This window comes from Microcoleus sp. N9_B4 (assembly GCF_036701635.1).
Lineage (GTDB): Bacteria > Cyanobacteriota > Cyanobacteriia > Cyanobacteriales > Microcoleaceae > Microcoleus.
In genome coordinates, this window is sequence record NZ_JAUBRC010000007.1 from 1 (window position 1) to 57,671 (window position 57,671).

Genomic DNA, 57,671 nt, shown 5'->3' on the forward strand with positions numbered 1-57,671 from the left:
TCCTGCTCATCACCCTTATTGTCGCCTGGTTTAATTGACTTTATACTACCCCGTTGTAAAAAACCTACACCTGTCAGCCGACTCATCCCCCATCACCGCCTTATACCAATGTTGGGCAAAAGCCCGCGCCTGCGTTTCATTAAAATCCGCCACCTCCACATAATCAAACCGCTCAAACCGCGATTCCTGACTCTGCGTTCGACAGGTCACAATTACCTGCACCTGCGGATAAGTGCGAGCAAACCGCTTGATTTCCTTGGCGATGTTCTTCCCATCTTCTCCCGTCACCTCATCCAACCCATCCAGCAGCACCAGCGCCCGACCTCGATCTAACGCCAATTGAGTTTCGGCATCCGATAACCGCCAGCACCGTTCTAGATAACCCTCTAGCGAGTAGGCAACCTCGCGCCCATCCTCGACAAAATCTCGCAGTTTAATCAAAACCGGAATCCGGTGCGCTTGTAAATTACCTGCGTTGCACTCCATCACCACTCGCTGCAAATACGTGGTCTTTCCCGAACCCGGTTTGCCCACTACCATCAGGTTCGCATTCTTTGCCAGCACCTCTAAACCTGATACCCGTTTTAGCTGTTTGCCCAAACCAATGCGATCCAAACTGCGGTAGCTGGGATTTTGGCTGAAGTGCTGCCACAAGTCATCCAATTCCGATTTACGACTACTACTGAGTTCCTCCAGAAGATTGACATCCACAAACAAGTCACCCAACGGCACGCAACGATCGACCCCCCAAAGCGGCATAGTGCCGTGCAACCGTTGGATGTCATCGTGGAGGCGCGATCGTACTTGCTGAACTAACGCATCAATATCATCTTTCAGGCTCTCCAGAGGCGGATCTGACAGCGAATTTGGTGGTTTACCTTTCTCCTGAACCTGTTCATCATCGGGTTCCCATTTCAGGTTGAGCTTTTTGCAGATGCAAAGAAACTGCTTGCGCTGAACAGGTTCACCTTTGAAAAAATTGTTGATGGTGTTACGCGACATCTCCAATTGAGCCGCCAAATCGGATTTGCTACCAAATTTTGCTAATGCGCTGTCCGCGTTTTTCAGTTGAGTTGGCGATAACCTCAGAGATCGCCCGGTACGTTCTGTCATGTAGTGGTTCCAGCTTTCCCCCATTCTAGCGACGCGATCGTAACTTGGACAAACTTGTACATAACCTGAGCGATAGGCGATCGTATCTAAAACCAGCCTCCTATCTTTCATTTGGCAGATTGTTGAGAGTTTCAACAAAGATGACCAACATGAAGAGTTCAAATAAGAAAAAATCGCTCAAAGTAATCGAGTTTACTGTAGTGGGTGTTGCCACCTGGCTCAATCCCCAAGCAGGATTTCTGCTCTTTCTGCTTCGGCTGTGCTTTCAAATCTTGGCTGCGTTGCAGAAAGATGAGGAGAGTGAAATAGATAAAAGCTAAATGCTAAACGAGTAGATTGAGAAAACATTGTCGTTGCCGATCGCCGAAATCGACAAGCGAAAATCTGAAAAAATGAGTGGATGCGATCGCTACTAAAACTATCGAGCGATCGCATTTACCAATCTTGGCATGGTATAGTACCCATCTTCGATTCGCATCGACAACTCATGAAAACAGACACCATTTTCTACAGCCTGTTTCAGGAATTTCCCAGCTTCTTCTTTGAACTGATCGATCGTTCCCCAGACGAAGCCACCGCCTATGAATTCACCTCCCGCGAAATCAAACAACTCGCATTCCGCATCGACGGCTTATTTCTCCCCAAAACCGAAGAACCTGAAAAACCATTTTACTTAGCTGAAGTTCAGTTTCAACCCGATGCCGACTTGTACTACCGCATCTTTGGCGAACTCTTTCTCTATCTGCGACAATACAAACCCCTCAATCCTTGGCGCGTCGTTGTCATCTATCCCAATCGCCGCATCGAACACGAACAGATGCTGCAATTTCAGGAGCTCTTAACCAGTCAGCGTGTCCAACGGATTTACCTCGATGAATTGCCAGAAGCCGCAGATCGATCGCTGGGAGTGAAAGTTGTTAAACTGGTAATCGAGCCAGCAGAGACAGCAGCAGAACAAGCACGGCAGTCGATCGCAATGGCCCGACAACAGTTGTCCGATCCAACCGTTCTACGCGATTTAATTAACCTCATCGAAACAATTATCGTCTACAAACTCCCCCAGAAAAGCCGCGAGGAAATTGCCGCCATGTTGAATTTAAGCGAACTCAGACAAACTCGATTTTACCAGGAAGTCAAGCAAGAAGGCTTAGAAGAAGGACTCGAACAAGGTAAGCAGGAAGGTGAGCGGCAGGCGAAGTTAGAAGCCATTCGTCGCACGATAGGGCTGGGGATAAATTTAGAGACGATCGCGCAATTATTAGATTTGTCTCTCGAATTTGTTCGGCAAACAATTAACAAACTCCAACGGGAATCGATGTCACTCTCCGAACAAAAGATCGACTCGTTTATCGAACTATTAACTCAGCAGCGATCGCTGTTCTCGGCCGAACAATTAACCGAACTAGCGCAGCTAATCGAACCCTTATCCGATGAGAGCGATGTCCTTTCAGAAGCGATTTCAACCTGGGCTGAAAATTACCCTTCAATTCAGGAAGCTCAAGCCAAACTGCTCGAACCACTACCGCCGGCTAAGGCATCAGAAAAAGCAGCAGTCAGCGGAGAAATTAGCGAATCTCAACTCCGCGATCGCCTCAACAAACAAGCTCTCAAAAATGCCATTTTATTGTAGCGCACAACAGCTTACCTCCTTTATAATTCGGCGGTTGAAACCGCTACTACACAAACAAAGCCCGCCTTCGCGGGCTAAGAAATAAAGGGGGTATTTCAGCCAAATTGCCACTAAAACACAGAATAGTCAGAACCCCGACTTATTCAAGAAGTCGGGGTTCTGACAGTGAAAAAGTTTAGATTACTTTCTAGTTTAGTCTGCGGGAGCGAGGGAAACTAACAGAGTGATGTTGTCAACGCCGATGACATAAACGGTATCTCCGGGTGTGAGGGTGATTTGGCGATCGCACCGTGCGGGCCACCAGCTACCTTGGAAGCGGACGCGACCTGTTTGATTCGGGTAAATCGATTCATCAACGACTGCTTCTTCGTTGAAGTAGTGGAAATTGGTGTTGATGTAGTTATCCATTAAGAGATTGTTTTCTGTGCTGTAGGTGTGAAGAGAAAAAATAGAACCGAAAGCTTTTACTACGTTAAACATTTTGTTGACTCCTTTTGTGTTAAAATATATGGAAGTTTAATCGCCTATTGATGCTATTTGAAAGGTTGCATTTCCTGGTTGTTCAATCTCTGATTTAGTCTGCGGGAGCGAGGGAAACTAACAGAGTGATGTTGTCAACGCCGATGACATAAACGGTGTCTCCCGGTGTGAGGGTGATTTGGCGATCGCAACGTGCGGGCCACCAGCTACCTTGAAAGCGGACGCGACCTGTTTGATTCGGGTAAATCGATTCATCGACGACAGCTTCTTCGTTGAAGTAGTTAAAATTGGTGTTGATGTAATTTTTGATGAGCATATTGTTAGCGGCGCTGTATCCTTGGGTAGAGAAAATCGAGCCGAAAGCTTTTACTACGTTGAACATGATATTTACTCCTGTTGTGTTAAAATATATGGATGTGTAATTGTCTGTTTATGCTATTTGAGAGGCTGCATTTCCTCGGTTAAGATTGACTGATTGCCTTGATATTTCATTGTTCTTGCCTTCCGTGCTTTTATCAGGATAAAAGCTAAGAATTTTTGAAATGTTGAGGGGATTTGAGAAGCGGTTGCGGGGAGTATAAATCCAGTAATTCCGAGGTATTGAATTAAGGATTTCATGGTTGAGCAGTTGGTGGGATTTGCCTCAAGGGTAGATGTGGTTAGCTACATTAGAGATTGTCTGATTCCGCATTACTGCTGCTGTGAAGATGTTTTCTTTTTGGGTTTAACTTTTGGGTTGAATTTTTTGATTGGGTTGTGACTCACTTGCTTTACACTTACTAATTTGCCAGGAGTCGAATATCTTTGGTGCGATCGCCAGTCCACTTTCCCACTCTGGTACTGGCACATGACACTCCTAAACCCTCAAACAACCATTTTCTAAAGGTTTTTGCCTAAACATCAGGCGGCGGGCTGTGCCAATTTAGCTAACTGGACTACCGCAAACGGTGAATTATGAACTTACGCAGTCTCGATCGCCCAATCCGGAATATCCCTAAATATCTAGTCCGTGACTTACGCACCAAACCTCTAAAAACCAGGTTTCTGACACCCAGTGCGCCATTAGGGGCCCGTAAGCGGATCTATGATCTAAGCCACTTTACTAGGGCACTCAGCCACCCTCCCAATGCGATATTGATTTGTACCTACCTATTTAGGCATAGACCATAGGCGATCGAGACTTAGGCAGATATTCACGACGCGGTAGGAGTTTTTGATCGATGGAGCTCGATCGCACCCTGTTATCTAATTATTGAACAGGTCGAACTTAAAATCCATTCATAAATTCAGAATCTTAAATTCATAAAAGTCATAATTATAGACAACCTGCTTGATACTGCATAATTGTTACAGGAATTTTGAATAAAGTTTTAGCTAATTGAGACAAACCGAACTTGAATTTAAGCGACTGCGGCAATTCTTGTACGGAAACTTCTACAAAGCCAAAGCGAGTATAAAATGATGCGAGTCGCTTTCCCAAACATTCTAAATATAGCGGTTCTGTAGCTTGTTGAATTAAATATTTTGTGAGGTAGCTTCCCAAACCTCGATCGCGCCAATCCTTCGCCACCACCAAACTGCCCAATTCTTGCGCGCCCGCAAAGTTCCGCAACTGTCCGCAAGCTGCCAATTTTCCCTCGCATTCGATCACCCAGAATTGCTCCCAGCGCAACTGAGTTGGATCGAGTTTGGCGCTCCACACTAACCTTCTAATTGATTTGATGTCTTGAGCTGAGGCTGGGCGGAGGACGCATTGTGGCGGCAACGAAAAAGAACTTTCATTCATGATGATTCCTGTTGGCTGTCTCGTTTGGCTTGGGCTTTCAACATCCTTTCTTTTAACCGTGCATTTCTCTCGGCAATTTCGGGATTTCCCTCATACCAAGGCGGAACATCGTCATAATCGGGAATTCCATCATCTATCAGATAGCGCGCGTTGGGTTGCTTGGGATAACCTGTGGCCAATCCTCCAGTACAGATCGCAAATAAAGCTGTATTGTCAGCAGCTTTTAATGCTCTCTTTGCTGCGGGAGAAACTCTCACAATATCGCCGCCCTCAAGTGTCAATAGTTCCCCATCTACAACCATCAGGCCCTTGCCTTCAACTACAATATAAACTTCTTCTTGTTCTGCGTGGCTGTGAGTAAAGGTATAGCCCTCGCCAGCCGGCAAGCGAATCAAACCTAAAGCTACTCCTTGCAGATTTAGCTGTCGCCAAGGGTTGGTGAGTTGGGGCAAATTGTTAAAGTCAAAGTGAGCTTTACTGAATTTATTGTTATTTTCAGAATCTAGTTCCATATTGTGTATTTAAGTAGAAGAGATGTTACTGGAAATTATACCAGCTAGCCGCTTCAAAATGCGAAAGACTTCGTAAAGTTCATTTCCGGGATTCGCAATATCGAAAAGTTTAGAGACGGCATACTGCGGTGTGTCTTGTTTTGTCACTTTGATAAATCGAAAGCTGCTACCATTTGTCAGAAGCCCAAATGTTACTGGTTCTGGGCTGGGGTCATTCAGCATATAAAATAGTAACTGAGGAAGCCCAGCTTCAACGGAATATTGAGAGCGTTTGGCTTCAATCGCAACTACCCAAAAAGATTTCAGCAATAGCAGGACATCAATGCTACCCCTGACAATTGTATCTTCATCTTCAATAGTCAGTTCTACTGATTTTTCTGCCTCTATGTGAAAGGGAGTCAAGTAGAAATCTGCTAAAAATAGCAAGGGAGCCAGTACCACCATTTTTACGGTATCTTCCAGCATCGCGTACTTGACACTGTTGATATAACCTGCTTTTACGTTGTCGAGCGATCGCTTTTTGTCATCGCTAATTTCCGGTAAATCGTCAATCCACTCCCGGAAGAATTGCTCGTCTTCACAAAGTTGAAAATTAAATTTTGTTTGGACATCTAGCAGGGTCAGTGTTTTTGCTTGAATGCTTTGTGTCATAGTTTTATCTAGTTATTTATTAGTTGGTACGTATTGTAGCATATCAACTGTAGATCGCCTCCAACAAAACCTCCGCGCCAAACCTTACGGGATCGGTACAAGGCAATCCCGTTTCTGCTTGAATTTCAGCTATTGCTAACAGCGCTTCGGCCTCATTTAAGTGATGAGTGTTGAGGGCGATCGCGCTCACTTTTCCCCCTGCAAAAGCACCCGCAGCAGCAGCTACCATTTCGTACAATTCAATTACTTTTGATAGCCTGGGAATCGATACGTGCGGGTGATTGCGAATGCTAGTTTGTCCGGCTCGGTGGGCTAAAATTAAGTGAGTTGGCTGCGAACCCCGCAGCAGCGGCAGAGTCGCCGTCGAACCCGGATGCAATAGCGAACCTTGCCCTTCTACGTGCAGAATATCGCATTCAGAGCCCAATTTGAGCGCCATTTGTTCGACAGCTCCAGCCGCGAAATCAACTCGCACTGCATCCAAAGGAAGGCCTTCATTTCCGATCATTAAACCCGTTTGACCGGTTGCCAAAAATTTGGAACGCAAACCCCGCCGCAAGCAAGTGCGATTGAGTTCCAGACTGGTTGACATTTTGCCAACGCTCATATCTGTGCCGACAGTTAATACGCGGCGACAACTTAATTTAGCAGCAGCAGCAGAGGCGATCGCACCGACAGATTTCGGTTCCTGACGCACGTCCCAAATCCATTGATTTTTGGTTAAAGGAACTGTTATCAAAGGTGCAAGTTTCGCGTGCAAACCGTTGACAACGGACAAACCTGCTGCTACCGCTTGATTAATTTCTGGCAGCCATTCCGCAGGCAAAACACCGCCGGAAGTAGCGATACCAATTAGCAGAATATCCGGCGCAAATAGGAGTGCTTCTGCAACGGAAGCAACTATCGGTACTTGTTGAGGAATGCCCGTTAATTCAGGTAAAGATTGTCCGGCACATTGGCGGTCTATTACTGCTACAATTTGTGCTTCGCTGTAGCGCAAAAATGCTAAACCTGTTTTGCCGGAAGAACCGAGAATACCCTCGTGCAGCAGGATGGCAATTTTGCCATTTTTGATCGGATAGTTTTTAGTCATTGATTTACTTGTGAGATGGGCGATTTTAGATTTTAGATTTTAGCTTCAATCTAAAATCTAAAATCGATTGGGTGTTAGCTGCGATTTGGGTTCAGGGTAAGATCATTCGGATCTTCTCCCAATTCTCGCAATCTGGCCTCTAGTCGCGAGGCTCGCTGGCGTTCCTGTTCCGCTTGCTGTTGAGCAGCTTCCGCTTGCTGTTGAGCGGCTTCCTCCGGCAACAAAACTAAATTGCCAGATTCATCGAAAAAACGCACCCAAGTCGCTGTTTCTCGATCGACAATTCCTTCCCAAGTGCCCAACCAAAAACCTAACGTTTCGCACCACAGCCAACCCCGCTCGTTGGGCACTAACGGCTGATAACGCAGGGTGGCATCTAAACACCATCCTCGCAAAGAATTCGGATCGAAAGGATCGAAAACAAAGTAATCACGAGTTCTAAAAACCTGCTCGTAAATATCCTTTTTTTTGCCTGTATCCTGATTTGCCGTTGATGGTGACAGCAGTTCCACAATGACATCCGGGTAACGTCCGTTTTCTTCCCAAACTACCCAGCCTTGTCGGGAAGTATTGCTGTCAACACCCAAGACAGCGAAAAAATCCGGGCCTCGGAAATCCTGATTACGAATCTGTTTAGCGCTGTAATAAATAAACATATTGCCACCGACAAAAAAATCGTTCCGGTTAGCTAAACCTTGTTCTACGGAACGGATTAAAACGGTCATTGCTATACGGTGGCGGTTGCTTTCCATTTCTGCACCATCATCAAAAATTAAATCAGTCGGCGGCTTGTGTTCTTCAAAAAAAAGTTTGGCTTCTCTATCAATTCCCTGTCCTATTGATTCTACTGGTATCATACTATCTCCAGATTTATTTTTATCTGTCAACTGTCAACTGTCAACTGTCAACTGTTTAACGATACTTCTATTCTACAATCTCAATTCGCTGCACTCCCAATCCCGATCGCCCGTTTGGCAGCAAACACCCATTTTCGACGATCGCACCCGTGAAAGGATCGTCTAATAAATTTAAGTGACTGTCCAAATCCAAATAATCAGCTAGCGGTGAAAGTTGTGCTGCTGCTGTATTTGCGATCGCGCTATCTGAATAGCAGCCGAACATTACTTGCAAATTGCAGGCTTTTGCTGTGTGAATCATCCGCATTGCTTCAGTCAATCCCCCTGACTTCATCATTTTGATATTGATGCCGTGGACGCAGTGCGCTAACTTGGGTATATCGGAACTATTAAAGCAACTTTCATCAGCAAAAATTGGCAGGGGCGATTGACGGTACAGTTCTGAGAATTCATCCATATCTGCGACGGGTGAAAGCGGCTGTTCGACATAATTTATCTGGTATTTTTCCAGCCAGCGACACATTTCGATCGCGCTGGTCAAACTCCAGCCGCCGTTAGCATCTACACTGATTTTCAGATTAGCTGGTGCTTCCTCTAGCACTGCTGTTAACATAGCTTGGTCGGCTTCGATTCCTTCGGGATTGCCTAATTTAACCTTAATGGCGCGGTATTTGATGCTTGCTGGATCTGTCGCATCTTTACCAAACCAATCGCGCACTCTTTCTCTTGCACCAGACGGCGAATTAATGCCGATTGTGACGGAGGTGGGGACGATGCGCGATCGATCTAACCCCCACATTTTCCACAGTGGCAAGCCTGCTTTTTTGCCCAGCCAGTCGTGCATTGCCATGTCGATGCCGGCGCGGGCTGCTGAGGGTAAGTTGACCTCTGTTAATACTTGTTCGATTTTTTGGCGATCGAACGGAGTAAACTTTTCTAGCAGCGGTGCAACTTCCTGCAATGCAGCTAGCAGCATTTCGGTAGTTTGGGGCCGAGAACCTGTGGAAAAGGGCGATGCTTCTCCCCAGCCTTCGATTCCTTCGTGTGCTAATTTTACCCATAAATTCGTACTTTGGGCTGTTGTACCGCGGCTGATGGTAAGGGCAAACCGCTTGCGGACAGTGAAGGTTTCAATTTGAACGTGCATTGTCAGTGATTGGTGATTTTTTGTAGATAAAAATCCGAGGTGGCGGATTGCGCCGCTCTTGCGATTTTTTACTTTTTACTTTATAGTTTGATTTTGCTTGTTCTAGTTTATCAAAAACTTGATGAAGTTCATTATTTCTGTTTCGCCGAAGAGAGTTGCTTTCTCTCTCAGCATTTGGGTGCTCTTCTTTGCTGTTGCTGGTTGCATCGTACAAGTTCTGCGGTACGGTTTCAACTATCAAGAACGCTGGATTAATTTATTTAATTTAGACAGAGAAATAAATTATCCTGCGTGGTACTCGTCATTTACTTTGCTGTTTTGCGCGATTTTGCTAGGTATTATTGCTACTGCTAAGAAGAAGCAGGGCGATCGGTATTTTGGGCACTGGAAAGCGCTGGGGTTCATCTTTGTATTTTTTTGTTTAGATGAAATATTGAGTCTGCACGAAATATTAATTATTAACGACTTGCGAAAGGCACTGCATTTAGGGGGAATTTTTTACTTCGTTTGGGTAATTCCGGGGGCGATTTTTGTTGCGGTTACTGCGCTGGCTTATCTCAAGTTTCTCCGGCACCTACCCCGGAAAACAAGGGACTTTTTCTTACTAGCAGGCAGTATATATGTCGGTGGAGCACTTGGCATGGAAATGGTTGGTGGCTATTATGCAGATGCGGTAGGTCAACGAAACTTGATATACGGTTTGATGGTTTGTGTTGAGGAAATTTTGGAAATGGTAGGGGTGATCGTATTTATCTACGCCCTGCTGTCTTACATTGGTTCCCATCTTGAAACTATTGATTTGCGGTTGAAGATAGTGGAGAATCAACAGAGGTAAAACTGACGATTAACCAAGATTATTAACGAAATTGAAATCGCAGACTTTATGGCTATCTACTTCTACACCACTGGCAGCGAATACGGCTGTTTTTCTAATTTTTCCAGTCATGGATTCGAGTTAGACGGAGAATATTGGGCAACTACTGAACATTATTTTCAAGCACAAAAGTTTCCCAAAACGGCTCATTGTGACCAAATTCGCCAAGCAAAAACGCCGAAAGATGCCGCAAAAATGGGGCGCGATCGCTCTCGTCCCCTCCGCAAAGATTGGGAACAAGTAAAAGATGATATCATGAGAAAAGCCGTACTCCGCAAATTTGAAACTCATGCCGAAATTAGAGAAATTTTACTCGCTACTGGCGATGAGGAAATAGTCGAAAATTCCCCTATTGATTACTATTGGGGTTGCGGTAAAGATGGCAGCGGCAAAAATATGTTGGGCCAGATTTTAATGGAAGTAAGGGAAATATTGCGAAAACGCACGTCAGAGTAAAACATAACTTAAATTTCCCAAACTAAAGCAGGACTTATTTAATCCTAAGTCCTGCAATGCTCCTAAGCGAGCATTTCCTCAATTTTCTTAAACACTGAACTTAAAAATCGGTCTGAGGAACTGTCAAAACCTGTGCCAATCTCGTCGGGCTGTTCTAGTAGAGGGTTTAGCCTCTCCTCAGAGACTGCGAAGCAGGGGAAACGGTAAAAACCCTGCACCACTTTTTTTGTTTTAACAACTACTCTCAACCGGAATTAACTTTTATGGTCGCAAGTACAGCATTGTTAGCCCGTCGCCTCCCGGACACCGTTCCCCTAAGGTTGGCGATTCACAGGTAAAACAGCAAAACACCTGTTCTGGTTAAAGTTTGTTTTTTATTGATGCTGTATCTTTACTATTGTGTACGATTTGTGGAAAGTGTCAGCACTCGTACAGAATTCTTTACATTTGTGATTTATTTGGATATAATTGCGCCACTCTGTCGCCGTTGCTGTTGAATTCGGTTAAATTCTTTCTGTTCTGCGCTTAGCAAACTATTGTCGATCGGCGATCGCATATCCCACTGCAATTCTGACAATAACAACAAACAGCCGGCCATAATTATGCCTGTGGTTAGATATTGCCAAGGTGCAACAAATGTTAATAGAGGTATGCTAAATAAATGAGTTAGTCCAATCAGGAGAAAAGTGCGCGATCGCAAACCTAATCCCGTTAACAAATAGCCGATCGCGCTCAACCCCAACCACAAATCGCAAAGGTGCAGCAACAAACCTCCCCAACCGGCAAAAATACTGCAATCCGTCAGAACCAAACCAGTTATCATCAAAATCGCCCAAGAGTAAAGAATCCAGCTAACTCGCTCGACTCTTACCCAAAACAAAGTCAAAACAGCCATTACCGCAGTACCAATTAGAGTCAAAGTTGACCACAAAATCGCCTGAAAGCTCCAACTGATGGGGACAAACTGAGCCGTAAAAAAAATCCCCCCTGTCACCAAACCCCAAAGCAGAAAAGTTTGGTCGATGCGGGTATAAAGTCCTGAGAAAAGAGTAATATTTCCAATTTGCCAGCGGAGTTGCAACAGGCCTTCGCGGTCTTGTACGTCGAGATGTTCCTGTTTGCAGCGGATTAGGGGTTCGGAGGCGTTGAAAAAGGTCATCCAGAGTTGGGGAAAGTATGAAGTTTTGTGTATTGTAACAAGTCTTAAAGCATATTTTTCAGATTTTTTCTTGTTCCCAGGCTCTGCCTGGGGACGCAGATTGGGAGGCTCTGCCTCCCGCGAGTCTAAGACTTGGGAGGCAGAGTCTCTGGATATCGATTCCCAGGCAGAGCCGGGGAACCAGGGAACCAGTGATTATTTGTGTTTTTTGTTCACGGTTTTCGTCAACTGAGTAATCGAGTTGAGCAAAGTTTGGGAAAAGTAAGCCATCGCAAAAATCACGGCTACTGCAACTCCCCCGTACATCAGTAAAGGCATGAAACCTCCAGTTTCAGGCGGTGTTGCCGAATCAGTTGGAGCCGTAGAAACCAGAATGACTTGGTTGGTGCTAAAATCAGACATATAAACTCCTTGGTCTGTACAAAGACCGTAAAAATGGGAAATTGACGAGCGTTTCTGGTGGCACCCAGTCGCTCTGAAAAAAACAAGCGATCGAAAGCGTCTCTAGTAAAAGCTAGGGGCGCTTGTTTGCTTGTTAAGGGCAGTCTAACACTGCTGTGCAAAATATACAACAAAACTAACGTATATTTTAAAAACTTATGGTAAATTAGACGTATAACTTCTAAAAGCCTTGTCTAACAAGCATTTTCTCCTCGTTCCCGGCTCTGCCTGGGGACGCTGATCCGGAGGCTCTGCCTCCTGTTTTCCTCCGCAACCGACGAGGCAGAGCCTCTAGATATAGGTTCCCCGGCTGTGCCTGGGAACCAGTTAAACCCAATAGATATTATGAAAAATACATTTATCTCTCGATTTACTCCTAGCTTGATGGCCCCAGAAACCCTGGAAGCTATCTTAGTACAGCGTCACGGATTAGCAGAACGTTTAGTAGAGCTAATTAGGGTGAGTGCCCTAACAGATAACAAGCATTTTCAACTACTAATTGGGCCGCGCGGCATTGGCAAAACGCACTTGGTTTCCCTGATTTATCACCGCGTATACAACATGGAAGATTTGCGGGATAAATTGCTAATTGCGTGGCTGCAAGAAGAGGAATGGGGGATTGCGTCTTTTTTGGATTTATTGCGGGGAATATTCCGGGCACTTGCTAAAGAATATAAGCCAGAATATGAAGCTCAGTTACATGATGATGTTGAAAAGCTTTATGATTTGTCGCCGGAGCAAGCTGAAGTTAAGGCCGCAGAATTACTGAGAGACTTTGTTGGCAAGCGGGTGCTGTTGTTGATTGTCGAAAATTTAGAGGACGTGTTTAGCGGGTTGGGGGATTTCGGGCAGAAGCAGTTGAGGGCGTATATTCAAAATCATTCATTTTTGACAATTTTGGCAACATCACAAAGCTTGTTTGATGGAGTCAAGCTCTCTAATAATCCTTTTTATGATTTTTTTGATTTACATGAATTAGATGAGTTTAAGCTCGATGATGCTGTAGCTTTATTAAATCATATTGCCAAGTTAGAAGGGAATAGTGAATTAGCATCTTTTATTCAAAGTCCAACCGGGCGCGATCGCATTAAAGTTGTGCATTACCTTTCTGGTGGCAGTCCTCGCGTCTACATTGTTTTTTCCGCTTTTCTGATGACTCCTGAATCCCTCGATAAATTGGTAGAACCGTTTATGGAAATGCTGGATAGCCTCACGCCCTACTATCAGGATCGGATGAAATATATTTCAAATCAGCAGCGAAAGATAGTTGACTTTTTGTGCGATCAGGGTGGTGCCGCACCAGTAAAAGAAATTGCCAAACGCTGTTTTATCGAGCAGCGAACTGTATCTAGCCAACTTAAAGATTTGCGAGATAAGGGTTATGTCAAAACAGAGGAAATTGGACGGGAATCGTGGTATGAATTGCGGGAACCATTGATGCGTTTTTGCCTGGAGGTAAAGAAGCAGCGAAATGAACCGATTCGATTAATTGTGGATTTTATTCGGGTTTGGTATACGCGGAAAGAATTGCAGCAGCGATTGGGATTGAGGATGGCGGATGTTGATTTGGCGGAGAAAGAAAGTCATTTTATGTATCGGCAAGGTTTGAAACCGATTCCGCCTGATGCTGTGATCGAACGAGAATATTATACGCGGGCGCTTGAGGCTATTGAGAGAAATGAGGAAGACCCGCGTTTGAAGGCTTATTTTGATGAAATTGGAAATTGTATCGAACAGAAAGATCATGTTTCTGCTTTAGCATATGCGGAAAAATTGGTAACAAGTCGCGGCGACTTCGAGGATTGGTTGCTAAATGGATTGTGCTTAGTTAGTTTGGAACGCTACGATGAAGCTTTAGAATGTTTAGGCAAAGCTATTGCAATTGACTCCAATTATGAGGATGCGAGGCTTTGGCAAATCCTAGGCGATGTATACTATGAGATAAAACGCTATGAAGAAGCCTTAGAATTTTACGAGAGGGCACTCAAACTTGACTCGAATGATCAAGCGGCTTGGGCTAAGCGAGGTTATCTACTCAACTACCTCAAACACTATGAAAAAGCCTTAATATCTTGTGATGTGTTGATGGGAATTGATGCCAATTTTCAACCTGTTTGGGTTTTACGAGGCATTGTACTCAACAACCTCAAGCGTTATGAAGAAGCCTTAGAATCCTTTAATCGGGTGATCGAACTTGGCGAGAATGATCCGTGGGCTTGGGCTAGGAGAGGGGATATACTCAACAACCTGGAACACTATGAAGAAGCCTTAGAATCCTTTAATCGGGCGATCAAACTTGACGAGAATGATCCCTGGCATTGGGCTAGCAGAGGCGATATACTCAACAACCTTGAACGTTATGAAGCAGCCTTAGAATCCTTTGATCGGGCGATCGCACTTGACGAGAATGATCCGTGGCATTGGGCTAGGAGAGGCGATATACTCAACAACCTGGAACACTATGAAGAAGCCTTAGAATCCTTTGATCGGGCGATCAAACTTGACGAGAATGATCCGTGGGCTTGGACTAATCGAGGCGATGTACTCGACAACCTCAAACGCTATGAGGAAGCCTTAGAATCCTTTGATCGGGCGATCGCACTTGATGACAATTATCAGTGGGCTTGGACTAATCGAGGCAATGTACTCACCTACATCAAACGCTACAATGAAGCTTTAGAATCCGTTGATAGGGCGATCGAAATTGATGCCAATTATGAGTGGGCTTGGTCTGTCCGAGGCTGGACGCTGGATAATCTCGCCCGCTATGAAGAAGCTTTAATATCTTGTAATAAAGCGATCGAACTTGGTGATCAATCTTCATATGCCTTCTTCAACCGCGCTATTGCCATTCTCGGATTGAATCGCTGGGATGAAGGCATCGCCGCCTTAGATGACGCATTCCAACGCCTAGAACCAGGCGATGAAGCTGAGGCCGATGATGCCAAGTTAATTATCAACAACCTATTCGCGAGCACGCACGATAAAGCGATATCTCAAACTCGCATCACCAGCTTAATTGCCGTTTATGAAAAACACAAATATCTCTCAGTCTTAGGACAGGGAATTGTGCGAAACATCCCCGCGCTAATGTCAGAAATGGTCAGCGACAAAGCCGCACGCACTTGGTTAGAATTGTGGCAAGAACTAACCAGCAACTACAAACAATTCCAAATTCCCATCCGCCTGCTGAATGGGGCTGTCCGCTATAAGGAAACAAAGGGGGACAGACGAGTTTTGCTAGAACTTCCCATTGAAGAACGCAATTTATTAGAACCGTTGGTGTCAACAAAACCCGAATAAGTAAAACTGGACTTACGCACTCCCACAACGAAACCGGTTTTTTTACCTAATCTGCCGATTGCAACGAAGTCTTTTCGTGAAAAACCCGGTTTCTGGGCCCCTGCGTAAGTCCTATAAAATAGATCTAAAATAGAAATTGATGCTACTAGCAATGGAGTCATCCCCATGACAACAACAATTCCCACTCAAACTTTGCCAGAAATCATCTACCCAGACAGCGACGGAAAACCCATGTCTGACAATACCAAACAGTTCCAATTAATAGTAAAACTTCAAGGCGGAATAGATGCCTTATTCAAAGACAACGAAAATGTCTTTGTAGCAGGTGATTTGCTGTGGTATCCCGTCGAAGGAGATAACAAAACTCGCCAAGCACCTGATACAATGGTAGTCTTTGGCAGACCCAAAGGTGACAGAGGTTCCTACCAACAGTGGCTTGAAGATCATATTGCGCCGCAAGTTGTCTTTGAAATTATCTCGCCGGGAAACCGCATGACAGCAATGTTTAAGCTGTTTAAGTTCTACGAGAATTATGGAGTCGAAGAATATTATGTCTACGATCCAGAGGATAATGAGTTAATGGGTTGGCTGCGAAGTGATGGAGAACTCAACTATATTGAATCAATGGAGGGTTGGGTAAGTCCGCGTTTGGAAATCCGTTTTGAAACTGGATCGGGAGATTTAGAAATTTATCGTCCCGACGGACTAAAGTTTTTGTCTTATGTGGAGTTGTCAAGGCAAATGGAACAAGCGCAACAACAAATGGAACAAGAACGACAGGAGAAAGAGTTAGCACGACAAAAAGCCGATCGCCTTTCAGAAAAACTCCGAGAAATGGGCATAAATCCAGAGGACATTTGAGATTATAATAGTCCTCGAATCACGGGCGATCGGAAAATGGGTTTTTCACCGAATCTGCGGGCTGTAACGCGTCTTATCGTAAAAAACCCGGTTTCTAGACCCCCATATCTTAACTATGCAAAATCCCCGCCAAATAGCTTTTCTCGCACTCCGCGAAGTCCACCGCCGAGGTGCATTCGCAGATGCCGCACTCGATCGCGCTTTCAGTAATTCTCAACTCAACGACCTCGATCGGCGTTTGGTGACAGAATTAGTTTACGGTAGCGTCAGGAGAATGCGATCGATCGACTTCATCATCGACAAACTAGCCACAAAGACATCCTCCCAACAACCGCCCGAACTCCGCACCATCTTACATTTAGGCTTATATCAACTCGAATATCTCAACCAGATTCCCCCCTCCGCCGCCGTCAACACCACCGTTCAACTAGCAAAAGAAAACGGATTTTCAGGACTCAGCAGTTTTGTCAACGGTTTGTTGCGACAGTATACCCGTTTAACCCCCCCAACCCCCCCTTACCAAGGGGGGGCTAAGAGTCTTCCTAATTCCCCTGAGCAAACAGAGACTAAAACAACATCTAACTCCCCCCCTTACCAAGGGGGGGCTGGGGGGGGTGCAAATTCCCCTGAGCAAGCAGAGACTAAAACTACCTCTAACTCCCCCCCTTACCAAGGGGGGGCTGGGGGGGGTGCAAATTCCCCTGAGCAAGCAGAGACTAAAACTATCTCTAACTCCCCCCCTTACCAAGGGGGGGCTGGGGGGGGTTTGAATTCCCAACACCAAGCAGAGACTAAAACTACCTCTAACTCCCCCCCTTACCAAGGGGGGGCTGGGGGGGGTTTGAATTCTCTAAAATTACCCGAAAACCCAGTCCAACGCTTAGGAATTATCCACAGTTTCCCCGACTGGCTAATAGAATTGTGGATCGAACAAATAGGCGAAACCGAAACCGAACAACTATGTGAATGGTTCAACCAATCCCCCACAATTGACCTGAGAATCAATCCCTTAAAAAGCTCGATCGCCCAAATCGAAGCTGCCTTCAAAACCCACAACATCTCAACTAGCAGAATCCCACACTTGCCACAAGCATTAAGACTAAATGGTAGCACCGGCGCAATTCAAAACCTCCCTGGATATAGCGAAGGTTGGTGGACAATCCAAGACAGCAGCGCTCAATTAGTCACCCATTTACTAGGGCCCCAGCCAGGGGAAACCATCATCGACGCCTGCGCCGCGCCGGGAGGAAAAACCACCCACAGCGCCGAATTAATGCAGGATGAAGGCACTATTTATGCCTGCGACAAAACCGCCAGCAGACTCAAAAAACTTAAAGAAAATGCAGACAGACTCCAGATGAAATCCATTAAAATTCATACCGGAGACAGCCGCCATTTCCCAGAGTTTGTTAACCTCGCAGACAGAGTTTTACTAGACGCACCTTGTTCCGGCCTCGGAACCCTCCACCGTCGCGCCGACGCCCGCTGGCGCCACACGCCCGAAAATATTCAACAACAATCTCAACTGCAATCCGAATTGATAGCAAATGCAGCGACATTTGTCAAGCCGGGCGGCATATTAGTTTATGCAACTTGCACAATTCATCCCTTGGAAAATGAAACAGTTATTCGATCGTTCTTAGACAGCAATCCTCACTGGCAAATCGAACCGCCAACAATTGATTTACCCGTACAGCCATCACCCGAAGGATGGGTGAAAGTTTGGCCGCACAGACATCACATGGACGGCTTTTTTATGGTGAGGCTAAAGCAATTGAAAAAGGAGTAAAGTCTTTACTCCAAACCGATATTTTAATAAGCCGGTTCTTGATAAGCAGGCTCTTCATAAGCCGGTTCTTGATAAGCAGGCTCTTCATAAGCCGGTTCTTGATAAGCAGGCTCTTGCGGTGGGTAATACTTCGGTTCAGGATTAGGATTGTAAGGTACGATCGCCCCATCCTCAGTCACAATCATCCCCCGAATAATCCTATTAGGCTGCACTGGTTTCGCCTTAATACTGCCTTTGCGGCCCTCCAACTTCGGCAACTTCGGAAACTTCTCTACCGGCATTCCCTTAACAGCTTGACTCATAAAATCGCGCCAATTATAGGCCGCCGTACCGCTAGTTCCCCAGGTGGGATAATTGTCATCATTCCCTAGCCAAACCCCAGTCACAACCTGTGGAATGTAACCAATAAACCACAAATCCCGGACATTTTCCGAAGTACCAGTTTTGCCTGCTACAGCGCGATCGTTTAAAGCAGCAGGCCCCCCCGTACCGTCTTGCACAACACCCTCCAACATCCAAGTAGTAATCGCAGCACTATCCTTATCCAAAACCCGCTTCGGTTTAAAATCAGCCTGATAAATCACATCTCCCCGCTGATTAATCACCCGCTTAATTCCGTGGGCTTCAATAAAATTCCCTTGCGCGGCTAAAGTACCATAAGCATTGGTTAACTCCAGCAAATTCACCTCCGAAGAACCCAAAGCCAGGGAATAAATCGGACTCAATTTAGACTTAATTCCCATATCGTGGGCTACTTTTATCGCCGGTTCAAAACCCACATCCATCAACACCTTCACAGCTACGACATTCACCGAACGCGTCAAAGCATCAGAGATCGATCGCCAACCGCTAAATTTTTTGCCATAATTATTCGGTTGATAGCCGTCGATAATAATTGGTTCGTCTTCGTAACCGTCATAGGGAGAAAAACCAGCCGCCATCGCCGCGGCATAAACCAACCCTTTAAACGTCGATCCGGGCTGCCGCAAAGCCTGCGTAGCGCGATTAAATTCACTTTCCTTAAAATTTCCACCTCCTACCAGGGCCTTAACTTCCCCAGTCTTAGTGTCCATAGAAACTAAAGCGGCCTGTTCAAAACCCTGACGGCTGCCATCAACTTCGATCGCATTTTTAACAACCTGTTCCGCTATTTTCTGCCACTTCAAATCCACCGTCGTCTCGACAGTCAAACCGCCAGCTTCCAAAGCATCCTGAGAAACATAGCGCGGCAATTCCTTCCGAATGTAACTAGCAAAATAAGGCGCGACCACTTTAAATCGCTTCGGCGGACTTGGTTTAACGGCAATAGGTTCCGCCATCGCCTCCTTCGCCTCAGCCTCTGTAATTACCTTCGCTTCCTGCATTTGTTGCAGCACAAGATTGCGGCGTTGCTTCGCAATATCGGGATTCACCAAAGGCGAATATTCGCTCGGTGCCGGCGGCAAACCCGCCAAAGTTGCCATCTCTGCCAAAGTTAATTTATCGACTGTTTTGCTAAAGAAAACCAAAGCTGCATCTGCCACTCCGTAGGCATCCGAACCCAAATAAACCAGATTTAAATATCTTTCTAAAACTTGGTCTTTACTCAACTCCCGCTCTATTTTCTGAGCTAAAAGAGCTTCCCGAACCTTCCGCCTAATACTTCTTTCCTGATTAAGAAAAACAACGCGAGCCAATTGTTGCGTAATTGTACTGCCGCCCTGCACTAAATCTCTCGCTATCAAATTAGAAACAATCGATCGCACAATACCTTGATAATCCACCCCGCGATGTTGATAAAAACGGCGGTCTTCTATGGCAATAAAAGCTTTAACCAACAGTTCGGGAATTTCTTTAAGTTTCAGTTTATCTCTAGTGGCAGGCCCCGACTGCAACAAAATCGTATTATCTGCCGCCTTAATTGTCAGCGTTCCGTCGCGGTTAAACGCTGACAAATCGTTAACATCGGGCAAACCTTTGTCTAAGGTGTACAAAATCCATAAACCGTAGATTAAAGCGCCCCCGCCTATACTAGCCACACCTAAACTTATCCAAAATTTAGGACGGCGGGGGATACGTTTTTTAGTATTTTCCTGCGGTGCGCTATTTTCCTGTAGTGCCGTATTTATCTGCAGTTGGGTGTTCGGCGATGCGCTATTTTCCGGCAATTCGCTACTATCCGATTTTTGGGGGGATTTAGTTCCCAGCAAACTTAATCCCGGCCGCAACAATTCTTTTCCCTTGGTTTGCAAGCTGGTAACTTGAGGTTCAATTTCCAACCACGCAATTAAGCGCTTCAACCCTTGCCAATTGCGATTGACTATTGGATATCGAGCGTATTCTGGCTCTAAATATTCTGACTCTAAATATTCTGACTCTAAATATTCTGACTCTTCTAGAGGCGCAGCATCTTCTGATACCACATACTCGGATCGCTCATCCCTTGTCCGTGGAGAAAATTCCGCCTCCGATTCCGGCGAGTTGAGCTTATTGCCCTTCGCATCCTTCGGCGGTTCTCGATCGGAATTACCGCTTATTGCGTTAGTGACTTTGCTCAATGTATCTTTGATATTTGAGAAAAATTCTGCCACGTTCAGACCTTCAAACCTCATCAAGTCCGATTAAAAATTAAAAATTCAAAAAGCTAGCTTTCTTAAATTCTTAATTTTTAATTCGACATTTTTTCTTGAATAACACGCTGCCTTGAATTAGGTTTTTTGAATTAAAAATTTTTTAATTCACCACTCAAAATTCAAAACTTTTCTTAACGCTGCAGAGCTTGGTATTTTTTTGAGAAGTGAATTAGATTTTTTGAATTCAAAATTTTTTAACTCAAACCTCAAAACTCTGCTTAACTCGCATGACCCAGTGCCAAGGCTGCTACCAGCATACCCAAAACCAGGAAAGGCTGAGCACTTGCCTGATATTTAACATCATTTTCCAGGGGATTACGCAAAAAGTACATATCCTGAAAAGTAATTTGGGGAATTATCAGCAGCAGCAGAATGACGGCGTAAAGGTTTTGGTGGATGCTGATCAGGTAGCCTGCAATCCCAGCTTGAAAGATGTCGATCATCAAAACGCAAATCCAAGCTGCGGTGCTGATGCCAAACATCACTGGTAAAGATTTTAACCCTAATTGCCGATCGCCTTCAACACTTTTGAAATCATTGACGATCGCAATCCCCAGCCCTGCCAAACTATAAAACAGGGTCAAGATCATAATGGTGGGATCTAGTGTACCAAACAAAGCTTGACCCGCCCACCAAGGCAGGGCAATGTAGCTAGCACCCAGGGCATAATTTCCCAACCAGCCATTCTGCTTGAGTTTCAGCGGGGGCGCCGAGTAGATATAAGCTAGAAACGCGCCGCCGAGAGTCAAAACAGTCATTATCGGGAATTCATGACCCGCCCACAAGTCTAGAGCATAAGCCACCCCAATGCCAGCGGCTAATAATACTAAAATTTGTGTTACTACTTGGGGAATCGAGATGATACCGGAGGGAATTGGACGGTAGGGCTCGTTAATGGCGTCGATTTCGCGATCGTAAAAATCGTTCAAAGTTTGAGTGTACCCGGTCAGCAACGGCCCTGACATCAACATACAAGCTGCTGCGATCAAGAAATTCTCTAGGTTCCAAACATAGTTTCCAGAAGACGCCGCCCCGCACACCACGCCCCAAATTAGGGGAATCCAGGTAATCGGTTTCATCAATTGCAAGCGAATCTTCCAGATGGAAGTTTCCCCACTAGCGGCCCCTTTCATGCCCAACAGTTGCCTAGTTTTGGCACTGCGGTTTTCGGTAGCAGCACTTTCCGGTGCAGCTTCTGGGGAGATTTGGGATGGAGGAGAGTCAGACATAATTTGATGTTAGCGGTACTGCTACTATTGTGTCGTTTTGCATTTCAATAATAATTCAGATAGCTTACCACTGATATTTAAGGCAGATTCTTGAAAACTTACCCTGGTTTGGAGTTGATGCTAGGGAAAAGTACGAGTTTCACAATATATTGAGATATCATTATTTTTTGTAAATGTCAAGAGGATAAATATTGTTTTTTATAATTTCGCTGAGCCCGCCTGCAGGGGGAGATTTTTACCAGCAGGTGCATTTAATGTCAATTACCAGCAGGCGATCGAGCTTTGTTGCCATACTACCCTTGAATCATCTCCTCTGGCAGAAAATCTGGCAAAAATTCAGAATCTAGAACCTCGACAGCACTGTAGATACATAATTTCGGAAACGTCTCTACAAGCAATCCAGTTTCAGCACTTGCTTGTTCTGCTGCATCCGCATAGCATTCAGCCAGTACCTCTTCAAGATATGGTTTGAGACTGGGGGAATCTTTCAGAGATTTGCGAATGCGTCTGCGATGTTCGACAATGCTGCCTTTCCAACTACCGCTTCTTTGATCCGGTTGAAATTGCCACTTGAGCAAGTGCAGGAGAATTACCACCAGATTACTCTCTAAACTCCGGCGTTCACTTCGCCCCATGTCTTCTATTTCTGCAATCAGATTTTCCCAGTCGATGTTTGAATAGTCGCGAACCCGCAACTTTTCCACAGTGGTTTCAATCCATTTCAGGTAATCTGTATCATACAATTTTTGTCTGTCAACTTCTAATTTTGTTGTCATAAGCTGTTCGTGCTAACAACTGTAAATTAACAAATATGGCGGTAGGAATCAAAAGGCAGTCCCGTCCGCCGCTTGACTTCGACAACTGATTTGTAAGCGCCTTTTCTCTGCCTTTCTCTAACTATTTTTTCCGCAACATATCGATCTAAACCGCTGGCGATTAACTCTTCCGGCGAAAGAATATTTAACCGTTTCCAAGTAAACTGCAATTCTTTTTGATAATTGTAGCTGAAGCAAATCATCGGGGCGATGCGTCTGACGTGACTTTCGGGAACTCCGGCTATTTCTGACAACTCTTCGGCGTGAGTGAAAATGTAGCCTTCGTTTTGCAAAGATTCAATATCGTTGGCGTAGACGATCGGCAAACCCAAGATTCTGACCATATCGTCTTTGGTACACTCATTAATATCTATTTTGCCGCGCACGTTTGCCAGTTCTTCGGCATTTGTCGCAGTTGCAGGAACCAGTAAGCCTCTAGGTGCGGTTTTGATCAGATAGCGCTTTTTCAAACTAAAAGCAGTGACAATTTGAGCAATCCACACGATCGTACCCAAATTAGTTGAAGAAGATACCGCTAGTGCTGCTAAAGTAATGGCAACACCCCATCCCATCCAACTACGAATATTTGATTTTTGGCCTGCATAGGCGATCGCCAATCCGCCGAAGTAGGGAATAAAAGCATACCACACCCAGTTGGGAGTTTGACGCAGCCAGTATAAATCTTGAGACACTTTAATTTTATCCTTAAATAATAGTTGTGATCTCACACTTACTTATTTCACTCCCACTTTTTTAAGAGTGGGCTTTCTTCTTCCTTCTGCCTTCTTCCTGACATCCGTTACATCCGTTACATCCGTTACATCCGTTACATAATCCGTTGCCGAACTTCCTTCTTCCTGACATCCGTTGCATCCGTTACATAATCCGTTGCCGAACTTCCTTCTTCCTTCTTCCTTCTTCCTTCTTCCTTCTTAATTACAATTCTCGCAACAGTTTTTGGCGTTTTTCTTCATATTCTTCGGCCGTAATTGCGCCCATATCGTAAAGTTTTTTCAATTCGCCGATCGCCCCAGTTACATCTTTTGCCGCTCTGAGGGCATATCCAGACGGCAACATTCCGCCATTGTACTGAACCTGAAAAGCTTGTTCCGACATCAGCAGCAGGCCGATAAAATCGAAAAATGCGATCAGTGACGGAATTAATGTCCAAGAAAATAGCAAGTATAATACCCCTGCTAAGTTATTGCCCAAATAAAATTTGTGAACTCCGAAACCTCCTACAAAGAAAGCTAACACAACTGCTACGGTTTTATCTTTTACCATTTTTACTTTCCCCAGTTTTTTATTTTAACTTCCGCGCTCGACCTTTAACTCTCGACATTTAACGAGCTAGCTAAGTAATCTTACTAATTTTTACTCATTTATTTGGGTTTTTGCGAAACTTAGACATCGCAAAATACAGCAGAACTATACCGGCTTGAGCCTGTAGAATGACCAAGTAGCCTCTCAAGAAATAATTTAGTTCGCTGCCTGAATTGAGAGAAAATATTAAAATGCCCAAGGCTGCGTAGGGTGCGAAACGCATCCAACTCGGCGTTCCCTCTAAGTTGCGGCTGTTCAAATTGCTCATTCGGTTTAAGCCTCATCCTAAATTAAAATTTAGCTATAAATTAGCCGGATTGTCAACTTCCGTTTGGTGCGATCGCCCGCGCCAGTCTCTCAATCATCAGCCGACAAGATATTACTTCCATGTTAAACCCTATTTTTCCGCTAAAGTAAGGAACCGGGGCGGGTATATCTGAATCTGTGGCTAATATTACAGATTAAGGTGAACCCGCCCTATGGGAATTCCGGTTATTTTACCGGGCTAGATATCAGGGGCGCACCGAGAACCCTACTGCTATTTATGGCAAGAGTCGATCGCCCTGACCATCGCTGTCAAAAAAAACCGATTAATTCACAATTATTAACAACCGCCCGAATTAACTCGCGCCGCCGCCCAAAAGAAACAGACTCAGGAGAGTACCGCTGTTCCAAAGACTGTGGAGAAGCATAGGAGCAAGTAGATTGCGCGATCGCGTGTACACAAACCCCAAAACCGCACCCAAAGTCGCCAAAGGCAGAATCTCAGACACACTCAAGTGAGCCACGGCAAACAAGAAAGCAGAAGCAGCGATCGCCCCCCAAACAGGCAAATAGCGAGTCAGAGAAGGCAGTAGAAAGCCCCGAAACACGATTTCCTCAAAAACCGGAGCCGCGATCGCAGCAGTGCCGAAAAACACCGCCAAAGCCACATTGTCCCTACCTTCGAGAACGATCGGCAAAATCGGATTACTGCCACCTTGTCCCTGCCAGAATTGCTGATTGATCAGCGACACCAAAACTACCAAAGGCAAAGCAACAAAATAGCCGCCAAAACCCCACCAAAACCAACTTCCCCGCCAATTAATCCGAAACCAACCTTCCGGCAAAGGCAAAAAAGACTTGACCGAAAAATACAGTACCGAAAGCCCCCCAGCCGACAGCAACAGATAAGTAGCAAAGATATAAAAAGCCTTATCGCGCGGGTCAAAAGTAGCTGGATTGAGTTTTAAAACAGCCAGAGAAACAGGCAGCAACAAATAGGGAATCAAGATTTGCCCGACAAAGAAAAAGCCGACCACAAGCACCTGCCAAACAATCTCACCATCCCAAGGCACATCCCAAGTCAAGCTCGAATTTCGCGCCAACAGCGGCCCCGAATCTGCTTTCTCTAACTGCTTCCGCTGCAACAGCCACTGCACGGTCAAACCAACCAGCAAAACCGTACCAATACAAAGTGATATCGCCGGAACACCAACTATAATTGCCAGCTTTTCTACAGCTTGCTCAGCCGTTGCTTGCTCTGCTGCTTGCAGCGCCACCAGCTCTTTAGAACGTTCTTGCAGCTTGTAAATTTGAGCTAGAGCGCGATAGCGAAACCAGCCATCCAAAGACTTTTGAATGCGCGGCTCGGCATCTGGCAGCAGTTGAGCCGGATTGCTCCAAATTCCCGTTAAAACTTGAGCAGTTACCACCGAAGCATCGTCATCAATTTTAGTTTGGTAGCGCTCAACTAAATTTTTCCAAGTTTGGAGAGCTACGTCAGTTTTGCCACTGCTTGCCTGCAAAATTCCCAATCGCAAGTCAAGTTCGTTTAGCAGCACTGACTGTTGATTGATCGACTCTGATAAAGCCTTGTTTTGAGCCAAATTTAGAGTATTATCATCCGACTTGGAGGCAATAGCCGCCTGAATTCCTTTAAATTGTGATTGAGTTGTTTCGAGAGTTTTGCGAGTCGAGTCTCGCGCTTCTTGATATTGCGTCAAAGCCGTATTTAAAGGATCTGCACCGACAATATTGTTGCGCGCCGAACTTAAATTAACACTCTGATTATTTTCTCCTTGCCACTCCGAGGCGTGCAGCAGCAAATTTGTCTGGTAGAGTTCCAGCCGGCTTTGAATTTGCGGCTGATTCCAACTAGCAAGTAAAGATAAACCGACCAGGGCGATCGCGATCGCCGTTAAAATACCTAAAATAACCCGCTTCAGTGTCATTACTGCTTTTCCGTCCCGCGCGAATCCGTGGCTAAATCTTTTCCGTCTTTAATCATAGGTCGTTGCAGACGAGAGTATCCCGACAACTGGTAAAATTTCACTGGCTCATCTTTTTGACTCGCCTCGCACCCGAAGACTGGGTAAGGCGTGAACCGCGCACCCGAAGCGCGGTAACAGGCTAAATCTAAAATCTAAAATCTAAAATCTAAAATCGAATGACTCGCATTATCTTAGTCCGTCACGGCAAAAGCACCTACAATCAAGAACGCCGCATCCAAGGCCGCCTCGATAAATCAATTTTGACAGAAGCAGGCCGCAGCGCCGCCCTGCAAGTAGGCGACACACTCAGCAGTATCGCCTTTGATGCCGCCTATACCAGTCCCCTGCAACGAGCCAAAGAAACAGCGGAAATCATCCTGTCGCGCTTGACAAATCCGCCACAACTCCAGCCAACTGATAATTTGATGGAAATCGATTTGCCTCTATGGGAAGGAATGCTGCGTCAAGATGCTATAGACAAATTCCCCGAAGCATATCAGCAGTGGCAAAGACAGCCCGACAAATTTTCCATGAAACTGCCATCTGCTGACGGAGAAATCGAACACTTTCCCGTATTGGCAATTTTTGCTAACGCCCGTCATTTTTGGCAAGAACTTTTATCGCGCCACCAAGACGGCACAATTCTAGTAATAGGTCACAACGGAATCAACCGCGCTCTCATCGCCACCGCCTCAGAAATTACCCCGGATTACTATCAATCAATTCAACAGTCAAATTGCGGAATTAGCGTCATTAATTTTGGAACTTCCCCTGTTACCAACAACGCACTTGGAGAGCCAAAAAAGAAAGTTGCAGTTCAATTAGAGTCGGTCAATTTAACTTCCCATACCGGGGAAATTTTTCCCAAACCGAGGGACGGACACCAAGGCCCGCGCTTGTTGCTGGTGCGTCACGGCGAAACAGACTGGAATAAAGCAGGTAAATTTCAAGGGCAAATTGACGTACCTCTCAACGATAACGGCCGCGAACAATCCCGGCGGGCGGCAGAATTTCTCAAGGATGTAAAATTAGATTTTGCCATTAGCAGTTCGATGCTGCGCCCTAAAGAAACTGCGGAAATTATTCTCAAATATCACGGCAGTTTGCAACTGGAACTGCGCGATGAGTTGAGAGAAATCAGCCACGGACTTTGGGAAGGAAAATTTGAATCAGAAATCGAACAATCCTATCCGGGTTTGCTAGAAGAATGGAAAACATCTCCTGAAAATGTGCAAATGCCGGAAGGAGAGAATTTGCAGCAAGTTTGGCAGAGAGCGATCGCAGCTTGGCGCGAAATTGTACAATCTGTTTCTGGTACTGGGATTGTCGTTGCTCACGACGCCATTAACAAAGCAATTCTCTGCCACCTATTCGGTTTGGAACCAGAACATTTCTGGAAATTCAAACAAGGAAACGGCGCAGTTAGCGTCATTGACTATCCCCACGGCCCCGATGGTTTGCCGGTATTACAGGCGATGAATGTCACAACTCATTTGAGTGGCGGCGTTTTTGACCAAACAGCAGCCGGAGCACTGTAATTAGTAAAGTGCTGAGCGCGAACCCGTAGCGGAAGGAACGCCCTCCGCTACGCTTCGCCCGACTGAAAAATGTTGGAATTTTTATAGCAACTGCCCCCCACCTTTAGGAAGTTCTTAATTGCTGAAACTTATGCGGTGGGTTGCTTCTTCCTTCTTCCTTCTTCCTTCTTCCTTCTTCCTTCTGCTATATGAGCCGCGAACTGCTACAAAATGTACGAGTGCTAGATCCAGTTTCAGGGAGCGATCGCATCGCTGATATTCTGATTGCTGAAGGTAATATCAAAGCAGTTGAGGAAAAAATTGCTGAGTTTCCCGCTGACACCCAAGTGCGGGATTGCCGGGGACTGATTTTGGGGCCGGGGTTAACTGATATCTACAGTCACAGCGGAGAACCGGGTTTTGAGGATCGGGAAACGCTGGAATCTTTGATGCAGGCTGCGGCGGCTGGCGGTTTTACGCGAGTGGCGATTTTGCCGGATACCTCGCCGCCTGTTGACAATTTGGCCGGTTTAGCTTTGTTGCAGCAACATATCCGCAATTTGTCTCCCGGGCTGCCCCGCTTGTATTTTTGGGGCGCGCTGACAGCGGGCGTGAAAGGGCAGCAGATGGCTGAGTTGGGCGAGCTGGCCTCCTGTGCAGTGGTGGGTTTTGCGGACGGTTTGCCGCTGTCTAATCCGGCTCTGGTGAGGCGTTTGCTGGAGTATATCAAGCCTTTGGGCAAGTCTGTGGCTTTGTGGCCGTGCGATCGAACTTTGGCAGGAAATGGCGCGGTGAGAGAGGGTGCGCTGTCGGTGCGCTTGGGTTTGCCTGGAATTCCGGCGAGTGCGGAAACTTCGGCTTTGGCGGCAATCCTGGAGTTGGTGGCATCTGCGGGCACAGGAGTGCACATTATGCGCGTTTCTACGGCGCGCAGTGTGGAATTGATTCGAGATGCGAAGGCGCGGGGTTTGCCGGTGACTGCGAGTGTTACTTGGATGCACTTGCTGTTGAATGTCGGGGCAATTTCAGGAAACTCTCAAGATTCTGGCGGAAAAAATGCTCTGACTGCTTCGTTGGCCTACGATCCGAATTTACGCCTTGAACCGCCGTTGGGCAATCTCAGCGACCAATTAGCGCTGATTCAAGCTGTGAAAGATGGTGTAATTGATGCGATCGCGATCGACCACAATCCGCATACTTATGAGGAGAAAACTGTGGCTTTTGCTGATAGTCCGCCGGGGGCGATCGGCTTGGAATTAGCTTTGCCTTTGCTATGGCACGGACTGGTAGAAACTGGCGAATTTTCGGCTTTGGAACTGTGGCGAGTGTTGAGCGCAGGCCCGGCCGTTTGTCTCGGACAAATCCCCCCCACAGTTGCACCGGGAGTCTCTGCTGAGTTGATTTTGTTCGACCCGGAAATGAGTTGGACTGTTGACGGGCATAGTCTGAAGTCGCGATCGGCAAATACGCCTTGGTTGGGACAGCAATTAGCGGGAAAAGTTGTGCAAACTTGGATTTATTAACACTAGCGATTGAAATTCATCTGTTGTAGAACAGGCATCTTGCCTGTTTCTCCAAGTAGAACAGGCATCTTGCCTGTTTCTAAAAATAGAACACAAGTAGAACAGCCATCTTGCCTATTTCTGGGAATGCTGGATGAGGTGACTAAGAAAAGAAGATAAATATATGATTGCTGTTGTTCCTTCGTGGAATTCTCCACCGCAAGACTTGACATTGGATCTGGGCGAAATTCATGTTTGGCGCGTGTCTCTGGCTCAAACAGAATCTTGCTTGCAGAGTTTACAACAGACTCTCTCTACCGACGAGCGGACAAAAGCCGAGGGTTTTCACTTTCCCAAAGGTCGATCGCAATTTATTGTGAGTCGTGGCGCACTCAGAGCGATTCTGAGTCGCTATCTTAACATAAATCCTCACATTTTGCGCTTTGACTACAATCCCTACGGCAAACCCTCTCTCATCGCCGCCCAAGGTGGAAACACCCTGCGTTTCAATTTGTCTCACTCTGGCGGAATAGCTCTAATTGCGATTACCAAAAATCGAGATATTGGTGTCGATATTGAAGGCATAAATCCCAAATTTCCTTGCCTAGAAATTGCTGAAAAGTTTTTTTCACCCTTAGAACACTCTGTGTTGCTTTCGCTCCCAGAACATCTCCAACCCCGCGCTTTTTTCACCTGCTGGACTCGCAAAGAAGCCTATATCAAGGCAGTCGGTAAAGGACTTTCTATTGCCCTGAATCAGTTTGATGTCACCCTAGCACCAGGAGAACCTGCCGCGCTGTTAAATGTTGAAGACAACCCCGAAGAAGCATCGAGATGGTCTTTAATGGAATTAATTCCCAGTTCAGATATGGTGGCCGCTGTTGCGGTTGCAGGAGATTGCTCGAAACTTCATTGTTGGCAGTGGATAGGGGAGTTTTGAGTGATGGTTTGTATCATTTCATTTACCAAAATAACCTTGTTTTCAACTCAACAGAAAGCACTTAAAGATACAACTGTATGCCAGATTCCAATCCCTACAAAATTTAAAATCTAAAATCTAAAATCCTATGAGACTGTTCTCTCCTTTAGGACGCCGGAAACTCGACGCTCATAAACCCGGTGAATGAGTATATTTTTTGTTACTAAAATCAAGATTGTTCCGAGAAAGCACGTTTCTCACATAGAGAGTAGAAAAACAGGATTTTGATTGAATAGTAGAGACTCAATAAAATAATCATTGTTTTTCTCCCAAGTTGTGATTCATCACTTCTTTGTCCCGGAATATATTAAATAAAGTCCGATAGACTTTGGGGCAAAATTACCTGCAATTCCTGACAGCGTTGCAGATAATTGTGCGCCACCTGATCCAGGGGATTCTTTCGCAGGCAATCAGCAAACAGTTCTGCCGCTTCTTGATGTTTAGCAGCAGCGTAGTTATACAGCGCTTCTAAAAATACGGGCAAAGTTGCTAACTTGCCCTCTTTCACTTCGGGTGCATCTGCATCAAAGACTTCGTAAATCGTCAGCAAATCCGATTTACCTTTCACTCGAACACAGCCAATATTTCGGATTGCGTAACTTGCTGTATCGCGCAACTCTAAGAAAGTATTTTTAGTAATCAGCATCGACACCCCGTAACTTTTCGTCAAGCTTTCCACCCGCGAGGCTAAATTCACCGCATCGCCAATCACCGTACTGTCCATCCTGTTAGTTGACCCGACTGTTCCTAACATCAATGAACCCGTATTGATGCCAATCCCAATTTTAATAGGTTCGTAGCTATAACTAATGCGATGTTGATTATATTCGTGGAGACTGTGCAGCATAGCAATTCCTGCCTTGACTGCATCGTCTGCACAGTAGCCAAACAACGCCATAATTGCATCGCCAATATATTTATCAATAAATCCCTGGTTTGTAATAATACTTGGCTCCATTCGACTCAAATAGGAATTAATAAAATTGAAATTTTCCTGCGGTGTCATTTTCTCAGAAAGAGCCGTAAAATCCCGAATATCGGAAAACAATATTGACATTTCCTTTTCTACGCTCTCGCCGAGTCGAACGTCGCTCAAGCTATCGTGGCTTAGCAGCGAGACAAATTCATTCGGCACAAAGCGTTTAGCAGCTTCTGTTAATTTTAATTGCTCTGACAGCGCAAATTCTAATTGCTGATTTATTTGGCGAAGTTCGGCATTTTGTTCGGCTAGTTTTTTATCCTGACTGTAACTGTGGACGGCTTCTGTCACAGTCAATTTCAAGTCTTCAGTTTGCCAAGGTTTGCCGATGTAGCGGTATAGTTTTGCCTGTTTGATGGCATTTCCTACCGCCTCAATAGTAGCCTGACCAGTTAGCATCACTTTGAGAGTTTTGGGAGAAATGTCGTGAACTAGCCGCAACAATTCATCTCCTTTCATGTCAGGCATCACGTAATCCGAGATAATTAAAGGGATTTCATACCCGTCTTCGAGCAATTCAGCAATTAACTCTAGGGCATCTTTACCTCCTTCGGCAATTTCAATCTGATAAGTATTGCCTAAAGTCTCTTTTAATTCAGCTTTAAGACTTTTCAAAATAGTTTTTTCATCGTCAACGCAAATAATGACTTGTTTGGTCATAGTGATAAAGCCGTTTTAATGGTTTCGATCAGCTCTGATTCCGACCAAGGTTTCGGCAAACACCGATGGAGGTTGGCTTCGTCAAAAGCCCTGTTCACTGCCTCTTCATCGGCTTGACCGGTCAGCATAATTTTTACTATGTTCGGAAATTTTTGATGAACTCTAACCAAAAATTCATCTCCTTTCATTCCTGGCATTAACCAATCAGATACAATCAAGATGATCGAAACTTCTTCGTCATTTAATTCATCAATTAACTCTAAAGCCTCGGCGGGATTTTCCGCTAGCTCATACAAGTAAGCATTCCCAAAGGCTGATTTTAGCTGGGTTTTGAGGCTGTGTAAAACTACTTTTTCGTCGTCAACACATAGGATAATTGGTTTAGACATTTTTGCAGTATTAACTAAGTGTTCAAGCGAGATTTACAGGCAAAATAACGGTAAAAGTAGTTTTGCCGGGGACAGATTCAACTTCTATTTGACCGCGATGTTTGTCAACTATTTTTCTGACTATATCAAGACCCAGACCGCTGCCTTCTCCGGGGGGTTTAGTTGTGAAGAAGGGAGCGAATATTTTGGGCATGACTTCTGGAGGAATTCCTTTGCCACTATCTGTAACTCTAACTTTGATAGAGTTGCCTTCTTGAAGGATATCTAGAGTTAATGTGCCTTTATTGTCCATCGCTTGCAGGCCGTTGTGAATCAGATTTGTCCATACCTGATTCAGTTGGTCTACATAGCACAGCACCTGCGGTATTTTTTGGAAGTTGCGGATCACTTCTACGCCGTATTTGAGGTTATTTTGATACAGTGTAAGTACGGTTTCTATTCCTTCAGTTATATTAGATTGAACCATCGCTTCTGATGAGTCGTAACGGGCATAAGTTTTCAGGGCAAAGACGACTTTAGAAGCGCGATCGGCTGCGGTATTAATTGTTTGGGTTCCTCGCTGGATTCCTGAGAGTTTGTAAGCCATTTCTAAGATGCGATCGCGATCGACATGAAGCAGCAGAGATAGAAAGTCGTCGGCCTCGTAAATCCCCATATCTACCAAGGTGTCGGCGATATCATCCGCTTCGTCAATGTCTTCACCTTCGAGTTGACTAATTAAAGCGCGCTTTAACTTCCTTTCTTCTTTAGCTGTTAAAGTCATATCTTTTTGTAGCGAACGATACAGTAATTTGAGAAAATTTTCAGATTCTGCGGGCGAAAGTGACTGAAACAGTGAGGGCAAGTTGGTGAGAGTTTGACCCAAAAATTGAGTCATATTTCCAGCACTCGATCGGATCGCACCCAGCGGAGTATTCAATTCGTGAGCAACTCCGGCGACTAATTGGCCTAAAGCTGCCATTTTTTCCGATTGAATCAGCTCTTCCTGAGTGGTTTGCAGGTTGTCTAATGCTGTTTTAAGTTCTTGGGTTCTTTCGGCGACTTGGAATTCGAGAGTGCGGTTGTATTCCGCTACCAATTTTTCGGCTTGTTTGCGTTGAGTGATGTCGGCAAAAGCTGCGATCGCATAACTCACCTTTCCTTTATCATCATAGATGGGCGTTCCCCAAACCTCGATCGGAATAACCCTATCAGGCTGGCGAATTTCCATATCGTCAACATTAACACTCGCTCCTTTAAAAGCATTGATAATTGGATCTTTTTCGGCGGGATAAATTTCGTTAGTACCTGCTAGATAAGCTTGATAAATCTCTCGAAGTTCGGACGGATTGTTAGCAACTTTATCTGTACCTAATAAATCCAGAGCGCGAGAATTAATATAATAAGGTTTGTCGCTAGAATCGGCGACAAATATCCCGATTGGAACCGCTTCTAAAATTTGGTAAAGTCTGCTTTTACTCTCCGATAATTCGGTATTTAAAGCTTGCAATTCCGCAAAAGATACTTGCATTTGAGCCGCCATACTATTAAATGAATTTGCAAGTTCCCCGACTTCATCATCGCGGTTAATTATTACACTTTTACCCCATTCACCTCGCGCAATTTTTTTAGCAGCATCATTCAAAGATAAAATTGGTTTTGTTACCCACCTAGCCGTCACAATTCCGACAATTGTCGCCACAATTAAAGCAGCAGCGCACAACAAAATTGTCGTAGTATTATTGGCATTAATTTGTGCCATAAAATCTGCTTCGGGAACCACAACTACAATCAACCAATCCAATCCTTTGTCATCTTGCCAAGGCAGAACTTGTAAAAATTGTTTTTTACCCTGAACATCAAATTCTAGTGACTGCGAAGTCTTCAGAGATTGGAACTTGTTAAAATTGGCTGCTAAATATTGAGCCGTGGTTTTGGTAAAAGTATTTTTACTGTCAATTGCTTTCACTCGTTCGGCTCCGTAGTCTTTTTTTACGGTGTGAAACGGTTTTTCTCCGGTCGAAGTTGCGACCAACATTCCCGAACGCTCGATAATAAAAACTTGTCCGCTTTTGCCGATTTCCAAGCTTTGCAAAAACTGGCCAATGGTGGACAAATTAATATTAGTTAGCAGCACCCCTTGTAATTTTCCTTGTCTGTCGTAGAAAGGTATAGATGCGCCGAGATAAGACGTAATGCCGGCCGTATTGGGATAAATCTCGCTCCAGGTGGGTTTGCCAGCAGCTACCGCAGCTTTGTACCACGGGCGAGTGCGCGGGTCGAAATTAGTTTTGTTGTTTAATAATGCGCCGATCTGCCCTGATTTATTGGTAGTATAGGTACGAAAATCATAGTTACTTGCTGCTGTTGATACTCTCAAAGTCAGCGAGCCATTGTCAAGCCTTTCTGCCCCCAAGTTGTCTCTTTGTTCTAAACCTAAACCCGTAAAAGTGAGCGTGTCAAATATCTGAAGCTGCCGCCAAAAATGACGCTGTAAAACAGGTAAATCTTGCAGGTTCAAGGTACCGTTATCGATCGCCGCAGCATTGATCTGGTTGACTTGATGGGGTACAGTCAGATAAGTACCCAGATTTTGTTTGACGCGGCTGCCTACTTCTGCCATCAGTCGATCGGCAATTTCATTGACTGCCTTTTGTCCGTTTTTAAATGAGAGATATCCTACCAGTCCCACCGCCACAAAAATTTGCAAGACGAAAGGAACTATCAGAACTGTTCGCAGGGTTCGAGAGCGAGCAGTTTTGGTAGCGAAGCTACCAGCAGATTTAGTTCTGTTCATAATGAGAATCCTCGATCTTCATATCCTTGTGCGTTTTATTTACGGCGTCATAGTCATAAATTAACCATGATTTAATGACTAAGTGCGACAGATTCATCAAACGGCACGTATCTTAAAGGCACTTATTCTGAAGCCAGAAGGGAGGAGGCACTTATCCTAAAGCCAGGTTTGGGGCCTACTCCTTGATACAATCCTTGCTCTGAACCATAACCTTTTTTAACACAACCGACTGAAGCTAGTCTTCATCTAGGCGATGCCCACCTTACATAGGGCTGGCTTAAAAAGTCTATATAGCGAATAAGCTCGCGCCACACAGCTTGAAAAATAGGGCGTTGCTTATTTCTCAAATTTACCCAGCGACTTCCCACGAAAGTGCAAGGGTTTTGAGGTGTGCTGATGCTATAACTTGCACTTGCTCGGTCAAAAAAAATTAAAACCCTGATCTATAGCCTTTCTCAGAAAGATGAGGTACTCATGGGCATAGGGCATAGGCCTCCGTGGGCATAGGGCATAGGGCATAGGGCATACCTCACTTTTTTGAGAACCGCTATAGCGTGCTTTCTGCCTTTATTCAGCAAGCCCTACATACACAGGACTTACGCACTCAATGGCGTTAAATCAAGGGTTTGAGATTGCTTCACTAAGTTCTCTTCTGACAGAAAATCATAGTACGTGGGTAAGTCCTAATAGACAAATAAGGACACAACAATGTTGTGCCCTTACGTCTGTTCGACGGCAATTTGCCACCCTACAAGTGATTTAAAAATTTAACCAAATCGATAGCCGAACCCGCGTACCGTAATGATATATTCCGGTTGGCCCGGATCGATTTCCAACTTTTCGCGCAACCAGCGGATGTGAACATCAACTGTTTTGCTGTCTCCGATAAAATCTTGACCCCAAATTTTTTCTAGCAACTGATCGCGAGACCAAACTCGCCGGGGATAACTCATAAATAGTTCTAGTAAGCGAAACTGTTTAGGAGAAAATTTCACTTCCAGACCACGAACCAACACGCGGCACTCTTCAGGATATAGAGTTATGCTCTTATATTGCAGCATCATCGGTTGCTGTAACTGACCGAGGCGCTGGCGTCGCATCAGCGCCCGACAGCGAGCGATAAACTCCCGCATTCCAAAAGGCTTGGTCAGATAATCATCAGATCCGGCTTCTAGGTAAAAAGCGCAATTGTTGGCACTTCCTCTAGCACCGATAATCAAAATAGGGACGGGATTTCCTTGATGCCGTAACATTCGACACAGATCTAAACCGTTAATTGAATCCATAATTAACAGGTTAAAGGCAAATTCACCGTGGTATGACGAAGCAGCCTGTACAGAAGGCAGAGCGTTGCGCCCGTCGCTAGTAACTACCACCTCATAGCCCTGTTCTTTAAGGGCTAAAGCTAGCATTTCCCGCAACAGATCTTCACCTTCCAATAACAAGATACGGCCGGCTTGTCCAACAGCCAACCTTGAAGGACATTCGCTTAATTCAGCAGAAGACATAAATATAATTGGGAGTGATGTTTGTATGTGGCTAGCGCGAGGTACCTTCTTCAGTAGCTGAGGTACTCTCGCGCGGAGATCGCTTGTACGAACGATCGCCAGAAAGTTTGATCGCTTAGAATCTTTCGCCCGTCCATCCCACAGACACGCGCTCGACCTTTGCTACTTGCTCGTGTAAGGAATACAGCCGTAGAGCAGTTGCCGGAACCGCGCTGTCTGCCTGCGTCCAGGCCTCAGAAGTCTGGTCATTTTTCGGGGTCGGTGTTAATTTCATAAAACATTGCCCGCTGTTAATTGACCACGTAACACCCAATCTAGAGGGAGATGCTAGTTATACTACTCTTAAAAGGTTATTAAAAGGTAAAGTTTTGATTATCAAGTGGTTAAATTATTAACGTTAAGTAATATAACGGTAAAGGTGCGATCGCACTGTAGAGCTTTTTTTAAGAATACAATAATAAGTTGGCCCAAAGTCCTTTTTTTTCCCGTGCCGGCTACGATCGACGATAGCAAGTAAAAATTCTGTAGACTGCCTATCATGTTGCTGCATTTGAGTACCTGGCCCGAGGTAGAAGCTTATCTCGAAAGCTCGCGAGGCATAATTATCCCGATCGGCTCCACCGAACAGCACGGGCCCACCGGCTTGATCGGAACTGACGCCATTGCTGCGAATGCGATCGCCCGCGGTGTCGGCGAAGCTGCCAATGCCTTAATCGGCCCGACAATTAATGTAGGGATGGCCTTGCACCACACCAGCTTTCCCGGCACAATTAGCCTGCGACCGCAAACTCTGATACTGGTAATCAGGGATTATATCACATCTTTGGCAAAAGCGGGATTTGATAAATATTTCTTCATTAACGGTCATGGTGGCAACATTGCGACAATGAAAGCAGCATTTTCCGAGACATACGCGCATTTGTCTGACTTGAATTTACCAAATGCCGAAAGAATCCAGTGTCAAATCGGCAACTGGTTTATGTGTGGCTCAGTCTACAAACTAGCAAAAGAATTATACGGAAACCAAGAAGGTTCCCACGCCACCCCCAGCGAAATCGCCTTAACCCAGTACCTTTATCCAGAAGCAATCAAGCAAGCTCCGCTTTCGGAAGAAGTTGCTTCCGGGCACAAAATTTACGGTGCTGCTGACTTCCGCCGCCGATTTCCCGACGGGAGAATGGGTTCAAATCCGGGCTTAGCAACCCCCGAACAAGGTCAGCAGTTTTACGAATTAGCAGTCAAAGAATTGACTAATAATTATTTGGAGTTTTTAAGTTACGATTAACGTTTTTTCTTCTCGTTACCAGGAGCTTCCTGGTAACCAGGAAAAATCTCAAACTATTCTATATTTTACGGTTATGAGTGAGTCAGCCACACGATATTTCAGATCAATTCTGGCTGCGCCGGAATGATATCAAATCCGCGCTTCATCGTCGGGCGTAAAGTCGAATCCCGAGGCCAACAAATAATTCGCGCAATTTTCATTTTTTTGACCCCTCCTTCTACAGTCAACAGTCAACAGTCAACAGTCAACAATCACCGACGGTGCAACCGGAATCGATATCATCTATCTGAGAAAAGCCATATCTCCCGATTAACCATCGGGAGAATATCAAAACTATTCCACAATCCAAGGAGTTAAACAAGGTGTCCAAGCACTCAATTCTTCTTCCTTGAACCAAAGGCTAATTTCCGCACGGGCAGTCTCGACAGCATCAGAACCGTGAATGAGATTACGGCCGACATTGACGGCAAAATCTCCGCGAATTGTCGCAGGTTCTGCATTCAGAGGATTTGTGGCGCCAATGATTTTTCTCGCCGATGCCACAACGCCGTCGCCTTCCCACACCATCGCCACTACAGGGCCTGAAGTGATAAAGTTTACCAATCCAGCAAAGAATGCTTTTTCTTTGTGAACATCATAATGTTGTTCCGCTAGTTCGCGACTCGCCGTCATTAGCTTCATACCAACTAACTTAAAGCCCTTGGCTTCAAAACGACCGATAATTTCGCCGACGAGTCCGCGCTGTACGCCGTCGGGCTTAATCGCTAAAAAAGTCCGTTCCAAGATTAACTCCTATAATTGTGTTAACTGATCCAAAAGATAGAGTAACTCAGAACGCACCTAAAGGCAATTCTGGGAATTGGAAATTGTCGTTTGGAGACTTATGACCGAAGGAAGAAGGAAGAAGGAATAAGAAGAGGGAAGAGGAAAGAGGGAAGAAGCAATAAAAGCAAGGGTTAAAGAAACCCGGTTTCTACGAGAAATCTGGGTTTAGCAGCGAGGAATCTGCGAAGAAACCGGGTTTCGAGACTTCTATGCGTCTAGGACTGATTTGCAGGGAGCATCCCGATTTTGTAAAAAGCATTTTTTAGCAGTGCGAGCAGAATGAGCACTTGCGTATATAGCAACCCTTGCAGGAGTCGTAAACTTTTTACCCCACCCCAACCCTCCCCTTATCAAGGGGAGGGAGTAAGAAATTCACAAATGATTTAGGATTGCTATATAAGCTAATCAGCCTTTAAATTCCCTGTAAATAAATAATCAAACTCTTGTGGGGTGGCTTTGAGCAACGCCTGAAATATGAAATCTAAATGTATAAGATTTTATCTCTAGCGAACAAGATGCTCAAACTTCGGGCACAATATGATACAAGTCACAATTTCGTGTGACTGTCAACACTCTTACCTATGATCTCAAATACAAATATGTATGATAATAAACACAATTATTTAGGCTCGAAAATATAGATAATTAACGAAGGTATGAAGATTATCTTGACAGGAACCATTCAGGCGAAAAAAGTATGAAAGCCATTGTAGCATTCATTGAACCCAAAAAGCAAGAGTTTGCAAAATTGCCCTTGTTTGACTTTCTAGCCAATAAACACATTCACGCGAATCAACGACTAATTTTGGCACCTGTACTCGCTCCTTTGGCTGTGGGATTGAGCGATTTAAATAAATATGTATTGCGAGAATCTTCTAGTAATAGCAAAGTTCAGGAACTCATTAATAAATATACTTATAAAAAAAACTATTACTGGCACGACTATCTAGAATACCTAGAGGAAGTAGGCTTAAACCAATTAATGAGTTACGGCGATTTCAGACTGCTTTGGGGTGAAGAAACTAAAAAAACTCGATCGCTATGTTCAGTGATCGAACGCTACGCTTGGAAAGCTTCTCCCATTCAAAAACTGGTGTTAGTGGAAGTCCTCGAAGGAACGGCAAAAGTTTTTTTTGAGGCGGCGCTAGCAGTGGTAATGGAATTACAGCAAATTACTCAAAAAGAATATGTTGATTTTGGAGGATGTTATGGGGGTTTAGAAAATTATCACCTTTTAAACACGCCAGAGATGTTGGAAGTTTTAGCAGAGATTAAACTTACTAATGCGGAATGCCAAGCAGCTTTAGAATTAGCACAAAATGTATTTGAACTGTTTACAGAAGCAATGAACGAGTTATTCCGACACAGCCAAACAAATTCTTGCAAGACTGTGCTGCAAATATCCTCAATTTCTGCCTTCGCTCATTGCCCGATCGACTTTCTCGATATTTAGTAATATCAATTCCAGTTGCACTCCTCATGATTGTTGACTGTTGACTGTTGACTGTTGACTGTTGACTGTTGACTGTTGACTGTTGACTGTTGACTGTTAAAAATCTAAAATCGGTTGACTGTTGACTGTTGACTGTTAAAAATCTAAAATCTAAAATCTAAAATCGGTTGACTGTTAACTCCGAGTCGAAAAACTGAATAGTTGAGTGTTAACTGTTGACTCGATTTTATGATTCCGATGCAACCGGAAACGAGATAGTTTAAACAATCACTAAATTATCTCGGTGTACCGCCGTTTCTACGCCTGCATAGCCTAAAATTTCAGCAATTTTCTCTGACTTGCAGCCCTGGATTTGTCTCAGTTCTAAACTGCTATAATTCACAAGTCCTCTAGCAATTTGCTTGCCTGCTGCGTCACACAACTGTACGGAATCATCAGCTTGAAATTCTCCTTCTACTTGAGCAATACCCGCAGCTAAAAGCGATTTTCCGCCGTGGGAAATTGCCTTGACAGCACCCGCATCTAAATATAGTTTTCCTGCTGGAATTAGCACGTTAGCTATCCAATGTTTGCGAGCGTTTACAGGGCGCGGTTGAGGCTCGAATTGAGTACCGATCGACTCTCCGTTGAGTATTTTCTCGATATTACCAGGAAAGCAGCCGTCAGTGATGACAGTCCGCACTCCCGATGCAGTTGCTATTCTGGCTGCTTCAATTTTTGTCACCATTCCGCCGGTTCCCCAGCCGCTGCGGGAATCTCCTGTTTGCACCTGAAATTCTGTGAGCTGTGCCATACTTTGGACTAGGGCGATCGGCTGCGCGTCTGGATTGCTGCGTGGATCGGCGGAATACAGCCGATCGACATCTGTGAGTACAAACAACCAATCTGCTTCCACCAAACTCGCCACCAGCGCCGAAAGCGTGTCGTTATCGCCAAATTTGAGCTCGTCTACCGCTACTGTATCGTTTTCATTGACGATCGGAATCACACCCAACCTGAGCAGTTGCCCAAAAGTATTGCAAGCGTTAACATAACCATTACGCTGCACTAAATCGCCCCTGGTGAGCAATACTTGAGCGATCGGCTGTTGCAGAGTAGTAAACAAGTCATCGTACACCCGCATCAGCCGCCCTTGGCCCACAGCCGCCACAGCCTGTTTCAGAGCAATGTTTCGCGGGCGTTCCGTCAAACCCAAGCGCGCGCAGCCCACCCCAACTGCACCCGAAGAAACCAAAACTACTCGATGACCTTGCTGCCGCAAATCAGCTAAAATTTCGACCAATGCAGCAATAGTTGAAAGAGCTAAGTTTCCTGTAGTCGATCGAGTCAGAGTCGAAGTTCCAATTTTAACAACAATAGTTTTAGTCTGTTGTCTGTTGACTGTTGACTGTTGACTGTTGACTGTTGACTGTTGACTGTTGTCTGTTGCCATTAGTTACCAATTCCCAATTCCTAATTACCAATGCCCAATGCCCGATGCCCAATTCCCCATGCCCATTTTTAATCTTTAATTTTCAGAGATGCCCCCAAAGCTTGAGAAACCCAAACTTCAAAAGAGCGCACCGGATACTTGCGAAGCGCATAGCCAGCATCAACCATTGGTTCCACTAAAATAGTGAACATACCCAAACGATTGCCAGCTAAAACATCAGTAAAAAGTCGATCGCCCACCATCGCCACCTGTTCCACCGGCAAATTCATTGCAGTCACTGCTGTTCGCAACTTGCGGCGCGACGGTTTAGCAGCACCCGTGATGTAAGGTAGATTCAAAGAATCAGCAATTCGACCGATCCGATTTTGACTTAAATTATTGCTTGCCAACCATAGCGATACCACGGGTTTAATTTCTTGCACCCACAAGCTGAGTTCAGGAGAAGCATTCATTGCCGTAATGGGAACGAGAGTTTCGTCCACATCCAACACTAATCCTTTAATCTGATATTTCTGCAGAATATCAGCCGTTAACTTCATGACTGAATCGCCTAGAACTAAGTCAGGCTGTAGTAGTTTACCCCAAGTCATAATGATTTTAGATTTTAGATTTTAGATTTTAGATTGAGAAATAAGAAATTGGGAGTTAAAGATTGAAGAAGTAAAAAATCAAAAGTGAATAATTATGGCTTTTCCTTGGTTACTTTTGACTTTTTACTTTTGTATTAGTCATTACCCATCTATTGAGTCGATCGCACTTTTTGGTCAACTTGAGCCACAGCAGCATTGTGTTCGGCCAGAGTGCGACTGAAAATGTGAGTGCCGTCGTACCGCGCCATAAAATACAGGTATTCTGTATTTTCAGGAGTCAGAGTCGCTTCCAGACTGGCGATTCCCGGAGATGCGATCGGAGTTGGGGGTAGTCCTGGATTTATATAAGTATTGTAAGGAGAAGGCGTTTCCACCTGCTTGAAAGTCAGAGGCTTTTCCTTAGTTTGCCTGATGCCGAGAGCGTATTCAACCGTCGGGTCAGAACCCAAGGGCATACCCTTATTCAGACGGTTGTTGAATACTCCAGAAATACGGTTCCGCTCGGAAGCAACCACAGCCTCTTTTTCTACAATACTAGCCAGCGTCACCCACTCTTTCAAATCCAGCTTAGTATTCTTCTGATTTTTTTGATAGATCGGCAAAGCCAACTGCTCGAAGCGATCGAGCATTTGCTTAATGACAGCTTCCGGGCTAATTGCATCACCGTCTAGCTGATAAGTATCCGGGTACAAAAACCCTTCCAAGTGAGGCAATCCGCTCGGTAGCCAAGGGTACTGAGCGTAGGGAACTTGACTCGCCACCGCCATAAAATCCTTAGCCGGGAAAAAACCTTGCGCTTCAAAATAAGCGCTCATTTGTTGCAGCGACCACCCTTCTGGAATCGTGAAACTCTGCTGTGCGACTTCGCCCTTCCAAATTTTGTCAGCAACTGCACTCAGAGGCTGAGTAGGGGAAAGTTGGTAAGTTCCTGCTTGAAAACCTCCCTCGCGGTTTTGCAGAGTCAGCCAGCGGGCCCACATATTCCATGCCGAACTCGATCGAATCAACCCCGCAGCCTCTAAATCCCGGCCGATTTTTTGACTGGGAGTACCCTCCGGGATTTGGATCGAAACAGCAGCATCTTCTGCCGGATTCCCCGATGAGGATGTGATTTTAGGTGGCGCCGAAGCCCAGCTCCACCAAGCCCAGCCCTGCCAAGCGCAAACCCCCCAGATTGCCGGCAGCAACGCCAGATAAAACAACCATTTAGAGACTTGCGGAGTTCCTTTTCGGCCCTCGCGCGTGCTGCCTTTTGTCATTTGTTCTTTATTCATAGTCCGTTGTCCTGGATAAGCGGCGGTTAACTAGCGACTAATGACTGATGACCTGCGATTGATGACCGAAAAGTTACAAATACAAGCCCTTTAAAAGACCCAATTCACGCGGCCCAATTCAAAAGCCCGATCGCGAAGGCAGAAGCGGCCATCTCGAAAAAGTTCGATCGGGCGAGCAGTTTACTTTTTTATAAAATAGTAAAAAATTCTGCTTTTTGCCATCAGGCCTTGTGGCTGCAATTAATATCTAATCAAGCTCGTCAAAGAACTGGTCTTCCAGCATAGGTAACATCGGTTCCAGCCTTTGGAACTCTTCTTCCGAAAGCAATTCTGGCTTGCCGTCATCATTCATTCTAGCCAAGATAAAGAACGGGTCTAAAGGCGTATAAATCGCATATTCCTGTTCTTCGTGGTAGAAACTGGTCAGCCACATCAATTCCTCGAACTCCGACTCCTCATCTGGATCGACATCGGATGCCATATCCTCTTCGGGAAATTCCGGCAATTCGCCAACCACAGTCAGCGTCACCGCTGTGCGTCGGAGCGTCAAATTCTGCTCTTGCAGGACAACTTTAGCTGTATCAAAAATTTTGTCAATTTCGGTCTCGTCTTCTACAGGAATTGCTGCTTCGTCGGTATCGTCTCCCTGCCAAGTAAAAATTTCTACGGGTGAGTCAATCGGAAGCAGCAAAGCGTATTCTTGACCTTCTAGGTTCATAGAATATTCTATGTTGCAAGTCAGCGATCGCCCAACTTCATCCGTCAGGGTGACGGACTCTTCGTTGGAATTGCCATTCTCTTTTTTGCGGTATGGGGATGAGGACATCGCGTGTATCTTATTTTCCGTCAATAATTCAGTAACGTTGGCTTGACAATTGGGAATTTTCGTGGCGATATTCTGGCTAAGTGGGCGACTATCGCCAGTCCACAAGCTTAAACCGCGAGACTCGCGGCCTTTTCTACAGGCGAGGAGTGCAGCGTTTAAATCTCAGTCGAGTCAGCAAGCGACACTGAGGACAAATCACGATTTTGTGCTTCTTCAGTACCGAGGGTACAGCAGAATTTTCTCCAGTTTGTCAAGGGTTACAGGTGTGCGTAGCAAACTTGCACAACCAGGATATCACGCCTCTGTTACAAGCTATCAAGGATTGGGAAGGGCGGAGATATTTTGCCTCCGCTCGTCTAGCCACTGCTGCAAAATCAGGGCCGCTGCTTTGCGATCGATCGAACCCTTATTTTGCGACACCGAAATCCCTGCGGTTTTCATCAATTCCTCTGCCTCAACCGAAGTCAGGCGCTCGTCCACGTACTCTAGAGGGAGCTCTAAGGCGGCGGCGAGGCGACCCGCATATTTCTGCACCTGTCGGGCTTGAGCACCCAATTCTCCGCTCATGGAGTAGGGCAAGCCTGCAACCAAAATTTGCACTCTCCGCTCTCGCACGAGTTCTCGGAGATAAGCTACGTCCCGCTCGAAGGACGATCGTACCAGTGTTGTAATGCCCGTAGCTATTAAACCGGTGCCGTCACACCCGGCGATGCCGACTCGTTTGAGGCCGATATCTAATCCCAGTGCTGAAATCCATAATTTATCGTTGGACATTATCAATTAATCAATCAATTTTAGATTTTAGATTTTAGATTTTAGATTTACTCTTTTTTCGCGTAAATAATCTTATTTGACGAACCGCGAAGACGCGAAGTGCGCGAAGGAATAAGAGAAGAAAGTAAGAAGAAAATAGGTAATCTTCAGTTGATATCAATCAAAAGCAGAAGGGATATTTTGGAATTATGACCGAAAAAAGGAATTTTTTGGATAATTAATTCTATTTTTTTCTGCCTTCTACCTTTTACCTTCTGCTTTTCACTATTAAGTATTAACTTTTCTCTTGGGAGCCTTCGTCTAGAGGCAATTCGGGCAATTTTAGAGGCAAAATGCTGCTGCTATCTGTTGCCGAGGATTCGGGATTTTGGAAGTTCAAGGGGTTAACTTGATTCGTTTGGCTGTTTCCTGAGTCAGTCAAGAGGGGTTTTATCTCGGAGGATGCCGGCCCGGCTGCTGCTTCCCCTGCCATCGGGCCGAGCCAGGACATCCTGCCCGGTACGGGTTTGCGAGTTGGCTGGAAGCTTTGCAACATTTCTGATAGCTGGAGTCCTTCGAGAGAGACCAACTTGGACTCGCGCAATTTGTGCCACACCGATCGCGACATCAGCAAACTGTGTTCCACGCGCACTGCTCCAAATTGCTCTAAATAAGCTTCGCGTTCCGGCTGATAGTCAGCGGAAGCCAGTTGCAGGCTTTGAACCGGGAAATCTTGAACGAGGCGCGCCATCTGGGACAGCAGTTCTGGGTAAAGCCAAGTGTAGGCCGGGTGTACAGTCAACTGGGCGACGTGCGGTTGCTGGCCGTTGCGGGATAGCTGCACCTGAAAATAGCCGATCGCGGCTTTGCGCTGCGGTTCAAACACGTAGCCGCTGACTACCTCGGTTTTGCCCAGCCACTGTCTGACACCTTCGACTAAAGCGCCGAAAAAACTGGTTTTGAAATCTTGAATGTGCCGATCGAATACTTGGCGCACCAGCGGCGGCATAGACGCGGTATCCAGTTGATAGAGCAACTGAGCGTCGGCGTTGCTCACAGGCAGCAGGTTGGGCAAATCTGGGGTCGAGTTTGCCATTTCTTGCAGACGTTCTGGGGCGATCGTCCAGTAAGTCATCTGGGCCAAAGGCTGAAACCCGTTTTGCCGGTACAAAGCCAAGGAAGTGTTATCGCCGACATTCACTTCCAACAGCCACGTCCGCGCCTCCCAGACTGCCTCAAAGCAGTACCGCAGCAGCATGGAACCAATTCCTTTGCTGCGGGCTTCCGGGTCTACTCCTATGCGATCGATCCGCCAAGTGCTGCGGGTGCGGTTGAAAGGAGAAATCTGAATTATGCCCTTAACGCTCCCCTCTTCTTCGGCAACATGGGCCCGGAACAGGGACTGACAAGGGTTAGGAAACAAGCTAAAAATCTTTAGTAGTCCGTACCAGCGACGAATCTGCTGCAACTTTCTACCGAGTACCACGTCGCAGCTTCCGCCCTTGCTGTTTTCTGGCTCTTCGGCTGTTTCCGCGCACAGTTGTTCCATCACCTCGATATCGCGATACTGAAACGGGCGAATCACAACCTGGTTTTGGTTTTGGGAGGGAAATGAAGTCATAGCATAAAAGTGGAGAATGGAAATTTAAAAATAAAAATTCAGAAAGGGGAAGAGTTAGAGAAGTTTTGAGTTTTGAATGGGTAAATTTTGAGTTCAAAACTTATAACTTTTGATTCTTCTCCCTTTCTTGCTCGATCGAAAATTAAAAATTGCAAATCATCTTTTTGAATTTTTAATTTTCTGTTTTCAACTCAAGATTTTTGTGGCAGAGGTCGAATTACAACGACCGGTGTTCGCTCGTCAGCATTCCCGGCGGGGTTGCTTCGCAAGGCTTGCTCTAAAAATGTTACCGATAAATCGGAGGTCGCTGCTAATATCTTAACTGCTTTCAAGTCATTAGCGTCTACGATCGCCGCCGCAAGTCCGGTTTCTCGTTGAATTTCTTCTACAACTTTCTGGGGATTGTCCGGGCCTAGGACAATAAATTGGTCGAAGGGAGGCAAAGTCCCGGTAACGTCGTCGATCAGTCTGGCTTGTTCCCCTGCTAGTTGGTAAAAGACTCCCGGTTTACCAAATATTTTAGCCACAGCGCCGATCGCAAATGCTGCGACTACGCGCCAAGGGCCGACTACATCAACCAACGTCTGCATTCCGCAAGCCGTGGCCAAACTCGACGTGGGCAAGAAAAACAAACACACTCGCTTTGCCGCCCATCCGGGTTTGACTTCGCTGGGATGGCGGTAGCGTCCCTGCATCAAAGCTAGGGGAGTTTCTGCCAGGGCGACAATATCGCCTTTCTGGGCGCGCGGCAGCACGTACCGCTTGACAATTTCGACGGGATTGTCGAGTTCTGCCAGTATGTGAGTGCGAATCGGCAAGACTTCTGCAACTCCGACATTTCGGGCGATGGGTACGGTGTCGGAGTTGGGAAATTGCAGCGGGACTACTACGTTACGGACTTTGGGAATGCGCCCGCCTGGGCCGTAGGTGACGAAGTGTACTTGCACCCAAGCTGACTGCAATTTGGTTAAATCTTGCCCTTGAATGTCTACAGAGACTTTAATTTTCGTGGTTTTTTGGGCTTTAACAATATAGCCGAACCAGTAATCGTCTGCTCTGGCTGCTGCCTCTTTGTGGCAAGGAATCACCTTTGTCTGGGAGGTAACGCCATCCAAACTTCCGTCTGACAGCAGTTTCACCTGTGCCCGCACTTCCGGCAACATAATCTCAAACCGCTGTGTCAGGTTGCGGAACTCCATTTCCCCGACTAAAAGATAGCGGTTTGGTTCGTTTACGGCTAAGTGCCATTCTCCGGCTGTTAGTTCTAGTTTATTTGGACTCCCACTCCGGCGATAGTTCAACTCTAGGCCCAATCCGCCCAATGCTAGCAGCGAACCGGCTGCTGCGATTCCTGTTGCTAAAGTCTCAATCACTCAAATCACCGCCAATAATATTTTGTGTTTACTGTAGTCGATATCGGGTACTTTGAGCGCCGATCCGGTAGTAATTGGATTGCGTTCAGTTTGTTAGGGATCGATCGAGCTTATGCAAAATTAGAGGTAAGGGCGATCGCGCGTCTGCAGTGGCGGGGTTGGAGAGTGGGATTGGCGATCGGTTTTTAACAAAATCAACTAAATGTTAGAATTTTGACAAAGTTCTTCAACCGATTTCATGGGTAGATAAAGCTTCATCGGGTTTTGTTTGAACTTTTGAAAACCATATTTTTGATAGAAATTGGCTGCTGGCTCATCCAGAGCTTCTGCAATGACAGCGAGAGATGCAACTTGTGCAGTTGCCAAGAGTGCTTTTGTCAAAGCATCTATCAGAATCAACTCGCCGAGATGTTGACCTTGATAAGTACGATCGACTGCCAAACGACCGAGCAATGTAGCAGGTAGAAGGGGATAGCGGGGCAGCTTTTTTGCAAAATATTCATTCAAATTTGCGAGTTCAATGGTGTATGCAGAAAGCGTATAATAGGCAATCACATCAGTGTTGGGAGACTCCACTAAAACGAATACGATGGCGACTTTCTTTTTGAGATCCTGAGAAGCTTGTTTACGGATGTAGTTGTCCAAACTATCTTGTCCACAACAAAAAAGCTCTCTGTGATGTCTGCTGCTATCTAAGAGTTCAATTGTGAGTACCATCGCCCATCACTTGTTTGTAGCGCAAGGCTGCTGCTTTGAGAGCTTGATTCGGCTGGGTTGGATTCAGGAGGGCATTTACGAAAGCCTCGCTGTCGTCAAGGTCAAGTTTCAGTCTTTGGTGCTGTTCAATAACTTTGGAAGCGACTGCTTGAACGCTGGCGATGACGAAATCTGTTAGGGTACGTCCTTCTAAGTCAGCGGCTTTTTGCCAAAGGGCTTTAATCTCTGGACTGATACGAGCCTCCAATCGGGCTGACGGTTCCGATTTAGTAGTTTTAGTCATACAAAATACGGTTTATCTCATTTATCCATTATATACGGCACTTTGCCGTATGTCACGCTAAAAGTTAGGGATCGATCGAACTTATGCAAAATTACAGGTAAGTGCGATCGATCGAAAGTCTGCGGTAAAATATCCGAATACACGTACAGTGTTTTAGGTTTATGGCACTTGCTAAAAAAGGCACGAGGCTAATCAAGGTTAATGATGTTGAATACCGCTGGGTTGTCCACCCAGACGATGAACCTGGTATGGCAATTGTTGTAGAGTGTGCGGACAATCCAGGACAAAGAATGATTACCTGGGTCGAGTACGGTAACATCATTTCACCTTGGTTGGTAAGGAGAGCTATCTTACACGCCCTCGATCGAGGTTGGTACCCACAACAAAAAGGGGCAGAGATAGTTTTTCGGCTCGAAGGGATCGTCTCAAGGGAGGATAATTGGACTGGAGTGCCATCTGAGCATAAAGCAGCGTGGCAAGATGTGTTTCAGGCATCTCAAGAGTCGCTCCATCTATCAGCACCGTGTCCTGTTTGTGGAGTTACTGCTTTGTGTCGCTGGTATTACATAGGAGGAAAACCCATTAAGACAGAAATTGAAGGGGTAACATTTGTTCTAAATGGTGATTTATGGGAATGGTGTAGTAACTGTCATATCTTTCAACACTATTCTTGTTTAGTTCCACGTTGGTGGTCATGTGACTTAGATGTTAATACAGAGAAACTTACCGCTTTACCTAAAGCGATTGAAAAAGCCATGAAAGCGAGAGATATAAGCTTCTATTCCAACTCTAGTAAAATTGCTAGTTTTTGACCCAGAATGGGAGGTAATTGAGCGATGGATAAATTAGATAGTTCTAACTAAGCCAACCTAAAAAAACATAAAACCACATACCCGACTTTTTTAATAAGTCGGGTATCTAACAGATTCCGTATTTTATATTGCCAACCTTGCTCTCAATTCATCACCCGATAACTGAGGCAATTGTTCTACAAACAATGTCAATTGCTCGACAGGCATTGCTAGTAAATTGGTAAGGGCCGTAGGCAGAATATCTCCCAATTCATTTTGGCGAATTCTCAAAACATTTTCTGCTAATAATCTCACCGCTTGTTGTCTTCCTGCTTCATCGACGGTTAGCATCGATATTGCCAGCAACAGCATCGTAAATTCCGCAGCGGGTAACTTTGATATTGGAGACAAGAAAACAGTCATTTTTGAGTTAATTTCTCCCAATCGTACTTGTAGAAAATTTTCTAAAATTAAGCGCTGTTGTGCTTGTCTTCCTTGTTCAATTCCTTGTTCAATTCCTTGTTCAATTCCTTGTTGCTGTGCGGCTTCTAACTGTGCTCTAAAAAGTGATGGGATCGCCATAATTAACTCCCGCTCTTCTGGCTGTAACTCTTGTTGGGGCTCGGTTACTAAGTTTGACTGTAACTGATACAACAATTCTAGCGCGATCGTCCGTAACGGATCGTCGGTTGCTAAACTGCTCAACTCGCCGATCGCCCTTTGCTGCACTTTCCCTTTCCCTAAAATCCTCAACCACATGGTTTCGGGAGTTTCGGGCAATTGGTGAATCACCACAATTGCCGATTTCAAATGCCTCGGCAAAAAATAAATGCCCTCCATCCAATGCTCAGGCTTGGGTATCGCGCCAAAACCCTCCAGCATTGCTTTCGATGCTGTAGGTTTCAAAATCCACAGTGTAGGAAAATTAGCATCATCATAGCGAGTATTTTCTCTTCTGGCTTGCCGCTCCAATTCACCTCGCAAATCCCATAACTTACTCATACAGCTAATGACTTCGCCGACAGTTACTGGATTGCGAAACGGTTCAAAAATTGCCGTCGTCTCAGCCATTTTTCCCAACAACCCTAAAGTTGCTGAGTATTCAGGAATTACAGTCATTGGAATGAAATAAACATCAATTTCTCGGACTTCGGCAGTAACATCATGCCCGATATTCACCGTCCCGATGGGAGACAGCAGTTCTGTCAACAAGTCTTTGGCAAAGCGATCGTGAATAAATCGCGTCATAAAAATTGCTTTTCATATTTTCTGATTAAATTTTCTCATATTATCGTCGGATACTTAAGATATTTTATCTGACAACCAGCAGACAAACATAAAAAAATAAAACACTCAGATACCCGACTTCTTGAAAAAGTCGGGTATCTAACAGATATCGCATTTTACGTTCATTGAGAATGCAAGCTGCAATCAATATCCAATTTGCAAAGTCACAGAAGCTTCAATCTGCTGTTCCCCTCCCACCACGGGCGTTGCAGGATTAGCATCAGCACTGCGAGCAGCAGCCAACTGCCGATACATTGGAGGCGGGGCGATCGCACCGTTGACTTGAATGCCCAGAATGTCTCCCCGTTTGAGGTTGAGGGCGCTCAAGACTGCATCCGCTTGCGCTTGAGCATCTTGAGTTGCTTTGCGGAGTGCTTGTTTTCGAGCTTGTTCGATCGCACTTTCGGCGGCGGCAAAACTCACGCCGTCGATGCGTGTGGCTCCGGCATTCACCGCATCGTCGAGCAAAGTGCCGGCAGATGCAGTATTAATCCGAAAACTGACGGTATTCGTCGCCGTATAGCCCGTCAAGCGCTGCTGGTTGTTTTCGTAGCTGTAAATGGGATTGAGGGTGATGCCGGCAGTTTCGAGTTTTTCGACTTGGCGCGATCGCAGCAACTCTACCACAGCGGACGATCGTCTCGCCGCTTCCTGCTGCACCTCGGCCGCCGTTTTCCCCTGCACCTCAACCCCCAGCCGCACTTGCGTTTGAGTTGTCGGAATCGCTTCCACACCCCGCCCAGTAACAGTCAGCGTTCTGATCCGCTGTTCTTGAGCCACCGCCGGATCTAATCTCACAAAACTCACGAGAGTTAAGGTTAAACACAACGCTGTTACCAGACTACGAAAATTAATGCGATCGCGACGTTGCAAATTTGAATTCATAAACTTGATTCTCCTCACATACAACAGATGCTATACTTTACCTTCCCACTGAAATTGCTAAATATCCGGGTTGTTACATTTTTAGCAACTAAAAAAAGTATTAGTCATTAGTCATTAGTCATTAGTCATTAGTCATTAGTCATTAGTCATTAGTCATTAGTCATTAGTCATTAGTCATTATATGCAATCCTTAAAAAAAGTTGCCCGCCGACTCAAAAAACAGACTTACGCTGTTTATTTAGCCAGTACAGACCCGAGAGTACCTTGGTACGTCAGGATTTTAGCAGGTCTTACAGTTGCCTACGCTTTTAGCCCGATCGACTTAATTCCTGACTTCATACCCGTTCTCGGCTACTTAGACGATTTGATAATTGTACCTCTGGGAATTTGGCTGGTACTGAAGATGATTCCGTCACAGGTTTTAGCCGAGTGTCGGGAAAAAGCAGCCGCAGAAATAGAGCGAGGAAAACCGATAAATAGGACTGCCGCTGTTGTGATTATTGCTATTTGGATTGGCTTGGGAATATTAGCAGCAATTTGGCTGACACGGATATTTAAACGTTAAAAAAATTACCTATCTAGTTATCCTGTAGCGTGCGCGCCGAGTACCTGACATTAAACAACTCGCTTGGCAAAAAAATATTTAAAGTTTAAAAAATTACCGTTCTAGTTATAATATAGGGTGCGCTAAGCGCACCTGACGTTAAAAAAACTCGCGGTATCGCATACCAAGTATTATTTACCCTTAAAAAATTAAACTAACTTTCTAGCTATGACTCAAACCACTGATTTCCTCAGCCACCTCAACCCATCTCAGCGCCAAGCAGTCGCCCATTATAACGGGCCGCTGCTAGTAGTCGCGGGCGCTGGTTCCGGCAAAACCAGAGCTCTAACTTACCGAGTTGCTAACTTAGTTCGCACCCATCGAGTTGATCCTGAAAATATTCTGGCGGTGACATTTACGAATAAAGCCGCCCGGGAGATGAAAGAAAGAATTGAGAAATTGCTGGCAACTCAGCAAGCTGAAGCGGAATATGGCAAACCTTTGGTAGACTTAGCCCCGGATGTGCAGACGAAATTGCGATCGCAAATTTACCAAAGAATTACCAAACACATTTGGATGGGGACTTTTCACTCTTTGTGCGGCCGCATTCTCCGCTACGATATTGAAAAATACCAAGACGAAAAAGGTCGCCAGTGGAAGAAAAACTTTTCAATTTTTGATGAGTCAGATGCTCAAAGTCTCGTCAAACAAATTGTTACAAAAACCCTGAACCTCGACGACAAGAAATTTGACCCGCGAAAAGTCCGCTATGTCATCAGCAACGCTAAAAATAAAGGCTTGTCGCCTCAAGAATACCTAGCAGCAGAACCGGATTATCGAGGCCGTGTGATTGCCGATGTTTACAGTCGCTACCAAGACGCTTTAGCAGCCAACAATGCCCTAGATTTTGACGATTTAATCCTCGTTCCCGTTAAACTTTTGAGCCAAAACGAGCAAGTATTAAGTTATTGGCATAAAAAGTTTTGCCATATTTTAGTTGACGAATACCAAGATACCAACCGCACTCAATACAATTTGATTCGGATGTTGGTGACAAATAACGCCGACCCGAAAAACTTTGATAAATGGCAAAATCGCTCGATTTTTGTCGTGGGCGATGTGGATCAATCAATTTACAGCTTTCGGATGGCAGATTATACCATCTTGCTGGAATTTCAAGAGGATTTTGGAGATGGTTTGTCCGACGAGAAAACTCGGACAATGGTAAAATTAGAGGAAAATTATCGATCGCGCGAAAACATCCTGCAAGTCGCGAACCACTTGATCGAACACAATACCGAACGGATCGAGAAAATTCTGCGCCCGACTCGCGAACCGGGAGCTCCGATTGTTGTCTGGCGCGCCGACAACGAATTAGAGGAAGGGGAATTTGTAGCAGGTGAAATTCATTCCTTGAAGCGCCAAAACTCCGAATACGAAAACGGCAGTAACTTTGCGATTCTCTACCGCACAAACGCTCAATCTCGCTCCTTTGAAGAAGCATTAATGCGTTTAGACATTCCTTACAATATTGTCGGCGGGCTGAAGTTTTACGATCGCAAAGAAATCAAAGATATCCTAGCATACCTGCGGACGCTTGCCAATCCCGACGATAGCGTCAGCCTCAAACGCATCATCAATACTCCCCGGCGTGGCATTGGCGATACCACATTTTCCAAAGTCGAAGACGCTGCAACTCAATTGGGCATTCCGTTGTGGGAAATCCTCAGCGATGAATCTTCTGTCAATACTCTCGCAGGGCGATCGGCAAAAGCTATTATTAAGTTTGCCGAAATGATTGGTCGTTGGCAATCGCAAGTTGAAACCCTGCCAGCTTCGCAAATTGTCCAAGGAATTATCCAAGATTCAGGCTACATTGAAGATTTGAAAAATCAAGGAACCGAGGAAGCAGAAAATCGCATAGAAAACGTCAGAGAATTGTACAATGCAGTGCTGCAATTTGAAGAACAAAACGAAGAACCGACGCTGACATCATTTTTAGCAAAAGCATCTTTAGCATCCGATTTGGATGACTTGCAGGAAGAAGATTCCCGCGTATCGCTGATGACGCTGCACTCCGCCAAAGGGTTAGAATTTCCCGTAGTATTTCTAGTCGGAATGGAACAGGGTTTATTTCCCAATTTCCGCAGTTTGGACGACCCGAAAGCGATCGAAGAAGAACGCCGTTTGTGCTACGTCGGCATCACTCGCGCCCAGGAATTGCTATTTCTCACCCACACTCGCGAACGCCGCCTTTGGGGAGGTTTCCGGGAACACTGCACCCCTTCGCTATTCTTAGGAGAATTGCCGACACATTTGCTGGCTGGAAGTGCGAAGAAAACTAAAGCGGGGAAAACGGCTGCATCGAAAGGAAAAACTAATAATTCAGCAGCTAATTCTGGGAATTCTCAATCGGCGGATTGGAAAACGGGCGATCGGGTTTTTCATCATGCTTTTGGAGTTGGAGAAATTACCCACGTTTTGGGAGAAGGCGATAAAACTAATCTGGCAATTAAGTTTACGGGTTTGGGCAGAAAAATCATCGATCCGAGAACAGCTAAGTTGCAGCGAGTGTAATAGAAAAGCAGAAATAAAAACAACATCAGATTTTATGCCTTACAGTCAATTTACAACGATCGGCAAAGTTAAAGAAGCCTTCAATCTCACAGCAGTCGAAGGAATCAGATTTCTGCCGGAAATTGAGCCGATCGCACCCGCAACAACCTTGCAGACCATGCTGGAGACAAATTTGCCTTGGGCGATCGCTACTAGCACCGAAAAAGCCCGTTCTGAAGCTATTATCAACCCTGTATTGCTGGAAGTTCGCAGGATTCTGAACCAACAAATCAGCGTGTTTTCGGGTGAGGAATTTAATGTCGATGTAGCTGTTGGACTTACAGGAGTTTGCGATTTTATCATCAGCCGTTCCCCGGAACAATTAGACGTTGAGGCCCCGGTAATTGTGATTGTGGAAGCTAAAAAAGGAGATTTGAAAGTAGGTTTGGGTCAATGTATTGCTGAAATGGTGGCTGCCCAGAGATTTAATGAAGCGAAAGGGCGATCGATTTCCGTCATCTACGGCAGCGTTTCCAGCGGCACAGCTTGGCGGTTTCTCAAGCTGGAAGGGCAAATAGTGACGATCGATCTTACCGATTATCCGCTACCTCCAGTAGATAAAATATTGGGATTTTTAGTGTGGATGGTGCGCGAAAATTAGCATTATATCCCCATCGCACCCCGCATCGCCAACAGTGCCACCCCGTAAGCAGCCGCAGTATGAATTGGCGTTTCAACAGGCACTTTTAAATAACGCTTTCTAATCGCACTCCAAGCCGCATTTTTTGCACCACCACCAGCCGTATAAACCTTTGTCAAAGGAGTTGCACCTAATTCTTGCAATAATTGATATCCCCGCGCTTCAATCCGCGCGATACTTTCTAGCAAACCGTGCAGAAATTCCACAGAATCAGCGGGACGCGGTTCGAGTCGGGGCGGCAAATTCGGGTCGTTAATCGGAAAGCGATCGCCCTTTTTCAACAATGGGTAATAATCCAGCAAACTCTCTTGTGCTGGATCAATCTGTGTGCTATAATTATCCAACTCAATATCAGTAAAAAAATGCCGCAGCACTGCACCCCCGGTATTAGAAGCACCTCCAACTAACCACAAATCGCCTAATTTGTGACTGTAAATTCCGTATCTAGAATCATCTACGCGGGTATGACTTAACAGTTTGACTGCTAGTGTAGAACCGAGAGAAGTTACTGCTTCCCCCGGTAAATTGACACCGCTTGCTAAAAATGCGGCAATGCTATCGGTTGTGCCAGCACAAATCATACAATCGCGGGGAAAACCGAAGCGATCGCCCACTTGATCTCTCACTTCCCCCACAGGCGTGCCCGGCGCGACAACTTTTGGCAATTCAGGAGTTGCAGCGCCCGCAATTCCCTCAATCAGCCAATTCGGATAGCACAAAGTATCAACATCGAAACCGAGTTTCAAAGCATTGTGATAGTCGCTAATTCCTAATTTTCCGTGCAGCAGAAATGCCAGCCAGTCAGCTTGATGCAGGAAATAAAGCTTCTCAACAACAGGCAAGATGCCTGTTCCACAAAGACTGAATTGTGCTGTCGGGTGGGCTTCTAGCCCGCCCTCCTGCCACCACAGGAGTTTTGCCAAACTGGATGTAGCGCTCAATACTGTGTGGTTATCCGGCGCGATCGCCCGCAACCTCTCTGTCACCGCTGCACCGCGCGCATCATTGTATAAAATCGGCTCGCATACTGGTATACCGTCGGTATCGCACAGCATGACAGTGGAAGATGTGCCGTCAAGGGCGATCGCCCTTACCTGATTGCGGATTGTTGGGGGAATTTGCTCAATTAAAGCCCACAGCGCATTTTGCCACACCGAGGGCAATTCAGGCTGTTGTTGCCCGTTGTTGGCAAAAGTATATTCTGTCTCACAATGTATTGTACCCTGGGAATCTATGACAGTCGATCGCGCGCCCGTCGTGCCGAAATCTATTCCCAAATAAAGATTCATTTGTTACTCCCGCGAATTTTCCTATTTTGAGTAAACCACAAAGTTTATTTGCATCTTATGGTTGTTTCATTCCTGAGCTTCTTCGGCGACAATCTCAGGATTTATCTGCTCTTTGGCTTATTATTTAAATAATGGATAATTGTCTAAGGTGCGATCGCTAAGTCTGAGAAGTTTTAGGTATTCTACAGATTCCATCGTAAACTCTATTGGCGTTGCTGATTTAGAGTAGGAAAAGCTAATTGATCAGTTTGAGTTACAGGTACAGGTTCGTTGGAGTTAGCTCAAGCTCTAGCTTGAGCAACTTAAATCTAAAGTTTAATTAAATGTTAGCAACTAAACTTGCCAATTCAATTAGACTAACTCTGTTAGTAACGTATCGGAGCAGTTAAATGTCCCCTTGGGTAAAAGATCCAAATTCAGGCGGAGTTAAAATCCCTCCAGCCGTTCAACAACAGGTAAAGCAGCGTGTTCTCGATTATGCTGCAGCTAACTAC

The 57,671-nt window shown here is 45.4% G+C and carries 54 protein-coding genes (1 of these 54 running past the window's edge); 17 read left to right on the plus strand and 37 right to left on the minus strand.

Annotated elements, in window-relative coordinates:
• Nucleotides 1–45: 45 nt before the first annotated feature.
• Both QUA43_RS06365 and QUA43_RS06370 read right to left on the minus strand, forming a co-directional pair.
• Nucleotides 46–1,224, minus strand: a complete 1,179-nt coding sequence (locus tag QUA43_RS06365) for an NACHT domain-containing protein (RefSeq protein ID WP_333372025.1) — start codon at nucleotides 1,222–1,224, stop codon at nucleotides 46–48.
• 108 nt (nucleotides 1,225–1,332) lie between these two features.
• Complete coding sequence (locus QUA43_RS06370) at nucleotides 1,333–1,548, minus strand: hypothetical protein (protein WP_333372027.1); 216 nt, start codon at nucleotides 1,546–1,548, stop codon at nucleotides 1,333–1,335.
• 52 nt (nucleotides 1,549–1,600) lie between these two features.
• Between QUA43_RS06370 and QUA43_RS06375 the strand changes: the two genes are divergently transcribed.
• Nucleotides 1,601–2,743, plus strand: coding sequence for an Rpn family recombination-promoting nuclease/putative transposase (locus QUA43_RS06375; protein ID WP_333372029.1), 1,143 nt, complete (start codon nucleotides 1,601–1,603; stop codon nucleotides 2,741–2,743).
• Nucleotides 2,744–2,935: 192 nt separating this feature from the next.
• Here the strand turns inward: QUA43_RS06375 and QUA43_RS06380 are convergent, their stop codons facing one another.
• The 8 genes from QUA43_RS06380 to QUA43_RS06415 form a co-directional block, all read right to left on the minus strand.
• Entirely contained in the window at nucleotides 2,936–3,223 is a 288-nt protein-coding gene (locus QUA43_RS06380) for an NfeD family protein (RefSeq protein ID WP_333372032.1), read from the minus strand.
• Nucleotides 3,224–3,317: 94 nt separating this feature from the next.
• The gene (locus tag QUA43_RS06385; RefSeq protein WP_333121703.1) at nucleotides 3,318–3,605 is read right to left on the minus strand and encodes an NfeD family protein; all 288 of its coding nucleotides are present in this window, start codon (nucleotides 3,603–3,605) and stop codon (nucleotides 3,318–3,320) included.
• A gap of 933 nt (nucleotides 3,606–4,538) precedes the next feature.
• Entirely contained in the window at nucleotides 4,539–5,009 is a 471-nt protein-coding gene (locus tag QUA43_RS06390) for a GNAT family N-acetyltransferase (protein ID WP_333372034.1), read from the minus strand.
• A complete protein-coding gene (locus QUA43_RS06395; protein ID WP_333372036.1) occupies nucleotides 5,006–5,521 on the minus strand; it encodes a cupin domain-containing protein in 516 nt (171 codons plus the stop codon). Before QUA43_RS06395 ends, QUA43_RS06390 begins: the two co-directional genes overlap by 4 nt.
• A gap of 9 nt (nucleotides 5,522–5,530) precedes the next feature.
• Nucleotides 5,531–6,172: a type I restriction endonuclease gene (locus tag QUA43_RS06400; protein WP_333372038.1), complete on the minus strand. Its 642-nt coding sequence runs from the start codon at nucleotides 6,170–6,172 to the stop codon at nucleotides 5,531–5,533.
• A gap of 43 nt (nucleotides 6,173–6,215) precedes the next feature.
• Nucleotides 6,216–7,265, minus strand: coding sequence for a DUF1611 domain-containing protein (locus QUA43_RS06405; RefSeq protein WP_333372040.1), 1,050 nt, complete (start codon nucleotides 7,263–7,265; stop codon nucleotides 6,216–6,218).
• A gap of 74 nt (nucleotides 7,266–7,339) precedes the next feature.
• Nucleotides 7,340–8,122 carry a Uma2 family endonuclease gene (locus QUA43_RS06410; RefSeq protein ID WP_333372042.1) on the minus strand — a complete coding sequence of 261 codons (783 nt, stop codon included), beginning with the start codon at nucleotides 8,120–8,122 and terminating at the stop codon, nucleotides 7,340–7,342.
• 67 nt (nucleotides 8,123–8,189) lie between these two features.
• Nucleotides 8,190–9,269, minus strand: coding sequence for a dipeptide epimerase (locus QUA43_RS06415; protein ID WP_333372044.1), 1,080 nt, complete (start codon nucleotides 9,267–9,269; stop codon nucleotides 8,190–8,192).
• 121 nt (nucleotides 9,270–9,390) lie between these two features.
• On the opposite strand from QUA43_RS06415, the gene QUA43_RS06420 reads away from it, so the two are divergent.
• Together QUA43_RS06420 and QUA43_RS06425 are read left to right on the plus strand one after the other, a co-directional pair.
• Nucleotides 9,391–10,104, plus strand: coding sequence for a hypothetical protein (locus QUA43_RS06420; protein WP_333372046.1), 714 nt, complete (start codon nucleotides 9,391–9,393; stop codon nucleotides 10,102–10,104).
• Nucleotides 10,105–10,152: 48 nt separating this feature from the next.
• Entirely contained in the window at nucleotides 10,153–10,599 is a 447-nt protein-coding gene (locus tag QUA43_RS06425) for an NADAR family protein (RefSeq protein ID WP_333372049.1), read from the plus strand.
• Between the two features lie 454 nt (nucleotides 10,600–11,053).
• Here QUA43_RS06425 and QUA43_RS06430 read toward each other — a convergent pair whose 3' ends face one another.
• On the minus strand, nucleotides 11,054–11,758 hold the full coding sequence (locus tag QUA43_RS06430; RefSeq protein WP_333372051.1) for a hypothetical protein: 705 nt from the start codon (nucleotides 11,756–11,758) through the stop codon (nucleotides 11,054–11,056).
• A 195-nt stretch (nucleotides 11,759–11,953) separates the two neighbouring features.
• On the minus strand, nucleotides 11,954–12,160 hold the full coding sequence (locus QUA43_RS06435; RefSeq protein ID WP_333372053.1) for a hypothetical protein: 207 nt from the start codon (nucleotides 12,158–12,160) through the stop codon (nucleotides 11,954–11,956).
• Between the two features lie 384 nt (nucleotides 12,161–12,544).
• Between QUA43_RS06435 and QUA43_RS06440 the strand changes: the two genes are divergently transcribed.
• The 3 genes from QUA43_RS06440 to rsmB all read left to right on the plus strand — a co-directional run bounded on the left by QUA43_RS06440 (nucleotide 12,545) and on the right by rsmB (nucleotide 18,152).
• The gene (locus QUA43_RS06440) at nucleotides 12,545–15,502 is read left to right on the plus strand and encodes a tetratricopeptide repeat protein (RefSeq protein WP_333372055.1); all 2,958 of its coding nucleotides are present in this window, start codon (nucleotides 12,545–12,547) and stop codon (nucleotides 15,500–15,502) included.
• A gap of 165 nt (nucleotides 15,503–15,667) precedes the next feature.
• Nucleotides 15,668–16,363 carry a Uma2 family endonuclease gene (locus tag QUA43_RS06445; protein ID WP_333372057.1) on the plus strand — a complete coding sequence of 232 codons (696 nt, stop codon included), beginning with the start codon at nucleotides 15,668–15,670 and terminating at the stop codon, nucleotides 16,361–16,363.
• 115 nt (nucleotides 16,364–16,478) lie between these two features.
• Nucleotides 16,479–18,152, plus strand: a complete 1,674-nt coding sequence (rsmB, locus tag QUA43_RS06450) for a 16S rRNA (cytosine(967)-C(5))-methyltransferase RsmB (protein WP_333372059.1) — start codon at nucleotides 16,479–16,481, stop codon at nucleotides 18,150–18,152.
• Between the two features lie 23 nt (nucleotides 18,153–18,175).
• On the opposite strand, the gene QUA43_RS06455 is transcribed toward rsmB, so the two are convergent.
• From QUA43_RS06455 to QUA43_RS06485, 7 genes are all read right to left on the minus strand, one after another.
• Entirely contained in the window at nucleotides 18,176–20,743 is a 2,568-nt protein-coding gene (locus QUA43_RS06455; RefSeq protein WP_333372062.1) for a penicillin-binding protein 1A, read from the minus strand.
• Nucleotides 20,744–20,982: 239 nt separating this feature from the next.
• A complete protein-coding gene (gene chlG / locus QUA43_RS06460; protein WP_333214815.1) occupies nucleotides 20,983–21,993 on the minus strand; it encodes a chlorophyll synthase ChlG in 1,011 nt (336 codons plus the stop codon).
• Between the two features lie 293 nt (nucleotides 21,994–22,286).
• On the minus strand, nucleotides 22,287–22,769 hold the full coding sequence (locus QUA43_RS06465) for a DUF29 domain-containing protein (RefSeq protein WP_333372064.1): 483 nt from the start codon (nucleotides 22,767–22,769) through the stop codon (nucleotides 22,287–22,289).
• 26 nt (nucleotides 22,770–22,795) lie between these two features.
• The gene (locus QUA43_RS06470) at nucleotides 22,796–23,536 is read right to left on the minus strand and encodes a helix-hairpin-helix domain-containing protein (RefSeq protein ID WP_333372066.1); all 741 of its coding nucleotides are present in this window, start codon (nucleotides 23,534–23,536) and stop codon (nucleotides 22,796–22,798) included.
• 208 nt (nucleotides 23,537–23,744) lie between these two features.
• A complete protein-coding gene (locus tag QUA43_RS06475) occupies nucleotides 23,745–24,092 on the minus strand; it encodes an NINE protein (RefSeq protein WP_333372068.1) in 348 nt (115 codons plus the stop codon).
• Nucleotides 24,093–24,186: 94 nt separating this feature from the next.
• Nucleotides 24,187–24,399, minus strand: coding sequence for a hypothetical protein (locus QUA43_RS06480; protein WP_333067199.1), 213 nt, complete (start codon nucleotides 24,397–24,399; stop codon nucleotides 24,187–24,189).
• Nucleotides 24,400–24,751: 352 nt separating this feature from the next.
• Nucleotides 24,752–26,344: a type II CAAX endopeptidase family protein gene (locus QUA43_RS06485; protein ID WP_333372070.1), complete on the minus strand. Its 1,593-nt coding sequence runs from the start codon at nucleotides 26,342–26,344 to the stop codon at nucleotides 24,752–24,754.
• Between the two features lie 215 nt (nucleotides 26,345–26,559).
• Between QUA43_RS06485 and QUA43_RS06490 the strand changes: the two genes are divergently transcribed.
• From QUA43_RS06490 to QUA43_RS06500, 3 genes are all read left to right on the plus strand, one after another.
• Entirely contained in the window at nucleotides 26,560–27,921 is a 1,362-nt protein-coding gene (locus QUA43_RS06490) for a histidine phosphatase family protein (RefSeq protein WP_333372072.1), read from the plus strand.
• 188 nt (nucleotides 27,922–28,109) lie between these two features.
• Complete coding sequence (locus QUA43_RS06495) at nucleotides 28,110–29,423, plus strand: dihydroorotase (protein ID WP_333372073.1); 1,314 nt, start codon at nucleotides 28,110–28,112, stop codon at nucleotides 29,421–29,423.
• Between the two features lie 163 nt (nucleotides 29,424–29,586).
• Nucleotides 29,587–30,342, plus strand: a complete 756-nt coding sequence (locus QUA43_RS06500) for a 4'-phosphopantetheinyl transferase superfamily protein (protein WP_333372075.1) — start codon at nucleotides 29,587–29,589, stop codon at nucleotides 30,340–30,342.
• A gap of 346 nt (nucleotides 30,343–30,688) precedes the next feature.
• Here QUA43_RS06500 and QUA43_RS06505 read toward each other — a convergent pair whose 3' ends face one another.
• The 5 genes from QUA43_RS06505 to QUA43_RS06525 form a co-directional block, all read right to left on the minus strand.
• Complete coding sequence (locus QUA43_RS06505) at nucleotides 30,689–32,020, minus strand: adenylate/guanylate cyclase domain-containing protein (protein WP_333372077.1); 1,332 nt, start codon at nucleotides 32,018–32,020, stop codon at nucleotides 30,689–30,691.
• Nucleotides 32,017–32,409 carry a response regulator gene (locus QUA43_RS06510; RefSeq protein ID WP_333372078.1) on the minus strand — a complete coding sequence of 131 codons (393 nt, stop codon included), beginning with the start codon at nucleotides 32,407–32,409 and terminating at the stop codon, nucleotides 32,017–32,019. Before QUA43_RS06510 ends, QUA43_RS06505 begins: the two co-directional genes overlap by 4 nt.
• A gap of 22 nt (nucleotides 32,410–32,431) precedes the next feature.
• A complete protein-coding gene (locus QUA43_RS06515; protein WP_333372080.1) occupies nucleotides 32,432–35,185 on the minus strand; it encodes an ATP-binding protein in 2,754 nt (917 codons plus the stop codon).
• Nucleotides 35,186–35,952: 767 nt separating this feature from the next.
• A complete protein-coding gene (locus QUA43_RS06520; protein ID WP_333372081.1) occupies nucleotides 35,953–36,693 on the minus strand; it encodes a response regulator transcription factor in 741 nt (246 codons plus the stop codon).
• A gap of 115 nt (nucleotides 36,694–36,808) precedes the next feature.
• Entirely contained in the window at nucleotides 36,809–36,967 is a 159-nt protein-coding gene (locus QUA43_RS06525) for a hypothetical protein (protein ID WP_242720953.1), read from the minus strand.
• A gap of 264 nt (nucleotides 36,968–37,231) precedes the next feature.
• Between QUA43_RS06525 and QUA43_RS06530 the strand changes: the two genes are divergently transcribed.
• Nucleotides 37,232–37,978: a creatininase family protein gene (locus tag QUA43_RS06530; protein ID WP_333372084.1), complete on the plus strand. Its 747-nt coding sequence runs from the start codon at nucleotides 37,232–37,234 to the stop codon at nucleotides 37,976–37,978.
• Nucleotides 37,979–38,311: 333 nt separating this feature from the next.
• On the opposite strand, the gene ndk is transcribed toward QUA43_RS06530, so the two are convergent.
• Nucleotides 38,312–38,761, minus strand: coding sequence for a nucleoside-diphosphate kinase (gene ndk / locus QUA43_RS06535; RefSeq protein ID WP_333238417.1), 450 nt, complete (start codon nucleotides 38,759–38,761; stop codon nucleotides 38,312–38,314).
• A 739-nt stretch (nucleotides 38,762–39,500) separates the two neighbouring features.
• Between ndk and QUA43_RS06540 the strand changes: the two genes are divergently transcribed.
• Nucleotides 39,501–40,256 (plus strand): hypothetical protein, encoded by a 756-nt coding sequence (locus QUA43_RS06540; protein ID WP_333372086.1) that lies wholly within the window; start codon nucleotides 39,501–39,503, stop codon nucleotides 40,254–40,256.
• Between the two features lie 259 nt (nucleotides 40,257–40,515).
• Here the strand turns inward: QUA43_RS06540 and proB are convergent, their stop codons facing one another.
• The 7 genes from proB to QUA43_RS06575 all read right to left on the minus strand — a co-directional run bounded on the left by proB (nucleotide 40,516) and on the right by QUA43_RS06575 (nucleotide 48,125).
• Entirely contained in the window at nucleotides 40,516–41,688 is a 1,173-nt protein-coding gene (gene proB / locus QUA43_RS06545) for a glutamate 5-kinase (RefSeq protein WP_333372088.1), read from the minus strand.
• A gap of 68 nt (nucleotides 41,689–41,756) precedes the next feature.
• Nucleotides 41,757–42,278: a YqeG family HAD IIIA-type phosphatase gene (locus tag QUA43_RS06550; protein WP_333035333.1), complete on the minus strand. Its 522-nt coding sequence runs from the start codon at nucleotides 42,276–42,278 to the stop codon at nucleotides 41,757–41,759.
• 149 nt (nucleotides 42,279–42,427) lie between these two features.
• Nucleotides 42,428–43,552, minus strand: coding sequence for an endolytic transglycosylase MltG (mltG, locus tag QUA43_RS06555; protein ID WP_333372090.1), 1,125 nt, complete (start codon nucleotides 43,550–43,552; stop codon nucleotides 42,428–42,430).
• Nucleotides 43,553–43,799: 247 nt separating this feature from the next.
• Nucleotides 43,800–44,378 carry a DUF3727 domain-containing protein gene (locus QUA43_RS06560; RefSeq protein ID WP_172188895.1) on the minus strand — a complete coding sequence of 193 codons (579 nt, stop codon included), beginning with the start codon at nucleotides 44,376–44,378 and terminating at the stop codon, nucleotides 43,800–43,802.
• Between the two features lie 315 nt (nucleotides 44,379–44,693).
• The gene (gene ruvX, locus QUA43_RS06565; protein WP_333372092.1) at nucleotides 44,694–45,152 is read right to left on the minus strand and encodes a Holliday junction resolvase RuvX; all 459 of its coding nucleotides are present in this window, start codon (nucleotides 45,150–45,152) and stop codon (nucleotides 44,694–44,696) included.
• A 274-nt stretch (nucleotides 45,153–45,426) separates the two neighbouring features.
• Nucleotides 45,427–46,752 carry a GNAT family N-acetyltransferase gene (locus tag QUA43_RS06570; protein WP_333372094.1) on the minus strand — a complete coding sequence of 442 codons (1,326 nt, stop codon included), beginning with the start codon at nucleotides 46,750–46,752 and terminating at the stop codon, nucleotides 45,427–45,429.
• Nucleotides 46,753–46,943: 191 nt separating this feature from the next.
• Nucleotides 46,944–48,125: a F420-0:Gamma-glutamyl ligase gene (locus tag QUA43_RS06575; protein WP_333372096.1), complete on the minus strand. Its 1,182-nt coding sequence runs from the start codon at nucleotides 48,123–48,125 to the stop codon at nucleotides 46,944–46,946.
• A gap of 24 nt (nucleotides 48,126–48,149) precedes the next feature.
• On the opposite strand from QUA43_RS06575, the gene QUA43_RS06580 reads away from it, so the two are divergent.
• On the plus strand, nucleotides 48,150–48,314 hold the full coding sequence (locus QUA43_RS06580; RefSeq protein WP_333372098.1) for a hypothetical protein: 165 nt from the start codon (nucleotides 48,150–48,152) through the stop codon (nucleotides 48,312–48,314).
• A 9-nt stretch (nucleotides 48,315–48,323) separates the two neighbouring features.
• Here QUA43_RS06580 and QUA43_RS06585 read toward each other — a convergent pair whose 3' ends face one another.
• Both QUA43_RS06585 and QUA43_RS06590 read right to left on the minus strand, forming a co-directional pair.
• Entirely contained in the window at nucleotides 48,324–48,842 is a 519-nt protein-coding gene (locus QUA43_RS06585; RefSeq protein WP_333372101.1) for a GNAT family N-acetyltransferase, read from the minus strand.
• Entirely contained in the window at nucleotides 48,826–49,125 is a 300-nt protein-coding gene (locus tag QUA43_RS06590) for a DUF1778 domain-containing protein (RefSeq protein WP_333051545.1), read from the minus strand. The genes QUA43_RS06585 and QUA43_RS06590 overlap by 17 nt, the downstream gene beginning before the upstream one ends.
• 161 nt (nucleotides 49,126–49,286) lie before the next feature.
• Here QUA43_RS06590 and QUA43_RS06595 point away from each other — a divergent pair, with 161 nt between their 5' ends.
• Nucleotides 49,287–49,937: a hypothetical protein gene (locus QUA43_RS06595; RefSeq protein ID WP_333372103.1), complete on the plus strand. Its 651-nt coding sequence runs from the start codon at nucleotides 49,287–49,289 to the stop codon at nucleotides 49,935–49,937.
• Nucleotides 49,938–50,060: 123 nt separating this feature from the next.
• Here the strand turns inward: QUA43_RS06595 and QUA43_RS06600 are convergent, their stop codons facing one another.
• Nucleotides 50,061–51,164, minus strand: a complete 1,104-nt coding sequence (locus QUA43_RS06600; RefSeq protein WP_333372105.1) for a flagellar assembly protein H — start codon at nucleotides 51,162–51,164, stop codon at nucleotides 50,061–50,063.
• 183 nt (nucleotides 51,165–51,347) lie between these two features.
• Nucleotides 51,348–52,088, minus strand: a complete 741-nt coding sequence (locus QUA43_RS06605) for an SIMPL domain-containing protein (protein ID WP_333372107.1) — start codon at nucleotides 52,086–52,088, stop codon at nucleotides 51,348–51,350.
• Between the two features lie 181 nt (nucleotides 52,089–52,269).
• On the opposite strand from QUA43_RS06605, the gene QUA43_RS06610 reads away from it, so the two are divergent.
• From QUA43_RS06610 to QUA43_RS06620, 3 genes are all read left to right on the plus strand, one after another.
• Complete coding sequence (locus QUA43_RS06610) at nucleotides 52,270–52,653, plus strand: YkvA family protein (RefSeq protein ID WP_333372109.1); 384 nt, start codon at nucleotides 52,270–52,272, stop codon at nucleotides 52,651–52,653.
• 207 nt (nucleotides 52,654–52,860) lie between these two features.
• On the plus strand, nucleotides 52,861–55,209 hold the full coding sequence (gene pcrA, locus QUA43_RS06615) for a DNA helicase PcrA (protein ID WP_333372111.1): 2,349 nt from the start codon (nucleotides 52,861–52,863) through the stop codon (nucleotides 55,207–55,209).
• A 34-nt stretch (nucleotides 55,210–55,243) separates the two neighbouring features.
• Complete coding sequence (locus QUA43_RS06620) at nucleotides 55,244–55,849, plus strand: hypothetical protein (protein ID WP_333372113.1); 606 nt, start codon at nucleotides 55,244–55,246, stop codon at nucleotides 55,847–55,849.
• A gap of 2 nt (nucleotides 55,850–55,851) precedes the next feature.
• Here QUA43_RS06620 and QUA43_RS06625 read toward each other — a convergent pair whose 3' ends face one another.
• The gene (locus QUA43_RS06625; RefSeq protein ID WP_333372115.1) at nucleotides 55,852–57,177 is read right to left on the minus strand and encodes an FGGY-family carbohydrate kinase; all 1,326 of its coding nucleotides are present in this window, start codon (nucleotides 57,175–57,177) and stop codon (nucleotides 55,852–55,854) included.
• 389 nt (nucleotides 57,178–57,566) lie between these two features.
• Here QUA43_RS06625 and QUA43_RS06630 point away from each other — a divergent pair, with 389 nt between their 5' ends.
• Nucleotides 57,567–57,671: the beginning of a hypothetical protein gene (locus tag QUA43_RS06630; protein ID WP_333372117.1), read on the plus strand. Its footprint extends 312 nt past the window's final position; 105 of the gene's 417 nt are visible here — the first part of the coding sequence; it begins with the start codon at nucleotides 57,567–57,569; its stop codon lies beyond the right edge, outside the window.

Excerpts from the sequence above, each read along its gene's own strand:
- QUA43_RS06365 (WP_333372025.1), bottom strand. The coding sequence starts at position 1,224 with ATGAAAGATAGGAGGCTGGTTTTAGATACGATCGCCTATCGCTCAGGT.
- QUA43_RS06370 (WP_333372027.1), bottom strand. The coding sequence starts at position 1,548 with ATGCGATCGCTCGATAGTTTTAGTAGCGATCGCATCCACTCATTTTTT.
- QUA43_RS06375 (WP_333372029.1), top strand. The coding sequence starts at position 1,601 with ATGAAAACAGACACCATTTTCTACAGCCTGTTTCAGGAATTTCCCAGC.
- QUA43_RS06380 (WP_333372032.1), bottom strand. The coding sequence starts at position 3,223 with ATGTTTAACGTAGTAAAAGCTTTCGGTTCTATTTTTTCTCTTCACACC.
- QUA43_RS06385 (WP_333121703.1), bottom strand. The coding sequence starts at position 3,605 with ATGTTCAACGTAGTAAAAGCTTTCGGCTCGATTTTCTCTACCCAAGGA.
- QUA43_RS06390 (WP_333372034.1), bottom strand. The coding sequence starts at position 5,009 with ATGAATGAAAGTTCTTTTTCGTTGCCGCCACAATGCGTCCTCCGCCCA.
- QUA43_RS06395 (WP_333372036.1), bottom strand. The coding sequence starts at position 5,521 with ATGGAACTAGATTCTGAAAATAACAATAAATTCAGTAAAGCTCACTTT.
- QUA43_RS06400 (WP_333372038.1), bottom strand. The coding sequence starts at position 6,172 with ATGACACAAAGCATTCAAGCAAAAACACTGACCCTGCTAGATGTCCAA.
- QUA43_RS06405 (WP_333372040.1), bottom strand. The coding sequence starts at position 7,265 with ATGACTAAAAACTATCCGATCAAAAATGGCAAAATTGCCATCCTGCTG.
- QUA43_RS06410 (WP_333372042.1), bottom strand. The coding sequence starts at position 8,122 with ATGATACCAGTAGAATCAATAGGACAGGGAATTGATAGAGAAGCCAAA.
- QUA43_RS06415 (WP_333372044.1), bottom strand. The coding sequence starts at position 9,269 with ATGCACGTTCAAATTGAAACCTTCACTGTCCGCAAGCGGTTTGCCCTT.
- QUA43_RS06420 (WP_333372046.1), top strand. The coding sequence starts at position 9,391 with ATGAAGTTCATTATTTCTGTTTCGCCGAAGAGAGTTGCTTTCTCTCTC.
- QUA43_RS06425 (WP_333372049.1), top strand. The coding sequence starts at position 10,153 with ATGGCTATCTACTTCTACACCACTGGCAGCGAATACGGCTGTTTTTCT.
- QUA43_RS06430 (WP_333372051.1), bottom strand. The coding sequence starts at position 11,758 with ATGACCTTTTTCAACGCCTCCGAACCCCTAATCCGCTGCAAACAGGAA.
- QUA43_RS06435 (WP_333372053.1), bottom strand. The coding sequence starts at position 12,160 with ATGTCTGATTTTAGCACCAACCAAGTCATTCTGGTTTCTACGGCTCCA.
- QUA43_RS06440 (WP_333372055.1), top strand. The coding sequence starts at position 12,545 with ATGAAAAATACATTTATCTCTCGATTTACTCCTAGCTTGATGGCCCCA.
- QUA43_RS06445 (WP_333372057.1), top strand. The coding sequence starts at position 15,668 with ATGACAACAACAATTCCCACTCAAACTTTGCCAGAAATCATCTACCCA.
- rsmB (WP_333372059.1), top strand. The coding sequence starts at position 16,479 with ATGCAAAATCCCCGCCAAATAGCTTTTCTCGCACTCCGCGAAGTCCAC.
- QUA43_RS06455 (WP_333372062.1), bottom strand. The coding sequence starts at position 20,743 with ATGAGGTTTGAAGGTCTGAACGTGGCAGAATTTTTCTCAAATATCAAA.
- chlG (WP_333214815.1), bottom strand. The coding sequence starts at position 21,993 with ATGTCTGACTCTCCTCCATCCCAAATCTCCCCAGAAGCTGCACCGGAA.
- QUA43_RS06465 (WP_333372064.1), bottom strand. The coding sequence starts at position 22,769 with ATGACAACAAAATTAGAAGTTGACAGACAAAAATTGTATGATACAGAT.
- QUA43_RS06475 (WP_333372068.1), bottom strand. The coding sequence starts at position 24,092 with ATGGTAAAAGATAAAACCGTAGCAGTTGTGTTAGCTTTCTTTGTAGGA.
- QUA43_RS06480 (WP_333067199.1), bottom strand. The coding sequence starts at position 24,399 with ATGAGCAATTTGAACAGCCGCAACTTAGAGGGAACGCCGAGTTGGATG.
- QUA43_RS06485 (WP_333372070.1), bottom strand. The coding sequence starts at position 26,344 with ATGACACTGAAGCGGGTTATTTTAGGTATTTTAACGGCGATCGCGATC.
- QUA43_RS06490 (WP_333372072.1), top strand. The coding sequence starts at position 26,560 with ATGACTCGCATTATCTTAGTCCGTCACGGCAAAAGCACCTACAATCAA.
- QUA43_RS06495 (WP_333372073.1), top strand. The coding sequence starts at position 28,110 with ATGAGCCGCGAACTGCTACAAAATGTACGAGTGCTAGATCCAGTTTCA.
- QUA43_RS06500 (WP_333372075.1), top strand. The coding sequence starts at position 29,587 with ATGATTGCTGTTGTTCCTTCGTGGAATTCTCCACCGCAAGACTTGACA.
- QUA43_RS06505 (WP_333372077.1), bottom strand. The coding sequence starts at position 32,020 with ATGACCAAACAAGTCATTATTTGCGTTGACGATGAAAAAACTATTTTG.
- QUA43_RS06510 (WP_333372078.1), bottom strand. The coding sequence starts at position 32,409 with ATGTCTAAACCAATTATCCTATGTGTTGACGACGAAAAAGTAGTTTTA.
- QUA43_RS06515 (WP_333372080.1), bottom strand. The coding sequence starts at position 35,185 with ATGAACAGAACTAAATCTGCTGGTAGCTTCGCTACCAAAACTGCTCGC.
- QUA43_RS06520 (WP_333372081.1), bottom strand. The coding sequence starts at position 36,693 with ATGTCTTCTGCTGAATTAAGCGAATGTCCTTCAAGGTTGGCTGTTGGA.
- QUA43_RS06525 (WP_242720953.1), bottom strand. The coding sequence starts at position 36,967 with ATGAAATTAACACCGACCCCGAAAAATGACCAGACTTCTGAGGCCTGG.
- QUA43_RS06530 (WP_333372084.1), top strand. The coding sequence starts at position 37,232 with ATGTTGCTGCATTTGAGTACCTGGCCCGAGGTAGAAGCTTATCTCGAA.
- QUA43_RS06540 (WP_333372086.1), top strand. The coding sequence starts at position 39,501 with ATGAAAGCCATTGTAGCATTCATTGAACCCAAAAAGCAAGAGTTTGCA.
- proB (WP_333372088.1), bottom strand. The coding sequence starts at position 41,688 with ATGGCAACAGACAACAGTCAACAGTCAACAGTCAACAGTCAACAGTCA.
- QUA43_RS06550 (WP_333035333.1), bottom strand. The coding sequence starts at position 42,278 with ATGACTTGGGGTAAACTACTACAGCCTGACTTAGTTCTAGGCGATTCA.
- mltG (WP_333372090.1), bottom strand. The coding sequence starts at position 43,552 with ATGAATAAAGAACAAATGACAAAAGGCAGCACGCGCGAGGGCCGAAAA.
- QUA43_RS06560 (WP_172188895.1), bottom strand. The coding sequence starts at position 44,378 with ATGTCCTCATCCCCATACCGCAAAAAAGAGAATGGCAATTCCAACGAA.
- ruvX (WP_333372092.1), bottom strand. The coding sequence starts at position 45,152 with ATGTCCAACGATAAATTATGGATTTCAGCACTGGGATTAGATATCGGC.
- QUA43_RS06570 (WP_333372094.1), bottom strand. The coding sequence starts at position 46,752 with ATGACTTCATTTCCCTCCCAAAACCAAAACCAGGTTGTGATTCGCCCG.
- QUA43_RS06585 (WP_333372101.1), bottom strand. The coding sequence starts at position 48,842 with ATGGTACTCACAATTGAACTCTTAGATAGCAGCAGACATCACAGAGAG.
- QUA43_RS06590 (WP_333051545.1), bottom strand. The coding sequence starts at position 49,125 with ATGACTAAAACTACTAAATCGGAACCGTCAGCCCGATTGGAGGCTCGT.
- QUA43_RS06595 (WP_333372103.1), top strand. The coding sequence starts at position 49,287 with ATGGCACTTGCTAAAAAAGGCACGAGGCTAATCAAGGTTAATGATGTT.
- QUA43_RS06600 (WP_333372105.1), bottom strand. The coding sequence starts at position 51,164 with ATGACGCGATTTATTCACGATCGCTTTGCCAAAGACTTGTTGACAGAA.
- QUA43_RS06605 (WP_333372107.1), bottom strand. The coding sequence starts at position 52,088 with ATGAATTCAAATTTGCAACGTCGCGATCGCATTAATTTTCGTAGTCTG.
- QUA43_RS06610 (WP_333372109.1), top strand. The coding sequence starts at position 52,270 with ATGCAATCCTTAAAAAAAGTTGCCCGCCGACTCAAAAAACAGACTTAC.
- pcrA (WP_333372111.1), top strand. The coding sequence starts at position 52,861 with ATGACTCAAACCACTGATTTCCTCAGCCACCTCAACCCATCTCAGCGC.
- QUA43_RS06620 (WP_333372113.1), top strand. The coding sequence starts at position 55,244 with ATGCCTTACAGTCAATTTACAACGATCGGCAAAGTTAAAGAAGCCTTC.
- QUA43_RS06625 (WP_333372115.1), bottom strand. The coding sequence starts at position 57,177 with ATGAATCTTTATTTGGGAATAGATTTCGGCACGACGGGCGCGCGATCG.